This is a genomic window from Acetobacterium sp. MES1 (assembly GCF_002237635.1).
In the GTDB taxonomy this organism is placed as follows: domain Bacteria; phylum Bacillota; class Clostridia; order Eubacteriales; family Eubacteriaceae; genus Acetobacterium; species Acetobacterium wieringae.
In genome coordinates, this window is the sequence record NZ_MJUY01000019.1 from 1 (window position 1) to 48,396 (window position 48,396).

General features: G+C 45.9%; 42 protein-coding genes and 1 tRNA gene. 41 read left to right on the plus strand and 2 right to left on the minus strand.

What is annotated here, in order from left to right:
* Positions 1-298 precede the first annotated feature (298 nt).
* The 41 genes from BI182_RS07175 to BI182_RS07375 all read left to right on the plus strand — a co-directional run bounded on the left by BI182_RS07175 (position 299) and on the right by BI182_RS07375 (position 47,311).
* A complete protein-coding gene (locus BI182_RS07175) occupies positions 299-1,123 on the plus strand; it encodes an ABC transporter substrate-binding protein (RefSeq protein WP_070372213.1) in 825 nt (274 codons plus the stop codon).
* Positions 1,124-1,253: 130 nt separating this feature from the next.
* On the plus strand, positions 1,254-2,363 hold the full coding sequence (gene dprA, locus BI182_RS07180; RefSeq protein ID WP_286806548.1) for a DNA-processing protein DprA: 1,110 nt from the start codon (positions 1,254-1,256) through the stop codon (positions 2,361-2,363).
* A gap of 113 nt (positions 2,364-2,476) precedes the next feature.
* A complete protein-coding gene (gene topA, locus BI182_RS07185) occupies positions 2,477-4,546 on the plus strand; it encodes a type I DNA topoisomerase (protein ID WP_070372211.1) in 2,070 nt (689 codons plus the stop codon).
* 35 nt (positions 4,547-4,581) lie between these two features.
* Positions 4,582-5,112: an ATP-dependent protease subunit HslV gene (hslV, locus tag BI182_RS07190; protein WP_070372210.1), complete on the plus strand. Its 531-nt coding sequence runs from the start codon at positions 4,582-4,584 to the stop codon at positions 5,110-5,112.
* Between the two features lie 16 nt (positions 5,113-5,128).
* Complete coding sequence (gene hslU, locus BI182_RS07195) at positions 5,129-6,535, plus strand: ATP-dependent protease ATPase subunit HslU (protein ID WP_286806551.1); 1,407 nt, start codon at positions 5,129-5,131, stop codon at positions 6,533-6,535.
* Between the two features lie 148 nt (positions 6,536-6,683).
* On the plus strand, positions 6,684-7,472 hold the full coding sequence (rpsB, locus tag BI182_RS07200) for a 30S ribosomal protein S2 (RefSeq protein ID WP_070372208.1): 789 nt from the start codon (positions 6,684-6,686) through the stop codon (positions 7,470-7,472).
* A 27-nt stretch (positions 7,473-7,499) separates the two neighbouring features.
* On the plus strand, positions 7,500-8,144 hold the full coding sequence (gene tsf / locus BI182_RS07205; RefSeq protein WP_084633727.1) for a translation elongation factor Ts: 645 nt from the start codon (positions 7,500-7,502) through the stop codon (positions 8,142-8,144).
* Between the two features lie 83 nt (positions 8,145-8,227).
* On the plus strand, positions 8,228-8,956 hold the full coding sequence (gene pyrH, locus BI182_RS07210) for a UMP kinase (protein ID WP_070372207.1): 729 nt from the start codon (positions 8,228-8,230) through the stop codon (positions 8,954-8,956).
* Between the two features lie 3 nt (positions 8,957-8,959).
* On the plus strand, positions 8,960-9,517 hold the full coding sequence (frr, locus tag BI182_RS07215; protein WP_070372206.1) for a ribosome recycling factor: 558 nt from the start codon (positions 8,960-8,962) through the stop codon (positions 9,515-9,517).
* A 236-nt stretch (positions 9,518-9,753) separates the two neighbouring features.
* On the plus strand, positions 9,754-10,209 hold the full coding sequence (gene tnpA, locus BI182_RS07220; protein ID WP_286806078.1) for an IS200/IS605 family transposase: 456 nt from the start codon (positions 9,754-9,756) through the stop codon (positions 10,207-10,209).
* Positions 10,210-10,442: 233 nt separating this feature from the next.
* Positions 10,443-10,934 carry a ribosome maturation factor RimP gene (gene rimP, locus BI182_RS07225; RefSeq protein ID WP_070372205.1) on the plus strand — a complete coding sequence of 164 codons (492 nt, stop codon included), beginning with the start codon at positions 10,443-10,445 and terminating at the stop codon, positions 10,932-10,934.
* A 23-nt stretch (positions 10,935-10,957) separates the two neighbouring features.
* Entirely contained in the window at positions 10,958-12,151 is a 1,194-nt protein-coding gene (gene nusA / locus BI182_RS07230) for a transcription termination factor NusA (protein WP_070372204.1), read from the plus strand.
* Between the two features lie 66 nt (positions 12,152-12,217).
* Positions 12,218-12,490 (plus strand): RNase P modulator RnpM, encoded by a 273-nt coding sequence (gene rnpM, locus BI182_RS07235; RefSeq protein ID WP_070372203.1) that lies wholly within the window; start codon positions 12,218-12,220, stop codon positions 12,488-12,490.
* 25 nt (positions 12,491-12,515) lie between these two features.
* Positions 12,516-14,723: a translation initiation factor IF-2 gene (gene infB, locus BI182_RS07240; protein ID WP_286806559.1), complete on the plus strand. Its 2,208-nt coding sequence runs from the start codon at positions 12,516-12,518 to the stop codon at positions 14,721-14,723.
* Positions 14,724-14,761: 38 nt separating this feature from the next.
* A complete protein-coding gene (gene rbfA, locus BI182_RS07245) occupies positions 14,762-15,148 on the plus strand; it encodes a 30S ribosome-binding factor RbfA (protein ID WP_070372201.1) in 387 nt (128 codons plus the stop codon).
* Entirely contained in the window at positions 15,132-16,091 is a 960-nt protein-coding gene (locus BI182_RS07250; protein ID WP_070372200.1) for a DHH family phosphoesterase, read from the plus strand. Before rbfA ends, BI182_RS07250 begins: the two co-directional genes overlap by 17 nt.
* On the plus strand, positions 16,066-16,998 hold the full coding sequence (gene truB / locus BI182_RS07255) for a tRNA pseudouridine(55) synthase TruB (RefSeq protein WP_242871627.1): 933 nt from the start codon (positions 16,066-16,068) through the stop codon (positions 16,996-16,998). The genes BI182_RS07250 and truB overlap by 26 nt, the downstream gene beginning before the upstream one ends.
* 8 nt (positions 16,999-17,006) lie before the next feature.
* Complete coding sequence (locus BI182_RS07260; RefSeq protein WP_286806563.1) at positions 17,007-17,915, plus strand: bifunctional riboflavin kinase/FAD synthetase; 909 nt, start codon at positions 17,007-17,009, stop codon at positions 17,913-17,915.
* A gap of 123 nt (positions 17,916-18,038) precedes the next feature.
* On the plus strand, positions 18,039-18,302 hold the full coding sequence (rpsO, locus tag BI182_RS07265; RefSeq protein ID WP_425341595.1) for a 30S ribosomal protein S15: 264 nt from the start codon (positions 18,039-18,041) through the stop codon (positions 18,300-18,302).
* Between the two features lie 137 nt (positions 18,303-18,439).
* Positions 18,440-20,518, plus strand: a complete 2,079-nt coding sequence (locus tag BI182_RS07270; RefSeq protein ID WP_070372314.1) for a polyribonucleotide nucleotidyltransferase — start codon at positions 18,440-18,442, stop codon at positions 20,516-20,518.
* A 1-nt stretch (position 20,519) separates the two neighbouring features.
* A complete protein-coding gene (gene dut, locus BI182_RS07275) occupies positions 20,520-20,972 on the plus strand; it encodes a dUTP diphosphatase (RefSeq protein ID WP_148637081.1) in 453 nt (150 codons plus the stop codon).
* A 142-nt stretch (positions 20,973-21,114) separates the two neighbouring features.
* Positions 21,115-23,586 carry an FtsK/SpoIIIE family DNA translocase gene (locus BI182_RS07280; protein ID WP_286806568.1) on the plus strand — a complete coding sequence of 824 codons (2,472 nt, stop codon included), beginning with the start codon at positions 21,115-21,117 and terminating at the stop codon, positions 23,584-23,586.
* Between the two features lie 6 nt (positions 23,587-23,592).
* Entirely contained in the window at positions 23,593-24,957 is a 1,365-nt protein-coding gene (gene rimO, locus BI182_RS07285; RefSeq protein ID WP_286806569.1) for a 30S ribosomal protein S12 methylthiotransferase RimO, read from the plus strand.
* Entirely contained in the window at positions 24,941-25,480 is a 540-nt protein-coding gene (pgsA, locus tag BI182_RS07290; protein ID WP_070372194.1) for a CDP-diacylglycerol--glycerol-3-phosphate 3-phosphatidyltransferase, read from the plus strand. Before rimO ends, pgsA begins: the two co-directional genes overlap by 17 nt.
* Before the next feature lie 50 nt (positions 25,481-25,530).
* Positions 25,531-26,769 (plus strand): competence/damage-inducible protein A, encoded by a 1,239-nt coding sequence (locus BI182_RS07295; protein WP_286806572.1) that lies wholly within the window; start codon positions 25,531-25,533, stop codon positions 26,767-26,769.
* Positions 26,770-26,840: 71 nt separating this feature from the next.
* A complete protein-coding gene (recA, locus tag BI182_RS07300) occupies positions 26,841-27,923 on the plus strand; it encodes a recombinase RecA (RefSeq protein ID WP_070372192.1) in 1,083 nt (360 codons plus the stop codon).
* A 169-nt stretch (positions 27,924-28,092) separates the two neighbouring features.
* Positions 28,093-29,637: a ribonuclease Y gene (gene rny / locus BI182_RS07305; protein ID WP_139142350.1), complete on the plus strand. Its 1,545-nt coding sequence runs from the start codon at positions 28,093-28,095 to the stop codon at positions 29,635-29,637.
* 57 nt (positions 29,638-29,694) lie between these two features.
* The gene (locus BI182_RS07310; RefSeq protein WP_323396125.1) at positions 29,695-30,501 is read left to right on the plus strand and encodes a TIGR00282 family metallophosphoesterase; all 807 of its coding nucleotides are present in this window, start codon (positions 29,695-29,697) and stop codon (positions 30,499-30,501) included.
* A gap of 270 nt (positions 30,502-30,771) precedes the next feature.
* Complete coding sequence (gene purB, locus BI182_RS07315) at positions 30,772-32,205, plus strand: adenylosuccinate lyase (protein ID WP_286806574.1); 1,434 nt, start codon at positions 30,772-30,774, stop codon at positions 32,203-32,205.
* A gap of 67 nt (positions 32,206-32,272) precedes the next feature.
* Positions 32,273-32,348: transfer RNA gene (locus tag BI182_RS07320), tRNA-Trp, on the plus strand.
* Between the two features lie 365 nt (positions 32,349-32,713).
* A complete protein-coding gene (locus BI182_RS07325) occupies positions 32,714-34,081 on the plus strand; it encodes a citrate/2-methylcitrate synthase (protein ID WP_070371366.1) in 1,368 nt (455 codons plus the stop codon).
* A 242-nt stretch (positions 34,082-34,323) separates the two neighbouring features.
* Entirely contained in the window at positions 34,324-35,262 is a 939-nt protein-coding gene (locus BI182_RS07330; RefSeq protein ID WP_286806576.1) for a phosphate acyltransferase, read from the plus strand.
* Positions 35,263-37,044, plus strand: a complete 1,782-nt coding sequence (gene iorA / locus BI182_RS07335) for an indolepyruvate ferredoxin oxidoreductase subunit alpha (protein ID WP_286806578.1) — start codon at positions 35,263-35,265, stop codon at positions 37,042-37,044.
* Positions 37,044-37,616 carry an indolepyruvate oxidoreductase subunit beta gene (locus BI182_RS07340; RefSeq protein ID WP_286806580.1) on the plus strand — a complete coding sequence of 191 codons (573 nt, stop codon included), beginning with the start codon at positions 37,044-37,046 and terminating at the stop codon, positions 37,614-37,616. The genes iorA and BI182_RS07340 overlap by 1 nt, the downstream gene beginning before the upstream one ends.
* Before the next feature lie 2 nt (positions 37,617-37,618).
* Positions 37,619-37,909, plus strand: a complete 291-nt coding sequence (locus BI182_RS07345; RefSeq protein ID WP_070371370.1) for a cysteine-rich small domain-containing protein — start codon at positions 37,619-37,621, stop codon at positions 37,907-37,909.
* 4 nt (positions 37,910-37,913) lie between these two features.
* Positions 37,914-38,528, plus strand: coding sequence for a glycerol-3-phosphate 1-O-acyltransferase PlsY (plsY, locus tag BI182_RS07350; RefSeq protein ID WP_286806582.1), 615 nt, complete (start codon positions 37,914-37,916; stop codon positions 38,526-38,528).
* A 504-nt stretch (positions 38,529-39,032) separates the two neighbouring features.
* The gene (locus BI182_RS07355; protein ID WP_286806584.1) at positions 39,033-41,975 is read left to right on the plus strand and encodes a vitamin B12-dependent ribonucleotide reductase; all 2,943 of its coding nucleotides are present in this window, start codon (positions 39,033-39,035) and stop codon (positions 41,973-41,975) included.
* A 237-nt stretch (positions 41,976-42,212) separates the two neighbouring features.
* On the plus strand, positions 42,213-43,019 hold the full coding sequence (gene proB, locus BI182_RS07360; RefSeq protein ID WP_228879762.1) for a glutamate 5-kinase: 807 nt from the start codon (positions 42,213-42,215) through the stop codon (positions 43,017-43,019).
* Between the two features lie 211 nt (positions 43,020-43,230).
* The gene (locus BI182_RS07365; protein WP_070371374.1) at positions 43,231-43,386 is read left to right on the plus strand and encodes a stress-responsive transcriptional regulator PspC; all 156 of its coding nucleotides are present in this window, start codon (positions 43,231-43,233) and stop codon (positions 43,384-43,386) included.
* An 8-nt stretch (positions 43,387-43,394) separates the two neighbouring features.
* Complete coding sequence (locus BI182_RS07370; RefSeq protein WP_148637073.1) at positions 43,395-44,585, plus strand: MGDG synthase family glycosyltransferase; 1,191 nt, start codon at positions 43,395-43,397, stop codon at positions 44,583-44,585.
* A gap of 77 nt (positions 44,586-44,662) precedes the next feature.
* The gene (locus BI182_RS07375) at positions 44,663-47,311 is read left to right on the plus strand and encodes a valine--tRNA ligase (RefSeq protein WP_286806588.1); all 2,649 of its coding nucleotides are present in this window, start codon (positions 44,663-44,665) and stop codon (positions 47,309-47,311) included.
* Between the two features lie 82 nt (positions 47,312-47,393).
* Here BI182_RS07375 and BI182_RS07380 read toward each other — a convergent pair whose 3' ends face one another.
* Both BI182_RS07380 and BI182_RS07385 read right to left on the minus strand, forming a co-directional pair.
* The gene (locus BI182_RS07380; protein WP_286806590.1) at positions 47,394-47,636 is read right to left on the minus strand and encodes a hypothetical protein; all 243 of its coding nucleotides are present in this window, start codon (positions 47,634-47,636) and stop codon (positions 47,394-47,396) included.
* Positions 47,633-47,851: a hypothetical protein gene (locus BI182_RS07385; RefSeq protein ID WP_286806592.1), complete on the minus strand. Its 219-nt coding sequence runs from the start codon at positions 47,849-47,851 to the stop codon at positions 47,633-47,635. The genes BI182_RS07380 and BI182_RS07385 overlap by 4 nt, the downstream gene beginning before the upstream one ends.
* Positions 47,852-48,396: the final 545 nt, after the last annotated feature.

Consider the following 48,396-nt stretch of genomic DNA (forward strand, 5'->3'; position numbering starts at 1 on the left):
CTTACCCATTTGATGGTGCCTGATGTGATTTCTGTTCGTCAGACCGGAAGTTTGCCGCCGGCTTCCTTCAGATTCCCCGTCGCCGGGGACACCCTTGCCTTAAGCTATGCACTTGGCACTATCTACCCGTGCTCGGGACTTTCACCCGTTAGATTGCGCCCATGCCGGGCGCACCCAACAAACAGCTGAAATGCAATAGCAAATTTCAGCTGTTTATTTAATTTCGGGAAATATAACTTGAATTTTTATGCATGGCCAAATATAATGAAAGATGAAACTTATACCGTAGGAGGAAAAAATGAAAAGAAAAAGTTATGCATTAGTAGCAATTGTATTAGGAGCTGCCTTGTTGTTGACTGGCTGTGGCAGTAAATCGACCAGTAACGTAGATCCGCTGGCCGATGGCGTGTTAACCGCCGGAACCAATGACATGTATCTGCCACTGGAATTCCGGGATGAAAACAATGAACTGGTCGGATTTGATATCGACCTGGGTCAGGCCCTGGCAGATGAGCTCGGAGTTGAGATTAAATGGGTGCCAACAGCTTGGGACGGCATTTTTAATGGTCTGAATGCCAACCAGTATGATATTGTTTTATCGGGAACCAGCATTACGGAAGAACGGCTAAGCGGTTTTAATATGACAGATCCATACCTTGCCAATGGGATTGTTATTGTCTCTCGTAAAGATGCGACTCCGGCAAAAACACCAAAGGATCTGGCTGGAAAAACAGTCGGCGTTCAAATCGAAACCACCGCTGATTATGCTGCGGAGGCTTTAAAAACCCAGGAAAACGTTGAATATACTGTGAATAAATATGATGCCATGCTTGACGCCTTCGCCGCACTGGAAGGAAAGCAAATTGATAACATTATGACGGATATCAGTGTTGCTCAATTCTATACCACACTAAAACCGGATGTCTACGCAATTTCATCTGATGTCTTGTCAAATGAACCCATCGGCATCACCGTCAGAAAAGCTGACACAGCCTTCAATGAACAGTTAAATACGGCTCTGGATACTCTACGGGAAAATGGAAAATTAACCGAGCTGTCCATGAAATGGTTTGGACAGGATGTTACGCAGAATATTAATACCGAATTAAAAGTCATTGAATAATTATAATAAAAAAATGCCCGGCGCTGAGATTTGATACCAGCGCCGGGTCTTTTTGATTGCCAAGGCTTTTCTTTGCCATTATAATGATGATACACTACGTGATCCGAAATGCAAAGGGGACAAGAAAACGGTGAAAGATTTAATTTATTGGCTATGGTTTATGCGGCTAAAAAAAATTTCCCTCAAACAAAAAAATATGCTGATCGAACAATTTTTATCTCCCTGTGTGATTTATTCATTAAGTCCCGAAACCCTTTTGATGACGAAGATCATTGATGAAAAGACAGTTAATTATTTTTTCCAGTCTCGATCGCTGGTGCAGGCAACTCAGGATTTATCATATTTGGAAAAAAATAAAATTACACTGCTTCTGCGTCATGACCCCCAGTTTCCGGAGTCGCTCTTAAATCTTTACACGCCGCCATTGGCTCTTTATGCCAAAGGTGATTTATCACTGCTTCAGGCACCACTATCGATTGCCATAATCGGTTCCCGCAACCCCACGGTAGCTGGCGAAAAACACGCCAAGTTATTTTCACAATCTCTATCTTCAGTGGGGATTACTATTGTCAGCGGCTTAGCTGATGGCATTGACGGCAAGAGTCACTGGGGCAGTATCAATGAACTGGGGAGCACGATTGGCGTTTTAGGAACCGGTATTGACATCTGCTATCCCCGGGTCAATCAAAAGATTTTTGATTTGATGGCCCAAAAAGGTCTGCTGCTCAGTGAATTTAATTTGGGTGATAAACCCCTGCCATATCACTTTCCACAACGAAATCGATTAATCAGTGGGCTTTCCCAGGGTGTTCTGGTGATAGAAGCCCGTAAAAAAAGCGGATCACTGATCACGGTCAACCATGCCTTGGAACAGGGCAAGAATGTTTATGTAATCCCCGGGGATATTGGCACTTGCAACTGGGCTGGTGGAAACCAATTACTAAAAGAAGGTGCAAAACTTGTTACCGATCCCCGTGATATTTTAGAGGATTATGTTTTATTCGATCAATGGACGGATCACACGGAAGCAAAGGCAGACGTTTATAACAAACAGACTGAGTTAAAACTGACCAATCCGAATGAACGGCTACTCTTTGATCTGATTAAAAAGGGTTATCGCACCATTGATGAGTTGGTGGCAGGCTCCGGATTACCCATCAATCAGGTAAATAGTCTGCTGACGATGATGGAAATAGCAGAGATCATTCAAATTAAATACGGAAATATCCTGTTAATTTAAGGACAATGCGTTATATTCGACTGCATAAGTTTGTATTTTGTGGAAAGATTTGCTATAATGTTGCTATTTTAAGAGAAAAGCGTCGTTACTATTAAGAGAGAAGGAGGTATTCAATGAGTAAAACCTTGGTTATCGTTGAATCGCCGGCAAAAGCAAAAACGATTAAGAAGTATTTACCAAAAGGCTACGAAGTTGAAGCGACGATGGGACACGTAATTGATCTGCCCAAAAGCCGAATTGGTATTAATATAGAAGAAGATTTTAAACCGGACTATATAAAAATCCGGGGCAAAGCGGAATTACTGAAAAAACTGAAAAATGCTGCAAAAAAAGCCGATCAGGTCTATCTGGCCACTGACCCTGACCGGGAAGGAGAAGCGATTTCCTGGCATATGGCAAATTTTCTGGAAATCGATTTAGCAACCAAATGCCGGATTGAGTTCCATGAAATTACCAAAAAAGCTGTCAATGCGGCCATTGAAAATAAACGCATAATCGATATCGATTTAGTCAATTCACAACAGGCCCGGCGGATTCTGGATCGACTGGTTGGGTATTCACTGAGTCCTTTTTTGTGGAAAAAAGTAAAGAAGGGGCTTAGTGGTGGTCGGGTTCAATCCGTTGTCACCAGAATTATTGTCGATCGGGAAGAGGAGATTGCCGCCTTTATTCCCGAAGAGTATTGGAACCTGGAGCTGCTTTTAAAAAAAGCCGATGACGAAAAAACCTTCATCTCCAAATTTTATTCGGAAGATGGCAAAAAGAAAACCATTACCAACGCCGAAGAGGCCATTCGGCTGGAAAAGGTAGTAAACGCCCATCCCATTGTCGTTGAAAATGTTAAAAAGCGGATTCGTTATCAAAAACCACCGCTCCCCTTTACCACCAGTACCCTCCAGCAGGAAGCGTATAAGGTTCTGGGCTTCACCACTCAACGCACCATGCGTCTGGCCCAGCAGCTCTACGAAGGGGTTGATATTAAGGGCAGTGGGCTGACCGGTTTGATCACCTACTTAAGAACCGACTCAACCCGGATTGCTGACGAAGCGGTTGCTGAGAGCAAGGAATATATAACAGAACATTTTGGCGATGATTATCTGGGCACTGAGAAAAAAGCCGGAAAGAAGAAAAATGTCCAGGATGCCCACGAAGCCATTCGTCCGTCATCAGTCATGCTAACGCCTGAAGAGGCCCGCAATTCACTGGAGCCGGACCAGTATCGTCTGTACAAGCTGATCTGGGAACGACTGCTCTGCAGTCAGATGGCTGATGCCCAGTATTTCGTTACCGATGTGGATGTAGCCTGCAGCAATCTGATTTTTAAAACCAAAGGCGAAACCCAAAAGTTTGATGGCTTTACCCGGGTTGGCAAAGGGGCTGGTAAAAATGATGACAGCATCTTGCCGGAACTGGCCATCGGCGATGACCTGGAACGGCTTAAAACAACGAAAGAGCAGAAATTCACCAAGCCTCCGGCCCGCTACACCGAGGCCTCATTGGTTAAAATCCTTGAAGAAAAGGGCATCGGTCGACCCAGTACCTATGCACCGACTATTGCAACCATTAAAAATCGTGACTATGTGGAAGTGGAAGACAAACATTTCAAGCCGACCGAACTTGGTGTCACGGTAACCCATCTGATGAAAGAATATTTCAGTGATGTGGTAAATATTTCCTTTACCGCCGAAATGGAAGATCGTCTTGATGCCGTTTCTGATGGCCAAACTGACTGGGTTGAATTGCTTAAAAACTTTTATCAGGGTTTTGAAAAAGAACTGACCAATGCCCAGGAAAAGGCTGAATCAGTAACCATCGCTGATCCCGAATCGGATGTCGATTGCGAATTGTGCGGCCGCCGCATGGTCATTAAAAAAGGAAAATATGGCCGCTTTCTGGCCTGCCCCGGCTTTCCGGACTGTAAAAATACCAAACCCTATTTTGAAAAAACCGGAGGGATCTGTTCAGTTTGTGGTGGCGATATTGTTAAGCGAACCTCAAAAACCGGACGAACCTTTTATTCCTGTAACAATTACCCGGATTGTGACTATATGAACTGGGACTTGCCGATTCCTGAAAAATGTCCGGTCTGCGGATCAACCCTGTTTCAAAAAGGCCTGGGAAAACGCAAATCGATCTATTGCGATAAAAAAGATTGCGGCTATAAAGCACCAACGGCCGAGTAAATTAAAGTACAAGTGTTAAGAAAGCGAGAATAACTATGTTTCATGCAACAACCATCGTAGGAATCCGTCATAACGGTCAAGTCGCCATAGCTGGAGATGGTCAGGTAACCATGGGCGAAAAAACAATCATGAAAAACAAAGCCACTAAAATCAGACGAATCTATCATGATAAAATCCTGGTGGGGTTTGCCGGATCGGTTGCCGATGCCTTTACCCTGTGCGAAAAATTCGAGCACAAGGTTGAACAGTATAACGGTAATTTAAAACGTTCCGCAGTGGAATTGGCCAAGGAGTGGCGCTCAGATAAGATTCTCAGGAAACTTGAAGCCCTGCTGATTGTCATGGACGAAGCCGAGACCCTGGTCTTATCAGGGAACGGCGAAGTCATTGAACCGGATGATGATGTGGCGGCCATTGGTTCCGGTGGATCCTATGCACTTGCCGCAGCCCGGGCTTTAAAAAGTCATTCAAACCTCAGTGCCGAAGAAATGGTCTACGAATCATTAAAGATTGCTTCAGAAATATGTGTCTTTACCAACAATAATATTTCTGTTGAAGTATTATAGAAACGGAAGAATGCTAATGAAAGAACTAACACCAAAAAAAATCGTTACCGAACTAAACCGTTATATCATTGGTCAGGAAGCGGCAAAAAAAGCTGTGGCTGTGGCGATTCGCAATCGCTATCGACGGTCGTTGTTACCAGCCGATCTGATCGATGAGTTCACGCCTAAAAACATCATCTTGATTGGACCAACCGGGGTCGGGAAGACCGAGATAGCCCGACGAATGGCGAAGCTGGTGAAAGCACCATTTATCAAGGTTGAGGCAACTAAATTTACCGAAGTCGGTTATGTTGGCAGGGATGTTGAGTCGATGGTTCGGGATCTGGTCAATACAGCCATCCGAAACGTTCAACAGGAAAAAATGAAAGAAGTTTATGCCGAAGCCGAAATAAATGCCAATAAAATTATTCTGGATATTCTGGTACCTTCAAAAAAAGTCAAAGAAACCCTAAAAACCCCCTTTGACATTTTTATCAAACCATCCCCGCCGACAACCCCAACACTATCGGAACTCGAAGGAGATGCCGAAAAAGAGCAGACCAAAAAAGAAAAACGGGAAGCGCTATCAAAGGATTTGGCCGCTGGTCGGCTGGAAGACCAGATGATTGAAATTGAAGTGGATGACGACGGTTCTAAAACTATTGGTATTATGCAGGGAATGAACAGCGATAGTATGTCATTCAATATGAATGATATTCTTGGTGACTTTTTGCCTCAAAAGAAAAAAAAGAAAAATGTCAAAATCTCTGAGGCTCGGAAAATCCTGATCAATCAGGAAGCCCAAAAGTTAATTGACATGGATCAGGTCAACGAACAGGGTGTCAAGGATGCCGAACAGAATGGCATTATCTTTATCGACGAAATTGACAAAATTATCGGTAACGGCAACAACCACGGACCCGATGTGTCCCGGGAAGGGGTTCAACGGGATATCCTGCCAATTGTTGAAGGCAGCACGGTTAACACCAAATATGGTCCGATCAAAACCGATTTTATTCTCTTTATTGGAGCCGGGGCCTTTCATGTGTCAAAAATTTCTGACATGATTCCCGAGCTCCAGGGTCGTTTCCCGATCAGTGTCCAGCTGGACAGTTTGACTGAAGAAGACTTTATTCAGATTCTGACCCATACTGAAAACTCGGTCATTAAGCAATATCAGCAGCTGATCCGAACCGAGGATGTCAATCTGATTTTTGAGGACGAAGCAGTCCGGTATCTTGCTAAAATTGCTTATCTTCAAAATGAAGAAGACGAAAACATCGGGGCCCGGCGGCTGCACACCGTAATGGAAAAATTACTGGAAGAAATATCCTTTTATGCGTCCGATTACGAACAGGACGATTTTGTCATTGATATGAATTACGTGGAACGGGTCTTTAATATCTCTGAAAAGCGGGATAATTATCAAAAATATTTACTCTAAATAAAAAAATAACTTGTATTAACAGCAACGCTATGTTAATATATATCGGTATGTATTACACACATTCTCTGAAAGACATCAGGTGCCGGTTTGCTGGTCGATGTTCTTGATTGATGAGAATGGAGGAAAAACCAAGGAGGAATGAATTATGGCATGTGTTTCAATGAAACAATTATTAGAAGCAGGGGTGCATTTCGGGCACCAGACACGACGATGGAATCCAAAAATGGCTCCATATATTTTCACAGAAAGAAATGGTATTTACATCATTGATTTACAACAAACTGTGAAACGAATTGAAAAAGCGTATGCGTTTGTCAAAGAACTGGCTGAAAACGGCGAAGAAATTCTGTTTGTCGGAACCAAAAAACAAGCTCAGACAAGCATCGAACGAGAAGCAAAACGTAGCGGCAGCTATTGCGTGAATCATCGTTGGTTAGGTGGAACCTTAACAAACTTCGGTACCATCAGCAAACGAATTGAACGATTAAATGAATTGGAACAAATGGAAGAAGATGGTACCTTTGATCTTCTGCCTAAAAAAGAAGTTATTCAGCTGAAACGTCAGCGTGAAAAATTACAAAAATTCCTGGGCGGCATCAAAGATATGAAGGGTGTTCCGGGTGCAATTTTTGTTATCGATACAAAGAAAGAAAGAATTGCCATTGCTGAAGCTAAAAAACTGGGTATTCCAATTATCGGTATCGTAGATACAAACTGCGATCCTGATGAAATTGACTATATCATTCCTGGTAATGACGATGCGATTCGTGCGGTTGCTTTGATTCTTTCAGTTATTTCTGATGCGATTATTGAAGGACGTCAGGGCGAACAAGTCGAAGAAGAAATTGAAGTAGCACCAGTAGCTGTCGTCGAAGAAGTTGTCAGCGACGTTGACGAAGTCGAAGAAGCTGCAGAAGTTACTGAAGCAGAATAGTTTATAATTACGATCAGGAGGAGAAAAGTGGACGCAAAATTAGTAAAAGAATTACGCGCTAAAAGTGGTGCCGGAATGATGGACTGCAAAAAAGCGCTTGTTGAAACAGACGGAAATATCGAAGACGCAATGGTTTATCTGCGGGAAAAAGGACTGGCTGCTACCAATAAAAAAGCTGGCCGTGTTGCCGCTGAAGGAATCGTTGAAGCGTATATCCATATGGGTGGAAAAATTGGCGTACTCGTCGAAATTAACTGCGAAACTGATTTCGTTGCTAAAAATGAAGGATTTAAAAATTTTGTTAAAGACGTGGCAATGCACATTGCTGCTGCCAATCCTTTATATGTAACCAAAGAAGAAGTGCCAATGGAAGAAATTGAAAAAGAAAAAGAAATTCTTCGAGCTCAGGCGCTCAATGAAGGCAAACCAGAAAAAATCGTTGATAAAATGGTTGAAGGCCGTGTCAGCAAATATTATAAAGAAATTTGTCTGTTGGAACAACCTTTTGTTAAGAATCCCGATCTGACTATTGAAGATCTGGTTAAAGAGCAAATTATGACCATCGGCGAAAATGTCAAAATCCGACGCTTTGCCCGCTTCCAGATGGGTGAAGGTTTAGAGAAAAAAGAAGAAAACTTTGCCGAAGAAGTAGCGAAGCAATTAAACGCATAAACGCTGAAAAAGAACACATTCGTGTTCTTTTTTTACCGTTGATTCGATTGTAAATTATTTCACATTACGATATAATAAAGAAAATGAAAGGGGGAGTTTTATTGGAACCGAAATACAAACGTGTCATCATAAAATTAAGTGGAGAAGCATTAGCCGGTACAACCAGCCATGGTATTGATACGCCGACGGTACAAGCTATCTGCAGCCAGATCAAAGAGGTTTTTGAATTGGGTGTTGAAATAGCCATTGTTGTCGGCGGTGGTAATTTCTGGCGGGGACGAAGCGGCGAAGGGATGGATAAATCAACCGCCGACTACATGGGAATGCTTGCCACCTGCATCAATGCCCTCGGTTTACAGGATGTTCTGGAAGAAATGGACGTGCCCGTCCGGGTTCAAACTGCAATTGAAATGAAACAAATTGCCGAGCCCTATATCCGCAGAAAAGCCGTTCGACATCTCGAAAAAAGACGGGTTGTTATTTTTGCCTGCGGTACCGGAAATCCCTTTTTCACGACCGATACAACGGCTGCCCTGCGAGCAGCAGAAATTGATGCTGAAATTATCCTCTTGGCAAAAAGCATTGATGCGGTGTACGATTCAGATCCCCTGGTTAACCCGGATGCAGTCCGCTATTCTGAATTATCATACATAGATGTACTGAATCAAGGCCTGAAGGTCATGGATTCAACCGCAACCTCATTATGTATGGATAATCACATCCCTATTCTAGTGTTTGGTTTAAATGAACCGAAAAATATTTTACGTGCAATTATGGGCGAAAAAATCGGAACAATTATTCAGGAGGTATAGAAGATGGTTAATGAGATCAAAGCCACAGCAAATGAAAAAATGGATAAAGCCCTTAAAAACCTTAATGAAAGTTTGGGAAGTCTCCGGGCTGGTCGAGCCAATCCCCGAATTCTTGACAAGGTCATGGTGGATTATTATGGATCACCGACAAGTTTGAATCAATTGGCAAACATCAGTACTCCTGAGCCACGCATGATCGTTGTAAGCCCTTATGATGCAACCGCTATTCCGGCCATCGAAAAGGGTATTTTAAAATCTGACCTGGGTTTTAATCCCTCTAATGACGGTAAAATTATCCGTTTACTGATTCCCCAGTTAACCGAGGAACGCCGTAAAGAGCTGGTCAAACTGGTTAAAAAGTACGGAGAAGAATGCAAGGTTGCTATGCGAAACATTCGTCGTCATGCCATTCAGGATCTTAAAGATGGACAAAAAGAAGGTCTGATCACCGAAGATGATTTAAAGCAAGGTGAAAAAGAAATTCAGAAGGTAACGGACGAAGAGATTAAAAACATTGATGCCATTCTAAAAGAAAAAGAAGCGGAAATTTTAGAGGTTTAATGGTTTTATCGGGATATGATTTATTTAATTGTTCATTCAATTATATAGTATTTCATTAAGAGTGGGGAGACCCACTCTTAACTATTTTAGACTTTAGTCTGTTGAGCACGCAAAACGTGCGAAATAATAAACCACCTGCTATGCGGGTGGTGGGCAAAAGGGTTATACCCAAAAATCACCTTTCCATGTAAGATAGAGATGTTCAGGCTCTATCAAAAGTAAGGAAAGGTGATTTAATGGCAAATAAGACAAATAGTTTATCCCATACAAAATGGATGTGCAAATATCATATTGTATTTACATCTAAGTATAGACGAAAAATAATTTATAATCAATACCGGGAAAGTATTGGTGAAATATTAAGGCAATTGTGTAAATACAAGGGAGTAGAAATTATTGAAGGGCATCTGATGCCGGACCATGTGCATATGCTGGTGAGCATTCCGCCCAAAATAAGTGTTTCTCAATTTATGGGATATCTCAAAGGAAAAAGCGCATTGATGATATTTGACAAACATGCAAATTTGAAATATAAGTTCGGAAACAGACATTTCTGGGCGGAAGGATATTATGTTAGTACAGTTGGGTTAAATGAAGCAACCATACGGAAATACATCGAAGAACAAGAAAAACATGATATAGCATTGGATAAATTGAGTGTGAAGGAATACGAAGACCCCTTTAGGGGATAGCTGGTAATACGAAAGCTCCTTTAGGGGCAAGCAAAAGTGGCAAAGGCCATAGAGCCTGAACGAAGTGAAGGCCAGCGTCTTGAGGCGCCGGCCGGTAACAGAGGCTTATAGCCTCAGAGCAAACCACCCGTTAGACGGGTGGTGCTGATTTTTCAAGTCGGTATCAAAGTGATGGCTACTGTGAAAAATACAACCCAGATTTTTAGATAAATAATAAAATAAAAGGAATAAGTATGAAAAAAGTATCGAAAGAGTTCTTATTAGAAGAATTAGCTGCTCCAGTGGTCGAATCACTGGGGTATGAACTAACCGATCTGACCTTTGAAAAAAAAGGAAAGGACTGGTATCTGACCCTGTTTATCGATTCGGAAAATGGCATTTCTTTGGAAGATTGCGAAAAAGTCAGCCGACCAGTCAGTGAAATGCTTGACGAGCAGGATCCCATCGAACAAAGTTATTTTCTCGAAGTATCATCACCCGGAATGGATCGTCCGTTGAAAAAAGAAAAACATTTCCTGTCAAATCTTGATAAAAAAATAGCAGTTCATCTTTTCGCACCGATGGATGGGAAAAAAGATATCGAGGGGGTATTAAAATCATATACTACCGATGAACTAACCCTTGAATTGGAAACAGGTGAACTGCTGACACTGGAGAACAGTAAAATTGCAAAAGCAAATCGGTTGGATGAGTTGAATTTTAAACCTCTTCCATCAGCTGAATAATACGGAAGGCGGAGAAAACCAATATGAATCAGGAGTTTATACGCGCTCTGGATGTAATTCAAGAAGAAAAATCAATTGATAAAGAAGAATTAATTCAAGCAATTGAGGCTGCAATTACCACCGCATATAAAAAGAATTATGGCAATGCACACAATGTTGAGATCAGCATTGACCGTGAAAATGGCGATATTCAAGTCTTTGCATTAAAAGAAATTGTCGAGGTTCCGGAAAATGATCACAGTCAGATTTCGCTTGAAAAAGCCCGGGAAGTTGACAGTAATTACGAAGTCGGCGATTTTTTCAGAAAAGAAGTCCGACCCCGGGATTTCGGCCGAATTGCGGCCCAGAATGCCAAGCAATTGATCATCCAGCGGATTAAAGAAGCAGAGCGCAATATCATCTACGACGATTACCTCAAACGACAGGATGAAGTTTTAACCGGGATTATTAAACGAATCGAAAAAGGTATTGTGTATGTAGAAATCGGTAAATTGGAGGCAGTGATGTTGCCATCTGAGCAAACGACTGGCGAAACATACACGCTGAACCAACGCTTAAAAGTGTACTTACTAATGGTTAAAAAAACCACCAAAGGACCCCAGGTCAATGTATCCCGAACCCATCCGGGGTTGGTCAAGCGCTTGTTCGAATCCGAAGTACCGGAAATCTTTGACGGGATTGTCGATATTGTCTCCATTTCCCGGGAAGCTGGTTCTCGCACCAAGGTGGCCGTCAAAGCCAATGACCCCAGTATTGATCCGGTTGGTGCCTGTGTCGGCCAAAAAGGGGTCCGGGTTCAAAATATTATCAATGAGTTGCAGGGTGAAAAAATAGATGTTATTAAATGGAGCGACTCGGTTGAAGAATATCTGTCCAATGCCCTGAGTCCAGCCAAAGTAGTTGAAATCATCGCCAATAAAGACGAAAAATCAGCGGTGGCGATTGTTGATGACTATCAATTATCCCTGGCCATTGGTAAGGAAGGTCAAAATGTCCGTCTGGCCGCAAAACTGACTGGCTGGAAAATTGACATCAAAAGCAAAATTGACTATGTCAACCAACATAATGAATCAAAAACCCAGAATAGCGGTTTAACCGAGGATATTTTACTGGAGCTAAAAGAAGAGCTTGAATCCGCTGAGGCTCTGGAGTTGATGAATTCGTCAGTATCTGAAGAAGACGTCCTCTTCGACAACATTTCAGATCTGGAAAATTAAAGGTTTAATCACTAATATAGCTTTTTATGCTATAATACTTAGATAAAACAATGTCAGGGAGGTAAAATGAAAAAAATTCCACAGAGAACCTGTGTTATATGCCATTCCAAATTTGATAAACGTGACTTATTTAGGATTGTCTCAGATAAATCTGGCGAAATTTTTTTTGATCCCACCGGAAAAGCTAATGGACGTGGTGCTTATGTCTGCCAGTCCGATGCCTGTGTTGATCAATTCCTGAATAAAAATTATTTGGAACGGGCATTTAAAAGAAAAGTAGAAAGTGATGTTGTCGAAATCGTTCGACAGCAACTGTCAGAGAAAAAACAAATGAAATAAATAAAATATTGAAGGGAGGAATACTATGTCAAAATTAAGAGTATACGATTTAGCTAAAAAATATGATATTCCCAGCAAAGATTTCGTAAGCATTTTAAATAAGTACAATATTCCTGTAAAAAACCATATGAGCGCCCTGACTGATCAACAAATTTCCGAATTTGAAGAAAAATTCGATAAAAATAAGTATCAAGCAGAGCAGGAAACTGAGCCGAAAAAGGCCTCTGTTAAGGAACCGACTAAAGTCAGTGCCAATCCTGCTGCCCCTAAGGGGACGAGTGAGACTAAAAAACCGACTCGTCCACCACAAAAAAACCAACCCAAAACAGGTGGCAATGGCCCGAAAAAAGCCGATGATAAAAAACGACCGGTTTCCAATAATCAAGGTCAACAGCCTAAGATGCGGGATCACAGCAAAAAAGAAAAAACGGCTCGAAGTGTTTACAAGCGCATCAAGGATGAGAAGAAGAAGTCAGTACAATTAAACCAGACCTTTGAAATACCGGAGGTCTTAACCGTTGGTGAATTGGCTGATGTCCTTGAAATAAGCGCCACCGAGGTTATAAAAACCCTGATGCTGGCTGGAACCATGGTGAGCATCAATCAGGAAATCGATTTTGAAACAGCGGCGATTGTTGCGGCAGAGCTGGGCTTTGAAGTGGAAGCCATCAAAATTGAAGACGTCGTTTCCAAAATTCTGGAAGAGTATGACGAAGAAGAAAGTGAAAATGAAATCCCCCGACCACCGGTTGTCACCGTCATGGGACACGTCGATCATGGTAAAACTTCGCTGCTTGACCGCATCCGTAAAGCGAATGTTATTGCTGGCGAAGCGGGTGGAATCACCCAGCATATTGGGGCCTATACCGTTAATATCAATAACCATGCCATTACCGTCATTGATACCCCGGGACATGAAGCGTTTACTGCCATGCGTTCCCGTGGGGCCCAGATTACCGATATCGCAGTTCTGGTGGTTGCTGCGGATGATGGGGTCATGCCTCAAACCGTAGAAGCGATTAATCATGCCAAGGCTGCTGGTGTTCCGATTTTGGTGGCGATCAATAAAATTGATAAACCTGGCGCTGACCCGGAACGGGTTAAACAGGAGCTGACCAAATATAATCTGGTAGTTGAAGAATGGGGCGGGGAAACCATTGCTGTTAACGTCTCAGCTAAAACCGGTGAAGGGATTGAATCCCTGCTGGAAATGATCATTATGATGTCCGAAATGGAAGAACTGACCGCTGATCCTGGTCGGGAAGCCCGGGGCAGTGTGATCGAGTCCCAGATCAAACGGGGTAAAGGAGCGGTTGCCACCTTATTGGTTCAGCAGGGTACCTTGCATATAGGGGATTCAATTATTTCGGGAACCACCTATGGTAAAATCCGAACGATGATTGATGATAAAGGCAAACGTCTTAAAAAGGCTGGCCCATCGACACCGGTGGAAATTTCTGGGTTGTCCGATATTCCGGTAGCCGGAGACGATTTTATTGTTCTGGAAAATGAAAAAGAAGCCCGTCAATTAGCTGAAAAACGAAAAGAGATGCAAAAAGGTGAACGTCAGCGTCGTTCCAACATTTCTCTTGACGATCTGTTCAGTCAGATTCAGGACGGCAATATTCAGGATGTCAATATTATTATTAAAGCGGATGTTCAGGGTTCCATCGAAGCGATCAAACAATCCCTGGAAAAACTGGATAACGAAGCCGTCCGCATCAATATTATTCACGGAGCAGTTGGCGCCATTAATGAAACGGATGTGATGTTAGCCGCAACCTCCAACGCCATTGTTATTGGGTTTAATGTTCGACCGGATAAAAATGCCGTCAAGTTGGCTGAAACCGAAGAAGTGGATATGCGACTCTACCGGGTTATTTATGATGCCGTTGAAGACATCAAAAAAGCCATGGAAGGGATGCTGGCCCCAGAATTCCGGGAAAAGGTCATGGGTAATGCCGAAGTCCGGGAAGTCTTTAAAATCCCCAGTGTTGGTACCATCGCCGGTTGTTACATTACCGAAGGTAAAATCAACCGAAATGATGACGTCCGAATTATTCGTGATGGAATCGTCATTCTGGAAGGAAAAATTGCCTCGTTACGTCGATTTAAAGATGATGTCAAAGAAGTTAACACCGGCTACGAATGTGGTATTGGCATCGAAAAATACAACGATTTAAAGGTTGGCGATAACATTGAAGCCTTTACCATGGAAAAGATTGAAAGATAAGCGCAAGCCTATCTTTCTCAGCAAGGAGGTAACACAAAATGGCATCGCATCGCAATGAAAAAATTAATGGCTTAATTCAGCGGGAATTAAGCTTAATCATCATCCATAAAATGAAAGACTCCCGAATTAAAGACAGTAATGTCAGTATCACCAAGGTTAAAGCAGCTCCCGACTTAAAAACTGCCACTGTCTATGTCAGCATCTTCGGTGATGATCGTCAGAAGAAGGTTGTCCTCGAATTATTGAATAATGCCAAGAGCTTTTTAAGATCGAGCCTGGGCCAGGTCATTACTGTTCATTCGGTACCGGCGCTCAGCTTTGAAATCGACAATTCGATTGAATATGGCATGCATATCGAGTCAATTTTACAAAGTTTGAAAGACGATAAAAAAGAAATGCAGGATCAGAATGAACACGATTCCTGATGAGATTTTAAATTGTCTTTGCACCAATCAACGGTTTTTGATTTTGCTTCATCAAAAACCGGATGGTGATGCAATTGGTTCGGCAGTGGCCTTGGGAAAAGGTTTGAAGCAGCTGAATAAAACCGTTGATTATTATATCGACCTACCCCTTGAAGACAAGCTGGAGTTCTTTGATGAAATTCAGTATTTTAACCAGGTCTTACAGGACGACTATGATGTAATTATCTATCTTGACTGTTCCAGTAGCAGTTTTGCTTTTTCACCAGCGGAAATGCCAGCCGCAAAAATTAGACTGGTGATTGATCATCATAAAAGCAATGCCCACTATGGTGATCTGAACTTTGTCGAAATTACCGGTGCAACAGCCGAAATCGTCTTTCGGGTACTCCGGGGACTTAATGTGGTGTTTGATGAGGAGATGGCTGATGCCATTTTCACCGGCATTACCACCGATACCGGCAGTTTTCAATTTTCCAATGTGACAGTCGACACCCATTTAATTGCCAGTGAATTATATGCCATCAAAACCAATTATGCCCACCTCTCCAAACGGCTTCATACCCAAAAGAACATCAATCAGATGAAAATGACCGGGGCAGCGATTCATTCCCTGGAAATTCTCGACAGTATGCCGATTGCGATGATGATTTTGGATCACGAAACTATCGTTAAATTTGGCGGCACCATCAACATTACCGATGATGTAGCCAATTTGGGCCAAAATACCATCGGCGTCGCCATTACGGCCCTGTTAAAAGAAATTGACCCCGGTGAATACCGGGTTTCCTTACGGGCCAAATATCCCTACGATATCCACGAAATTGCCTTAAAATACGGTGGTGGAGGTCATGAACGGGCCGCCGGTTTTAATTTTTGCGGCGATGTCGGGGAACTCAAACGGGACTTGATGGAGGTTTGTGCAAATCAAAATGGAGAAGCTTAACAGCCTTAATGGCTATCTCAATGTCAACAAAGAGCCGGGGATGACTTCCCACGATGTGGTATTTAAAGCCCGGAAGCTCCTTAAAACCAAAAAAATCGGACATACCGGAACCCTTGATCCTGAGGCCCAGGGCGTGCTGGTACTCTGTGTCGGTCAAGCCACCAAAATGGTCGAGTACATCACGGATCACGACAAGGTCTATGAAGCCGAGGTGATTCTGGGTTTGGCAACCGATAGCTGTGATTTATCAGGAACCATCGTTGACAAAAGCGAAAAACGGATTGATGCCAGGGCTTTTGAAGCTATTTTGTCACAATTTACTGGTGATATCTCCCAGCAACCACCGATCTACTCAGCCATTCGGGTTAATGGCAAAAAACTCTATCACTACGCCAGAAACGGCGAAACGGTGGAAATTCCCGAACGGGACGTTCACATCACAGAAATCCGTTTATTGAATTTTGATGAAGCCGCTCAAAAAGCCCGAATGATGGTCACCTGTTCAAAGGGCACCTACATCCGGTCCTTGTGCCGGGATATCGGCGCAGCCCTGGGGACCCTGGGCTGTATGGGGCAACTGATCCGCCATCAGGTTGGCCGCTTTACACTGAGCGATGCCTTAACCTTGAGCCAGATTGAAAAACGCATCAGTCAGGAGGCCCCGGAATCGCTCTTATATCCTCTGGCATACTCGATGGACGGTTATCGCCGGGTTTCTGCCACCGATCAGGGCCGCCGTTTCCTGCTCAATGGCAATAAGCTGTTTCAGTGGAATCTCCGTGAATCGCTGGATGATTTTTATCCCGGCGAAACCCTGCGGCTGTATGATGGGAATCAGCTAATTGGTATGGGCAGATATGTTATAAATGACGAAGGCAACTATATCAAACCGACAAAACTACTGTGAGGTAAAACATGACAGCACAAACGTATCACGGCGAAGAAATGGTATTAGCCCTGGGTTTTTTTGATGGCGTTCATCTGGGACACCGGGCCTTACTGCAAAAAACGAAAGAAATTGGTCGGCAAATCGGGTGCAAAACCGGGGTTATGACCTTTAAGGAACACCCTCTGGAGCTGATCTTTCCCAATTATACCCCCTGGCTGATCACCTCCAATACCCAAAAAGAAGCCATGATTCAGGATTATGGCATTGATTTCGTTTTCTTGAATCCCTTTACCGAAAAGCTGATGAAGCTAACCCCAGAGAAATTTATCACCGACTATCTGCTAAAAAAATACAATGTCAAAGTCATTGTGGTTGGTTTTAATTATAATTTTGGTTATAAGGGTGCCGGAACCACCGCCACCTTAGTTGAGCTGGGCAAAAAATACGGCTTTGCCGTAGAAATTCTCCCCCCCTTTATCATCAATACCCATTCCATCAGTTCCACCTTTATCCGGGAGCTGATCAGCTGTGGTCAGGTGGATGAGGTTAAAACCTTTCTGGGCCGAAATTATGCCCTCAGTGGCGTGGTTGTTCAGGGCAAAGGACTGGGACACCAGTATGGTATTCCGACTGCCAATATCAAACTCGATAAGAAATTAATTTTGCCGAATACCGGCGTTTATTATACTCATGTTCATTATCAGGGACAATGTTTTCATGGCTTAACCAATTTGGGATTTAACCCGACGTTTGAAAAACACCCCTTTAGCATCGAAACCTATATTTATGATTTTGATGAGGACATTTATGATCGCGAAATCACCATCGAATTCATTAAAAAAATCCGGGACGAAATTAAATTTGATTCCATTGATGATTTAATCAATCAAATCAGAATGGATATCGATCAGATCCGCAAGGATTTTATCAAATAATCCATTTACAAGCCTAACTGTTTATGATATACTCATTAAGTTACTACCATTCACTTAGTTTTTTGACACTCCAACAAAATACTCGGTTTATGGCTAAATTAAAAAACAAGGAGATTTTACATGATCACAAAAGAATTAAAAGCACAGATTGTCGCAGACTACCAAAAAGCTGAGGGTGATACTGGTTCACCAGAGGTACAAATTGCACTATTAACAGCCCGTATCAATGATCTTAATGGACACCTTCAAATCCATAAAAAAGACCATCATTCACGACGCGGTCTACTGAAACTGGTAGGTCAACGACGACGATTATTAACTTATCTGAAAGACAAAGATATCACACGATATCGTGAACTAATCCAAAGATTAGGTTTAAGAAAATAATTTGGGGCGGAGTATTCCGCCCTTTTTTTTTACCTGAAGGTTAGCACTTAATCTCCTTAACACGGTTGGTGATCCTGGTTGCTGACAAACGATAAATCTGCCATTTTTGGCGTATTATAATAGAAAGCGAGAAAAGAATGAATATTTTTGAAACTCAAATTGCTGGCCGCCCTTTCCGCGTGGAAATTGGCGAAGTGGCACAATTGGCAAAAGGTGCAGCGATGATCAGATATGGCAAAACCGAAGTTCTGGCTGTTGCTTCAGCTTCTAAAAAGCCCCGGGAAGGCATGGATTTCTTCCCACTCAGCTGTGATTACGAAGAAAAACAATACTCCGTGGGAAAATTCCCTGGTGGTTTTATTAAACGTGAAGGTCGTCCCACCGAACGGGCAATTCTAAACTCCCGACTGATGGATCGACCCATCCGCCCCTTATTCCCGAAAGGCTTTCGCAACGACGTTCAGGTAGTTGCCACGATTATGTCAGTGGATCAGGATAATGCGCCTGAAATTGCGGCAATGATTGGCTCTTCAATTGCACTGTCAATTTCGGACATCCCTTTCAATGGCCCCACCGGTGCGGTTGCTGTTGGTTATATCGATGGAAAGTACATTATCAATCCCAATGAAGCTGAGCGTGAAATCAGTGAACTGAGCCTGATTGTCTCCGGCACAAAAGACGCCATCATGATGGTGGAAGCCGGTGCCAACGAGGTTTCCGAAGAACTGATGCTGGAAGCAATTTTGCTGGCTCACGAAGAAATTAAAAAAATCGTCGCCTTTCAGGAAGAAATCGTCGCTGCTGTGGGCAAAGAAAAACAGGAATATACGCTGTTTACCCCAGCCGAAGAAATCAAAGCCGAAGTGGTTGCTTTCTTAGGGGATCAGTTGACAACTGCCGTTAAAACAGCCGATAAGCTGGAACGACTGGATAATATTGAGGCCACTAAAAATCTGGTCAGAGCACATTTTGCAGAAACCTATCCCAACCAGGGCAATGATATCGACGAGATTCTGAATTCGCTGGTCAAAAAAGAAATTCGTCGGATGATTCTTGAAGATCGGATTCGTCCAGACAACCGAAAAATGGATGAGATCCGTCCGATCACCGCCAAAATTGACTTTCTTGAAAGACCCCATGGTTCCGGATTATTTACCCGGGGTGAAACCCAAGTCTTGTCTGTAGTCACCCTGGGGGTTTTAGGAGATGTCCAGAAACTGGATGGTTTATCCAACGAAGATTCCAAACGCTATATTCACCACTATAATTTCCCGGCCTACAGTGTTGGCGAAGCCCGACCATCCCGGGGCCCCGGCCGCCGTGAAATCGGACATGGTGCTCTGGCCGAACGGGCACTGATTCCGGTGCTGCCATCCGAAGATGAATTCCCCTACGCAATCCGGGTGGTATCGGAAGTGTTAAGTTCCAACGGTTCCACCTCCCAGGCCAGTGTCTGCGGCAGCTCGCTGTCATTAATGGCTGCTGGAGTGCCCTTAAAAGCGCCAGTTGCCGGGATTGCCATGGGTCTGATCAAAGAAGACGATAAACTGGCGATTCTTTCGGATATTCAGGGGATGGAAGACTTCCTCGGCGATATGGACTTTAAGGTAGCGGGAACTGCTGAGGGGATCACCGCAATTCAGATGGACATTAAAATCGATGGCATCAACAAGCAGATTTTAACCGAAGCCCTGGAACAGGCCCGGATTGGCCGACTGCATATCCTTGGCATTATGAATGACGAAATTGCCGAGTCCCGCAAAGATTTATCACCCTATGCGCCTCGAATTATTATTTTCCAGATTAAACCCGACAAGATCCGTGACGTTATCGGTTCTGGCGGTAAGGTTATTAATAAGATCATCGATGATACCGGCGTTAAAATTGATATTGAAGATGATGGCCGGATCTTCATTGCTTCTGTGGATACCGAATCCGGTAATCGAGCCAAAGAAATTATCGAAAACATCGTCCGTGAAGTGGAAGTGGGTGAGGTCTTAACCGGTAAGGTCGTCCGAATTATGAATTTTGGTGCCTTTGTATCCCTACCAGGTGGCAAAGACGGTTTGGTCCATATTTCCAAACTGGCTCACGAGCGGGTCAATGCCGTTGAAGACGTGGTTAAAATTGGCGATGAGGTCACCGTTAAAGTCATGGAAATTGATGGACAGGGCCGCATTAATCTGTCCCGGAAGGCCGTTTTGCCAAAGGAATAAGATGAATAATAGATATTCAATTAAAATACTGAATCAGTCACCATTTCCACTGCCGGAATATCAGACCCCAGGCGCTGCCGGAGTTGATTTGCGAGCCAATCTGGATGGTAAAATGATCATCATGCCCCACAAGGTCTATCAGATTCCCACCGGCATTTTTCTGGAAATGCCGATAGGGGTGGAAGCTCAGATTCGGGCCCGCAGTGGCTTGGCCCTTAAACATGGCCTATCGCTGGTCAACGGCGTCGGCACCATTGATGCTGATTATCGGGGAGAAATTAAGATAATTCTGATAAACTTACTCGATAAGCCCTACCAGCTGGAACCCGGCGAACGGATTGCCCAGATGGTCTTCTCGGAATATGTCAAAGCCGATTTTGTGGAAGTTTTAAGCGTAGACGAATTGGCCGCCAGTAAGCGGGGCGATGGTGGCTTTGGCCATTCAGGAAAATAATGGTATTGTTAAAAAGTACGCTGAGGTCATGAACCCTTCATTGATTGCTGCACCGCTTTCCAATCATACTTCCATAACACAATCTCAAGGTGCAGGTATCCCTGCACCTTTTATCATTTCTTTTTTTAAACAGAGGAGCATAATGGCAACAACTAAGAAACCAAATCAAACTAAACCAAATAACAAATCAAATAAAGGGAAAACCAAAAAGAAACCGGCCCCGAAAACAGCCAAACGGTTTTCCATCAGTAACATGGCCATCGGAATCTTCTTAATCATTCTGGGGGTTTTCTCGATTTATGCCTACATCGACTTTAATGCCGGGATGGTGGGCAACTTTGTCAGTCAGGCCTTTTCGTATTGCTTTGGCGCCCTGACGATTTTTATATCTCTCTATCTCTGCGCCCTGGGGGTGGTATTGTGTCTGAATAAAATAACTGATTGGGCCACCACCTTTGTACTGACCTTCTTATTATTTGTTAACATGATGATCGGTTTTACAATTTATGCCCCCAATCTGATGGACTACAGTCTTCTGGAGCTGTTCAGTTTGGCCCAGTATGGCCAATACGGTGGGATTATCGGGATTCTGCTGGCAGTTCTGTTTATTAAGCTGTTTGCGGTCAAAGGCACCCTGCTGCTGATTGTTGTCAGCTCGGCCATTATCTTAATTTTTATTTTCCGCAACCGACTAAAAAAATATTTAAGCCAAATTAAGGAAAAAAGTGACAATGCCCCTCCGGTCAAAGACCGGCTGAAAGACCGGCTGGCGATGCTAAAGGAAAAACAGCAGATCAGAAAAGAGGTCAAGGCGACTAAGGAGCGGACCTCCGAAACCACCCTGATTCCGATGGTGGGTGATTTTGATGAGAACGCCCCCTTGTTTGAACCTTATCAGATTAATGAAACCCATCCGCCCCTTCCGCCCACAGAAAAACCCCTGTTTGAACCGGTCACCGGGGTGATTCCGGCGACTAAAAAGAAAACCCGGCAGGATCCCTTCGGCTTTATTGAAGAAGATGCCGACGAACCGGAAACCCCGATGAAGATTCACGAGAATTTCCTCAAGCCGCCCAATTTTGATGACTTGGGGACGACTAAAAAAGCCGCCAACAAAGATTATCACAAAGAAACGAAAACGGACGATGAAACAAAGGTATTAGACTTGTCCGCAGTCAGTTTTGAAGATGAGGTTGAGGAATACACCTTTCCGACGTTGGAACTTTTAAATCCACCGGCCACTAAAAAAAAGTCCAAAAAAGATGATGTCATTAAGAAAGCCCGAATCATCGAAGAAACCCTGAAAAATTTTGGCGTCAAAGCCAAAATCGTCGAGGTCAATGTCGGTCCCAGCATAACCCGCTTTGAACTGCAGCTTGATCCGGGGGTTAAAGTTAATAAATTTGTCAATCTCTCCTCTGATCTGGCGCTCAGTCTGGCCACTTCGGATATCCGGATTGAGGCCCCGATTCCCGGCAAGGCGGCGGTCGGCATTGAGGTTCCCAATGATGTATCAGAAATCGTCGGTCTTAGGGAAATTATTGATACCCCGCCCTTTAAAAACAGCAAAAGTCCACTGACCTTTGCCCTGGGAAAAACCCTGTCCGGCGAAAATGTGATTGGCGATATCGGCAAAATGCCCCATGTTCTGATTGCCGGTTCCACCGGCTCGGGAAAAAGTGTCTGTATCAACAGTATTATAGTCAGTCTGATCTTTAAGTCGTCTCCGGAAGAATTGCGGTTTATTATGATCGACCCCAAAATGGTGGAACTCAATCAGTATAACGCCATTCCGCATCTACTGATTCCGGTGGTGACCGATCCAAAAAAGGCTGCCTATGCACTGAACTGGGGCTTGAAAGAAATGACTGACCGCTATATGCTCTTTAAAAATGCCGGGGTTCGGGATATCGAGGGTTACAACGAACAAATGCTTTCGTCCGGGCAGAAGAAACTGCCCCGGATCGTGATCGTCATTGATGAGTTGGCCGATCTGATGATTACCTCACCCAAAGAATGCGAAAATGCTATCTGCCGGATCGCCCAATTGGCCCGGGCTTGTGGGATCCACTTGATCATTGCCACCCAAAGGCCGTCAGTGGATGTAATCACCGGTTTGATCAAGGCCAATATTCCCTCGCGAATTGCCTTTGCTGTGGCCTCTAATACTGATTCACGGACGATTCTCGATACCGGCGGGGCCGAAAAACTACTTGGTAAGGGGGATATGCTCTATTACCCGGTGGGGCAGTCCAAGCCGACCCGGGTTCAGTGTACCTATGTCTCGGATGCCGAGATTAATGCCGTGATTGATGCTGTCAAACCCCAGAAGGGCCATCAGTATGATGCCGCCATTGAAGAAGCCATTTCCCAGGAACCGGAGGAAAAACCGCAGAACCGGGAAGGTGATGTACTGCTGGAAGATGCCTTGAATATTGCCTTTGAATACAACCAGCTGTCAACCTCGATGCTGCAGCGAAAACTGCAGGTAGGTTACGCCCGGGCTGGCCGGATTATTGATGACCTTGAAGAACGGGGAATTATCTCCGGGCCCAACGGCAGCAAACCCCGGCAGATTCTGATTACTGAAGATGAATATAATAGGAGAGATTAGCATAAAATGAAGACCATCCACATGACCACCCTGGGCTGTGATAAAAACACCATCGATTCAGAAATGATGCTGGGTTTGATTGCCGAGAAAAACTACGAAATAATCGATGAGCCCCAGGAAGCTGCGATTATTATTGTCAATACCTGCTGTTTTATCCAATCGGCCAAGGAACAATCAATTGAATATATTCTTGACTATGTTGGCTATAAAAATTCCGGCTCCTGCCAGCTGCTGATTGTCGCCGGTTGCATGGCCGAGCGCTATCATACTGAACTGGCCGAGGAAATCCCGGAAATTGACGGCTTTTTAGGGGTGGGCCATTTTGACAATATTGTTGATTTGATCACGTCGCTGGAAAGACCGGTGGCTGATCCGGCCAGCCCGCCCACAAGCCCTGTGATGCCCCAGTATTTTGGCGATATTGACAAAGCCATCAGCCAAACCAGGCGTTATCTAAAACCGGGAACAGTGTCCACCTTTATCCGCATCAGCGAAGGCTGCGACCACGGCTGTACCTATTGTGTCATCCCCAAGATCCGTGGAAAATACCGCAGTCGCCCCAGCCAGGAAATTTTTTCTGAACTTCAGTACCTGAGGGACCAGGGGATTGAGGAGATCATCTTGATTGGTCAGGACATTGCCCCATATGGCCAGGATCTGGATGAAGGTCTGGACTTGCCAGCTCTGCTTGAAGTAATTGCCAGCAATTTTGATTTTACCTGGATTCGGATGATGTATCTTTACCCCGAGGGCATTACCGACAAGCTTCTGGCAGTGGTCAAGCGCCATCCTGCTATTTGTCAGTATTTTGATATTCCGCTACAGCATCTCAATGATGAGGTGTTAAAACGGATGGGTCGGAAGATGAGCTTTGCGCAGATTAGCCAACTGGTAAAAAAGATACGCCAAACCCTGCCCGATACGGTGCTGCGAACCTCGATTATCACGGGTTTTCCCGGAGAAACGGTTGCGGCCCACACGGATCTGATAAATAAAATAAAAGTGTTGCCTTTTGATCATTTAGGGGTATTTAAGTATTCACAGGAAGAAAATACTCCGGCCGCTGAATTTATGGATCAGTTGACCGAGGACCAGAAAGAACAGCGTTATGACGAAATCATGATCACCCAGCAGGCGCTTTCTTATCACCAGAAACAACGTTTTATCGGCAAAACCCTGAAGGTACTGCTTGAAGGTGTCGAGGATGGGGCCTATTATGGCCGTTTTTATGGCGATGCCCCGGAAATTGATGGCACCGTATTTGTCGAAAGTAGTGATCCCTTAACAATCGGAGAATTTTATTCCGTTAAGATAGTTCAAGCCCTCGAATATGATTTGATAGGAGATATTGAAAATGAATTTACCAAATAAGATTACCGTTGTCAGAATGGTCATGATCCCTTTTTTCATTGCTGCACTGCTGATTGATTTTCCTTACCACGAGCCAATTGCGGCGGCCCTGTTCATTATCGCTTCATTGACCGACAGCCTTGATGGCTATCTGGCCCGCAGCCGTAACCTGGTCACCGATTTCGGCAAGTTTATGGACCCGCTGGCTGACAAGTTACTGGTTTGTTCGGCACTGATCTGCTTTGTCCAGCTGGGCTCGGTTCCGGCCTGGATGGTGATAATCATCATTGCCCGGGAATTTGCCATCACCGGTCTGCGGTCGCTGGCGGCTGCCGATGGGATCATCATTGCTGCCAGCAAATGGGGCAAGGCCAAAACCATTTCGCAGATGATTGCCATTATTCTAATACTCTTTAACAACTGGCCATTTTCGCTTCTCAGTATTCCGATGGCCGACATTATGATGGTTGTGGCCACCTTGCTGACCCTGTATTCAGGAATTGATTATCTGATTCTTAATAAAAAAGTGTTTCGTTCGATGTAATTTGTTACGCCAATATGTATTAATCATCAAACTTTGAGAGGAAATGACCAATGAAATGTGAATTGATTTCGGTGGGCACGGAGCTGTTAGTAGGGGATACCCTGAACACCAATGTTCAGTTTTTATCCCGGGAGTTGTCCCTGTTGGGGATCCGGGTGTGTTTTCATACCACCGTGGGGGATAATCCGCAGCGTTTGGAAGAAGCGGTGCGAATCGCCTTTGAGCGCAGCGACCTGATTATTACCACCGGCGGACTGGGGCCCACCCAGGATGATCTGACCAAGGAAGTGATTGCTGAAATTTTTGGCAAAAAGCTGGTTCAGGATCAAAAAACCAAAGACGATTTAATGGCGTACTTTGCCAACCGGGAGTTTACCATGACCCCCAACAACCTCAAGCAGACCTTTATTCCCGAAGGTGCCGAGATTTTATTTAATCCCTGCGGCACGGCCCCGGGGATTTTACTGAGAGAGCAGGGGCGGATTATTATCATGTTGCCAGGGCCACCCCGGGAAATGACCCGCATGTTTGAAGAAGCAGTGTTGCCGGTGTTACAGCAGGATCATCAACAGCTGGTGATTTCACGGTACTACAATCTCTCGGATATTGGCGAATCGGCGGCTGAAGACCGGCTGCTGGATCTGATTGATACCCAGGTCAACCCGACCATTGCCACCTATGCCAAGATGGGTGAGGTACTGGTGCGGATTACCGCCAATGGCCATGATGAAAATGAAATCAATGCGCTTTTGGATCACTACGAAGGGATTATGCTGTCCCGGTTTGAAGACCATATTTTCACTTTTTCCAAAGCATCGCTCCAGGAAACGGTAGCCGAATTATTAATGACCAACTCCATCACGCTGGCCACCGCCGAGTCCTGCAGCGGCGGCCTGATTGCCGCCCAGTTGACCGAACAGCCGGGGATTTCCAAAATTTTTGGCTTTGGTTTAGTGACCTACTCTAATGAAGCTAAAATGAAGCTCTTGAATGTTTCAAAAGCCACCCTGGATACCTATGGGGCCGTTAGTGCCGAAACCGCCAGCGAAATGTGTAAGAACCTGTCAGCCCTTTCCGGAGCCCGGCTTAATGTGTCGGTCACCGGGATTGCCGGTCCGGACGGCGGCAGTGACGAAAAACCAGTGGGACTGGTCTATATTGGCATCTGTTTTGATGACCAGACCGAAGTCTATCGCTATCATTTTAATGGCGACCGCAAAGTCGTGCAGCAGAAAACCGCCAATAAGGTCTTCCATCTGATCTGCAAAACCATAGTTGACAAAGCGTAATTGAATCGTTATAATTAAATCAGAACGAACGTTCCGAAACGAATGTTTCAATAAAGATAGGATGGTTACAAATGGCTGAAAAATCAAAAATAAATAGTGAAGAATTAACCGATAAACAAAAGGCTCTGGATGCAGCTCTACGAAACATCGAAAAGAGTTTTGGTAAAGGTTCGGTCATGCGCCTCGGTGATGAAGCTGCCAAACTGAATGTCGAAGTCATTTCGACTTCATCCATCGGCCTGGATATGGCATTGGGTGTGGGCGGCGTACCCCGGGGTCGGGTGGTGGAAATCTACGGTCCGGAATCCTCCGGGAAGACCACGATTGCCCTTCACATCATTGCTGAAGCGCAAAAAACTGGCGGTAATGCCGCCTTCGTCGATGCCGAGCATGCCCTGGATCCGACCTATGCCAAGGCTCTGGGCGTCGATATTGATAATCTGCTGGTAGCCCAACCGGATACCGGCGAACAGGCCATGGAAATTGTTGAAGCCCTGGTGCGCAGTAATGCCATTGACGTCATTGTCATCGACTCGGTGGCAGCCCTGGTGCCCCGAGCCGAAATCGATGGTGAAATGGGGGATTCCCACATGGGTCTCCAGGCCCGACTGATGTCCCAGGCACTTAGAAAGCTGACTGGGGTCATTAAAAAATCGAACACCACCACCATCTTTATCAATCAGTTACGCGATAAAATCGGGGTGATGTTTGGTAATCCCGAAACCACCACCGGCGGGAAGGCCCTTAAATTTTATGCCTCGGTACGAATTGACGTCCGCCGGATTGAATCCCTGAAAAAAGGCACCGAAATTATTGGTAACCGGACCCGGGCGAAGATTGTCAAAAACAAAATTGCGCCGCCCTTTAAACAGGCTGAGTTTGACATTATGTATGGTAAGGGTATTTCCAAAGAAGGGGATCTTCTTGATGTTGGCGTCGATTTTGGAATCGTCGACAAATCCGGCTCCTGGTTCTCCTATAATGAGCAACGACTGGGACAGGGTCGGGATAACTCCAAGGAGTTTTTAATAGCCAACCCCGATGTTGCCGATGCCATCGAAGCCGAAATCCGGGCCAAAAATGCGGCCAGCAAAATGACGGCTGAACCCGAAGCGGTTGAAGCAGACCTGCTCGAAGATGAAGAGATTGAATAAGCAAACCATCAATAAAACCATAAAAAAAGAGCCGTTTAGCGGTTCTTTTTTTGATTTCTTAAAAATAACCCCTGGTGGGGTTCTTTGTTTCTTGACACTATTTTCAAAAGAGTATAAAATATAGATCATGATGAGTAGATTAAAAACATAGCAAATCGTTTATAAGGAGGTGAAAATTATAGACATACTAACAATAATTTTATTCATTGGTATCATCGCTGCGTTTGGAATTGGTTATTTGGTACGCAAAAATATTGCCGAAGGCAAGATAAAGAATGCTGAATTAACCGCCACAACGATTGTGAATGATGCCGTCAAAGAAGGAGAAACTTTGAAAAAGGAAATTCTATTTGATGCAAAGGAAGAATCTTTGAAATTAAAAGAATCCCTTGAAAAAGATAATCGTGAACGACGAGCCGAGCTTCAGAAACTTGAAAATCGCTTGATTCAAAAAGAAGAAAACCTTGAGAAGAAGCTGACAAATTTAGAACGCAGTGAAGAATCTCTGGCCCGAAAAAGCAAAGAACTCGAAAAGAAGCAAGAAAAAGTTGAAAGCATGTATGACGAGCAGGTCAAGGAACTTGAGCGGATTTCCGGGCTTACTTATGAAGAAGCAAAAGAAATTTTGCTGGAAGACATCAGTAAAGATACCCGTCAGGAAGCGGCGATTATGATTCGTCAGATTGAAGCTGAATCAAAAGCCACTGCTGATAAAAAAGCCAAAGAACTGATTGCCCAATCGATTCAACGTTGCGCCGCCGACCATGTGGCTGAACAAACCATTACGGTGGTCAACCTGCCAAATGACGAGATGAAGGGCCGAATCATCGGTCGGGAGGGTCGGAATATCCGCACCCTGGAAACCCTCACCGGGATTGATCTGATTATTGATGACACCCCGGAAGCCGTTATTCTTTCTGGTTTTGATCCGATTCGTCGGGAAGTGGCCAGATTGTCTCTGGAAAAACTGATTATTGATGGTCGAATCCATCCTGCCCGGATTGAGGAGATGGTCAAAAAATCGCAAAAGGAAGTCGACAACCATATCAAAGAGGTCGGCGAACAAGCTTGTTTTGATACCGGCATTCATGGCCTGCACCCGGAAATTGTCCGGCTTTTGGGACGGCTTAAATACCGTACCAGCTATGGTCAAAATGTATTAAAGCATTCCATTGAAGTATCTCATCTGGCGGGCATCATGGCCGCCGAATTGGATGGAAACATTAAGATCGCCAAGCGAGCAGGATTATTACATGATATTGGAAAAGCGATTGATCATGAGGTCGAAGGGCCCCATGTTGAAATTGGAGTCAATGTATTAAAAAAATACAAAGAAAATAAAAACGTTATTCATGCTGTCGAAGCTCATCATGGTGATGTTGAAGCCCGGACGATGGAAGCCGTTCTGGTTCAGTCAGCGGATGCCATTTCAGCAGCACGACCTGGTGCCAGACGAGAAACCCTAGTTTCTTATATCCAACGGTTACAGGAACTGGAAACCATTGCCATGTCCTTTGATGGGGTTGAGAAATCATACGCCATTCAGGCTGGACGTGAAGTCAGAATTATGGTTAAACCAAATGAAGTTAACGATGATGAAATGATTTTGCTGTCCCGAGATATTGCCAAGAAGATTGAAGCTGAAATGGAATATCCCGGTAACATTAAGGTTAATCTGATTCGTGAAACGAGAGCTAGCGACTACGCTAAATAGTCTAAAAGGGGAGAGATTCTCCCCTTTTTTTAGTCAGTTTTTAATGCAGAAGGATAAATGATGAAGATACTAATACTGGGGGACGTCTATGGCCGCCCCGGACGAAAAATTTTAAAAGACCAACTGGCCACAATCATTGCCGAACAAGACATTGATTTTACGGTTGTTAATGGCGAAAATGCCTCCGGGGGTAATGGTCTCTCGACTAAAAATGCCAAAGAATTGCTAAATTTGCCGATTGATGTCATCACCATGGGCAACCATGTCTGGCAGCAAAAAGAGCTACTTGAAACCATTGCCGACTTTCCGCAGATTATCCGGCCCCTGAATTATCCCGACCCCTGTCCAGGCAAAGGCTATGATTTTTTTAACTGCACCCTAAAAGATGGCCGTACCAAACGAATTGCGGTGGTGAATCTGTCCGGCCAGATTTTTATGCCCAACTTAAACTGCCCTTTTAATATGATGGCACCACTCCGAGAGTCCTTAAAAGCCGCCGCCGATCTGGTGTTGGTTGATTTTCATGCCGAAGCCACCTCGGAAAAAATTGCCTTCGGGTATTTTATGGATGGTTACGCCACTGCCGTTTATGGCACCCACACCCATGTCCAGACAGCCGACGAACGGATTTTAACTGGCGGTACGGCCTATATTACCGACATCGGGATGACCGGACCACTTGATGGCGTGATTGGGGTGGATTCCCAGATCATTCTTGATACCATGCTAACAAAACGGCCCAGCCGTTTTGTGACAGCCACTGGTTCTGTTCAGATCAATGGGATTATTTTGACCATCGATGAACTTGAAAACAAAGTGACGCACATCACTCGATTATATCAAACCTACGAAACCGACCAGTAAGCGGCGGTTTTAAATGGAAAATTAAAAGCTTCGAACAATGAGTGCTTTGGGTGCAGTTTCCACAAACAATTTTGTAACGTGTAGGCGAACAGTTCAGAGAACTGTCCGCCGTACAGTGAAAAAATTCGCGAAGGCAACGAGCCAATCACAAGCTTGCTTGTAGTTGGCGACTGCCCGCGACAAAGAAGAAATTCGCATCGCGAATTCTTCTGGTGTTTCGTGCGAAACTGGACGCAAAGCTCACGGATTTAAATATGAAAGGAATAAATTATGAAAGCATACTATGAAAACCCCCTGATTGAGCGGTATTCCTCAAAGGAGATGCTCCATATCTTCTCAGCGGACAATAAATTTCAAAGCTGGCGGAAGCTGTGGGTGGCTCTGGCCGAAGCCGAGCAGGAACTGGGACTTAACATCAGCGACACCCAGATTGCCGAACTGAAAGCCAACATCACCAACATCGATTATGAGCTGGCAGCCCAAAAAGAAAAAGAACTGCGCCACGATGTCATGGCCCATGTCCATACCTATGGCGCCCAATGTCCAACAGCCAAGGGGATCATTCATCTCGGTGCCACCAGTGCCTATGTCGGGGACAATACCGATGTGATTGTTTACAGCCAGGGTCTGGTTCATGTCCGTAAGCAGGTCCTTAATCTGATCAACCACCTGTCCCGCTTTGCCGCCCAGTATAAAGAGTTGCCGACCCTCGGCTTTACCCATTTTCAGCCAGCTCAGCTGACCACCATTGGTAAACGGGCCTGTTTATGGATTCAGGATCTGCTGATGGATCTGGCGGATCTTGATCATCTGCTTAGCAATGTTAAGCTGTTGGGGGTTAAAGGTACCACCGGCACCCAGGCCAGTTTTATGGAACTGTTTGACAATGATCACGACAAGGTTAAAAAACTGGATACCCTGGTGGCCCAAAAAATGGGCTTTAAAAAATCATTTGCGGTCAGCGGGCAAACCTATTCCCGTAAATTTGATGCCCAGGTGTTTGGTGTCCTCAGCGGCATCGCCCAGACCCTGACCAAATTTGCCACCGACATCCGTCTTTTGCAAAATCTCAAAGAGGTGGAGGAACCCTTTGAAAAAAACCAGATCGGGTCATCGGCGATGGCCTATAAACGCAACCCGATGCGGTCCGAACGGATTTGTTCACTGGCCCGTTATATCATTGTCAATGCCCTGAACCCGGCTCTGACGGCCTCGGCCCAATGGTTTGAGCGAACCTTGGATGATTCGGCCAACAAGCGGATCTCAATTCCCGAAGGCTTTCTGGCTACCGATGCCATTCTGATGATTGCCATGAATGTTTCGGAAAACTTGGTGGTATACCCCAAGGTGGTGCGCCAGCATATCGATGCCGAGCTGCCCTTTATGGTCACCGAGAACATTATTATGGAAGGGGTCAAGCGGGGTGGTGATCGTCAGGATCTCCACGAAAAAATCCGGGTGTTGTCGATGGAAGCTGGCCATACTGTGAAGGTGGAAGGGAAACCCAATGACCTGATTGAACGAATCCTTAAAGATCCTGCCTTCAACTTAAAAACCGAGGATGTCGATGCCTTAATGGACCCCAGCCTCTATGTTGGTCGGGCGCCCCAACAGGTCGATGATTTTATCAGCGAAGAAGTGGCTCCGGTGCTTGAGGCCAATCAGGATCTGCTCACTCTCAGCAAGATTGATTTAAAAGTATAGAATAAAAAGTTTATAAAGATATTGACAAACACATCAGCAGCACTTATAATATAGTAGTTGCTGTTGTAGGGGTATAGCTCAGTTGGTAGAGCAGTGGTCTCCAAAACCACGTGCCGAGGGTTCAAATCCTTCTGCCCCTGCCAAAAATAAAGGATAAACTTCGATTCGATGAATCGGAGTTTTTTTTTATCTCAAAAATTGCGGCGGCTTTTGGGGTAAGAAACGATTCGGTTTAAAATTCCGAAATTATTTAATAATGAAAGAATTAAATACAAACTTTCAAATTTATAATAATTTTCCCATCATTTACGGAAAATAAAAGACTAAAAAGATATTGTATAAGAATGTCTTTCAAAAAAGCATAAAAAAATAATAAATTAACTTTATCTCATTGAGCTTTTAAGGTATAATAAGCTAACATTAAGTCGGGCGATTGCGAAATGCATAAACGGCCTGTCAGGCCCCGCAATTTTGTAATGGCAAAAAATAAGAAAGATAGAGGAGATTGATGATGAATCGTGTGTTTTCGGAAATTACCCCTGAAATTATAGAGTATAGTGAATTATGCGTAAAAAATAGCACCATTGAGCCAGAGTTATATAAAAAATTCAAGGTCAACCGGGGTCTCCGGGATTTAGACGGTAACGGGGTCTTAACCGGACTGACCGAAATCTCGGAAATCCAGGCTTATATCTTTGAAGACGGCAAAAAAATCGGAACCGAAGGAAAACTCTTCTATCGGGGTGTCGACGTTGAAGCCATGGTTGACGGCTTTGTCAAAGAAAAACGGTTCGGTTTTGAAGAAGTGGTTTATCTGCTGCTGTTTGGCAGTCAACCCAATTCAGACGAGCTGGAACGCTTTACCACCGTGCTGGGAAACTATCGCAGCCTGCCCACCAGCTTTGTACGGGATATTATTATGAAGGCCCCCAGCTCTGATATGATGAACACTCTGGCCCGTAGTGTTCTGACCCTGTTTTCCTATGATGACAAAGCCAGCGATGTCTCGATTCCCAATGTACTGCGGCAATCTCTGGAGTTAATCGCTCTGTTTCCGCTGTTGGCAGTCTATGGTTACCAGACCTATAAACATTATCACGATGACCAGAGTCTGTTTATTCACCAACCGCAACCGCATCTGTCAACGGCCGAAAATATTCTCTACATTTTACGGCCGGACAGCCGGTATACTGAGCTGGAAGCCCGGATTCTGGATATCGCCCTGGTGCTTCATGCCGAACACGGTGGCGGTAACAACTCGACCTTTACCACCCATGTGGTGTCGTCTTCGGGCACTGACACCTACTCAGTCATTGCGGCGTCACTGGGTTCGTTAAAAGGCCCCAAACATGGTGGAGCAAATATTAAAGTGGTGGAAATGTTTGAAGACATGAAAAAAACTCTGGATGATTGGACCGATGAAAAACAGGTGCGCCAGTATCTGGTGGATCTGCTTAATAAACGGGCCTTCGACAATGCTGGATTGATCTACGGGATGGGTCACGCCATCTATTCGGTATCGGATCCCCGGGCCAATGTCTTTAAAGGGTTTGTCAAAAGCCTCTCTGAAGAAAAGGGCCTCCACGATGAGTTTGAACTGTATTCGATGGTGGAACGACTGGCGCCGGAAGTCATCGGTGAAGAACGTAAAATCTACAAGGGTGTCAGTGCCAATGTCGACTTTTACAGCGGCTTTGTTTACAGCATGCTGGGCCTGCCTCTGGAACTGTTTACGCCGATTTTTGCGATTGCCCGAATTGCTGGTTGGAGTGCTCACCGTTTGGAAGAGCTGATCAATGCCGGAAAGATTATCCGTCCGGCCTACATGCACGTCAGCGAACGCCGGGATTACGAACCACTGAATAAGCGCCAATAATTTCCTTTAACATGGGGCGCATAAGGCAAAAATATCCCCGAAATTTAATCGTCTTTCTGATCGCTTCTGTGCTAGAATAGATCAGGAAGACTTTTTTTATGTGACCCTGTCGCAACCCGGAACCTGCCTGTTTTTACATGCAAGATCTTTGTTTTGGCAACGGGGTAATTGTAACAAAATTGTGTCTTTATTATGGGTTTAAATTAGTGTATAATATTACAGATGAATTAAATGAGGTTAAGATGTACAATACTTTTGAAGAGATTGGTCAGGCGGTTCAGAGTGGCTCCAAAGGTACCCTGGTGGTGGCAGCGGCGGCTGAAAGTGAGCTGCTGCGGGCTCTATCAGCCGCCAACGGATTGTATCTGGAGCACATCATTCTGGTTGGCAGTCGCAGCCGGATTGAGGCCATCAGCAGTGCCCAAAAAATTGATCTAAGCAGGATGACAATTATTGATTGTGACGATCTGGCCACGGCCTGTGAACAGGCCGTGGCTCTGGTTCGTCAGGGCCAGGCTAATTTTATTATGAAAGGCCTGGTCGATACCTCTATCTTTTTAAAAGCCGTCATCCATAAGACCAACGGCCTGTTGATTGGCCGCCTGCTTAGCAGCATTATGATGGTTCGGATGGCCAGCTATCACAAATTTCTGATCCTGTCCGATGGTGGGATGATCATCGATCCGGATCTGGAAAAGAAAAAAGGAGTTATCAGTAATGCCGTGGATTTTTCACGCTTGCTGGGACTTAACCCGATTAAAGTCGGCTGCCTGGCGGCCAAGGAAAAGGTCAATCCCAAAATGCCAGCGACGGTGGATGGGGCAGCCCTGAAGCAACTGGGCGAGGCCAATTATTTCGGCCAGGATGTGCTGGTGGAGGGCCCGATTGCCATGGATCTGCTGATCTCTAAAACAGCGGCCCGGATTAAGGGCTATGAATCGGCGGTAGCTGGTGATGTTGACGTCATTGTCATGCCCAACATTGAAACCGGTAACGCCGTCATGAAGGTCATGACCCATCTGGGTCAGGCACAATTGGGTGGGATTGTGATGGGAGCCTGTGTTCCGATTATTTTGACCTCCCGATCCGATTCGTTTGAAAACAAATTAAATTCAATCATTCTCGGGGCTTTTTTGGCCCAGCGAATGGATAATTGTCACCAATTACGAGAGGAGCATTAAATGAAGCTATTACTGACAGGAAATGAAGCCATCGCCCGAGGGGCCTGGGAGGCGGGGGTCAAGTTTGCCACTGCCTATCCAGGAACACCCAGTACTGAAATTCTAGAAAACGTCGCTACCTATCCGGAGATTGTCTCGGAGTGGGCACCCAATGAAAAGGTGGCCCTGGAAGCGGCTGCCGGTGCGGCCATCGGCGGCGTCCGCAGCCTCTGTGCCATGAAACACGTCGGCGTCAATGTCGCCACCGATCCGCTCTTTACTCTGGCATATCTGGGAGTTAACGCCGGAGCTGTGCTGGTTACCGCTGATGAACCGGGGATGCATTCGTCCCAGAACGAACAGGACAACCGCAACTATGCCCGTCATGCCAAGGTCTGCATGTTTGAACCTTCCGACAGCCAGGAAGCCAAGGATATGATTAAGGAAGCCTACGCCATCAGCGAAGACTACGACTTGCCGGTGCTGTTCCGGATGACCACCCGGGTCTGTCACTCCAAATCAATTGTTTCCTGCAGTGACCGGCTTGAAGTAGCCGATAAACCCTACGAAAAAGATATCCGCAAATACTGTCCGCTACCGGCTTTTGCTCGGGGCATGCAGGTTAAACTGGCCGATAATTTTGCCCGCCTGGAAGAGTATTCCAACACCACGCCCTTTAATTACATTGAAGATAATGGGGCAGAGATTGGCATTATCGGTTCAGGCGTGGCCTACCGCTATGCCAAGGAAGTGTTTGGCAACAGTGTTTCCTATTTAAAGATCGGCTTTAGCTATCCACTGCCGATGGAAAAAATTGCCGAGTTTGCCAAGGGCAAGAAAACCGTCTATATCTTTGAAGAAAATGATCCGATTATGGAGAAGGAAATCAAAGCGGCCGGAATTAATTGTGTCGGCAAAGAAAAACTGCCAACCATGGGTGAGCTGACCCCGGATCGTATCCGTCAGGCACTGCTTGGGGAAGTACCCCAGGTGATCCAGCCCAATCCTGAGATGGTGCTGCCCCGACCGCCAGCCCTCTGCGCCGGATGTCCCCACCGTGGGGTGTTCTACGAGCTGGGTCGCCGCAAGGATCTGATGATCTTTAGTGATATCGGCTGTTATTCGTTGGGGTTAATGCCACCCTATAATGCCACCGATGCGATGATCTGCATGGGGGCCAGTATCAGTGGTGGCCATGGCGTCCAGAAAGCCTTTGACATCAAGGGCGATCACTCCAAAAAAGTGGTTTCGATTCTTGGCGACTCGACCTTTTTCCACTCCGGCATCACCAGTCTGATGGATGTGACCTATAACAAAAGTAATACCTTAACGATTATTCTCGACAACCGCATTACCGGGATGACCGGCCATCAGCAGAATCCCGGCACCGGCTATGACTTAAAAGGCGATGACGCCCCAATCATTGACATCGAAGCGATGGTCAAAGCCTGCGGCGTTAAAAACCTGATTTCGGTCGATCCCAATAATTTAAAAATTGTGCAGGAAGCCATTGAATGGGGACTCAATGTTGATGGCCCGGCGGTCATTATTACCCGTTGGCCCTGTGTGCTTAAAAAATTCTCGGCCCAGGATCAGACCGAATTCCCCACCGCTTTTAAAATGGTGGCTACCGTTGACCTTGATACCTGTATCGGCTGTAAAAAATGCCTGAAGTCCGGTTGTCCGGCCCTGGCTTTTGACTTGACTAATAAAAAATCCGGCATTCTTAAAGAAACCTGTGTTGGCTGTGGAGTTTGTGCCCAGATCTGTCCCAAACAGGCCATTACTGTGGAGGTAAGATAATGGAGACTAAAAATATTGTACTCGTTGGCGTCGGTGGTCAGGGCACCATTCTGGCAGCCAAGCTTTTGACCACCGGCTTAATGGCCGCTGGTTATGACGTCAAAATGAGCGAAATCCACGGCATGAGTCAGCGGGGCGGATCGGTTTCATCGCTGGTACGTTACGGTGACGATGTCCAGTCGCCGGTAATTGAAATCGGCTCGGCCGATATTGTTGTGGCCTTTGAAAAGATGGAAGGACTGCGGTCTCTGGAATACTTAAAACCGACCGGCAAAATGATTGTCAACGACACCGAAATTTTCCCGCTGTCGGTAATTATCGGAGCCACCACCTATCCGGAAAATATTCTGGACGAAATAAAGAGTAAGGTCAATCTGCGGGTGATGGCCGCCACCAAAATGGCCGAAGAATTGGGGAACCCCAAGGTCATGAACGTGATTCTGCTGGGTTCAATTATTAAATCGATGGGCCTCACCGACATTGATTGGGAAGCCATCATTGCCGAAAATGTCAAACCGCAGTTTAAGGAACTCAACGTCAAAGCCCTTAAGGCCGGAATGGACGCTGTCTGACCATGAAAAAGGACGATTCAAATTTTAAATTTTTTCAGCATACCGCCTGTGAGTACTTTCCCTGCCATCCGGTTGATTGCTTGGACGATTTTAATTGTCTGTTCTGTTATTGTCCGCTCTATGCCCTGGCAGAAAATTGCGGTGGCAGTTTTACCTACACGAAAAAGGGTATAAAAAACTGTAGTGCCTGCAATTTTCCTCATCAGCGGGAAAATTTTGATACAGTGCTCGAAAAGCTGGGAACGCTCATTGAACAACTCAGAACAACTAAAATTAATCAGTTAAAGGAGTAGTGATATGTCGATTATTATTGGAATTGTTTTTGTTGTGGCGGCTTATTTAATTGGAAACTTAAATTTTGCCTATATTCTGGTGAAGTTTTTAAAGAATGAAGATGTCCGCAACTACGGCAGCGGCAATGCCGGCACCACCAACGTGCTCCGTGTCATGGGGAAGAACGTCGCCATTCCGGTGTTTCTGCTAGACGCCTTAAAGGGCACTCTGGTGATTCTGGTCGGTCGCTATGCCCTGAATGTTGATGAGGTGTTTCTGGTTTTAGGCGGCATCGCCGTTGTGGCCGGCCATAACTGGCCCGTCTTTCTGCAGTTTCGGGGCGGTAAGGGTACTGCCACTTCGCTGGGGGTATTTCTGGTCTATGACTGGGAAGTCGCCGTCATTGCCATTATGATCGGTCTGATTGTGCTGGCCATCTGGAAAATGGTATCCCTGACCTCAATGGTGGGGATGACCATGCTGCCAATTTTTACCCTGCTCTTTGGCCGCTCGGTGGCCGAAATTGTTTTCGCCTTTGTGCTCTGCCTCTTTAGTATCTATCAGCACCGCAAAAACATCGGCCGGATCATCCAGGGCAAAGAAAGCAAGCTGGGTCAAAAAGTTAAGATGAAAAATTAATATACTTAAGGCTCAAGCATGGGCCCTTCATACTGTCAAAAAAGCTAACCCAGTACCGACAATTGTTAGATCATGTTGTACGCATCGGAGCGGACACGGCATCGCCTGTCCGATTCCGCAGCGTACAACAGATTAACAATTGGTCGGTACGGTATTTTATCAATAACTTACAAGGCTCAAGCATGAGCCTTTTTATTTGCGCCCGGCCAGGCGGGTAAATTATTGGCGAAAAACATAAAAATACATTGTCGGGCACTATATATATGTTTATAATTAGAGATGCATCGCAAGATGGTGTATGATAAACACTTTTACATTGATGCGATCATGTCGAACAATAATTGCTTTGATGTCAGTTTTCACAAACGATTTTGTAACGTGTAGGCGAACAGTCGACAGACTGTACGCCGTACAGTGTAAAAATTGTTTGGTGCAAAACTGGCAGCGAAGCTCACGGCACTTTGGCAATTGCCGTATGTTTTATCTACAAGGAGGACGAAGAAATTGAATCAAATAAATCAGCTGTTTACGCGGGTCTTTACCAAAGAACTGGAAGATTCCGATAAAACCGTCTATGATCTGTTTTCGTGGCAGACCGTTGACGTGATCTTAAAAAACTATCAGACCGGGGAAATTATTTATGAAATGACCGATCTGGAATTCCCCGAGCATTACTCGCAAAATGCCTGTAACATTATTGCCACCAAATATTTCCGCCGCAAAGGGGTGCCCAACGGCTATGGCTACGAGCACAGCATGCGGGAAATTGCAGACCGGCTGGTCGGCTTCTGGACCGACGCCATCCGGGCCGAAGGCCTGATTGATAATGATGAGCAGTGGCAGATCTATTATGACGAGCTGGTCTATGCCTTCCTGATGCAGATGTGGGCCCCCAACTCGCCGCAATGGTTTAACACCGGCCTCAAACGCAGCTATGACATTGCCGGTTCCAAGGATGATCTTTATTACTACGATGAAGAAAGCGGCCAGGTGTTGGAATCAGTAGACCGCTACAGCCGCACCCAGGCCAGTGCCTGCTTTATCCTCTCGATTCAGGATCGGCTGCTGGGCGACCATTCCATTTCCGAGCATTATGTCAGTGAAACCAAGCTGTTTAAGGGCGGCTCCGGCGTTGGTACCAATTTCTCCAACCTGCGGGCAGCCAATGAAGGCCTGACCAGCGGCGGCCAGTCCTCGGGGATGATGAGTTTTTTGCAGGGGCTGGATCGCAATGCCGGGGCCATTAAATCCGGGGGTACCACCCGCCGGGCGGCCAAGATGGTGATTGTCGATATCGATCATCCTGAAATTGATACCTTTATCAACTGGAAAGTCAAGGAAGAAGCAAAAGTCCGGGCCCTGGGCAAAATGGGCTATGATATTTCGATGGACGGCGAAGCCTACCAGACGGTCAGCGGCCAGAACAGCAACAACTCGGTGCGGCTCAATGCCGAATTCATGCAAGCGGTCTTAAACTTAAAAAGTGAACCCGACCATAAAATGAAACTGCGGGGCCGGGTCGATGACCGGGTTGACCGGGAGGTACCGGTTCAGGAATTATGGCAGCATCTTAATCAGGCTGCCTGGGAATGTGCCGATCCGGGGATTCAGTTTGACGATATTTTCAATGCCTGGCATACCTGTCCGGGTGGTGAAGATGGTGACCTGACGGCTAAAATAAACCGCATCAATGCCACCAATCCCTGTTCGGAGTATGCTTTCTTAGATGATACGGCCTGTAATCTGGCGTCCATCAATGTCTATAAATTTTACAATCCCGAAGACAACAGTTTTGAGATCGAGCCCTTTATTCATCTAGTCGGGCTGATTCAATGTGCCCTGGAAGGCTCCATCTATCATGGCCAGTTTCCGACCCCAGATGTGGCCCGCAAATCCTATCTGTTTCGGACCACCGGTCTGGGCATTGCCAACGCCGCCTCCCTGCTGCTGGCCCTGGGCTACCCCTATGACTCAGCCGAAAGCCGTAACCTGATCGCCGGGATCACCGGGATCATGACTGGAACCTCCTACCATGTGTCGGCGCTGATGGCCGGTAAAATTGGCGCCTTCCCCAAATATGAAATCAACAAACCCTATATGGGGCGGGTCATCCGCAACCACAGCCGTGTGGCTGGCGCCCGGACCGACGACTATGAAGAACTGCACTATGAACCGATTAAAATAAACCACAAGCTGCTTCAGAAAATGGGCTTTAAGGAAATCAGCAGCCAGCTCAAAAACGCCTGGAAATTGGCGGAAGAAGCCGGGGCGACCCATGGCTACCGCAACGCCCAGGTATCGGTGATTGCCCCCACCGGGACGATCTCCTTTGCGATGGATTGCGGTGCCACCTCGGTGGAACCCTTTTATAACCACGTCGTCTTTAAAAAATTAATCGGCGGCGGCTCCATGGAAATTGTCAATCCGGTGCTGGAGCAGGCGCTTTACAACCTCGGTTACAGCGAAAAGGAAGTGGGGGATATCCTCACCTATATCCTGGAAAAAGATGCCAAGGGCTATTTTCTCCATGAGGGAGTGGCCGGTGCGCCCCATCTTAAGCCCGAGCATCTGCCGATTTTTGACACCGCCAATACCATTTCCCCGATGGGTCACGTGTTGATGGTGTCAGCCATTACCCCGATGATCAGCGGCTCGGTTTCAAAAACTGTCAACCTGCCCCATGATGCCACCGTGGCCGATGTTGAAAACATCCATCTGCTGGCCTACCGCACCGGCACCAAGGCGATTGCCATTTACCGGGATGCCTGCAAAGCCTCCCAGCCGCTGAGCTCCGGCATGGCCGAGGATGTCGATCGCAGCGTTGATGACTACAGCTACGCCGAACTCCTGGCCCTGGTCAAGGAAGGCACCAGCAAGGCCTTAAACCGGGTTCGGCCGGAAGGGATGCGGCTGAGTCGTACCCATGCTGCCAAAATTGGCGACATTGAACTCTATATCACCATTGGTTTTTATGAAGACGGCGGCATCGCCGAGATCTTTGTCTCAACCGATAAAGAGGGGACCGTGGTTAAGGGGCTGTTGGCCTCGCTGTCCAAGTCGATCTCCAACATGTTGCAGTACCACATCCCGCCGGATCAGATCTCTAAAATGCTGCGGGGCCAGAAATATGAGCCCTCGGGCTTTGTCTCCCGGCACCCCTATATCAAGTTTGCCTCGTCGATTTCGGATCTGATCAGTAAGGTCATTGATATTGAGCATGGCGACTTTTCCAATTGTCAGGTTAAGCCCAAGAACTTTACCCTGATGAACAAACAAAACCTGGTTCGCAGTGTCAGCACCGGTGAAGCCACACCCGACTATAACAAGGATGGCGGTGGGGAAGTGCTCTATGGTGAAACCTGCAGCCACTGCGGCAGTGACCGGATGATGCAAAACGGCACCTGCAAGCTCTGTCTCGATTGTGGCACCACCACCGGCTGCAGCTAAAAAAGCGTTGCGGTTTTCGCATTGTTTGATATAATAATTAACTAGGATACACAAGACCATTACTAAAGTGCCGTAAGCTGATTGCCCAGTTTCCCACGAAACACTTTCTACACTGTACGGCGGACAGGCTGTCACCTGTTCGCCTACACGTTACGAAAGTGTTTGTGGAAACTGGACCTTCAGCAATATGGTTTATATTTTTTAAATGGCCGACTGGAACCAAGCTAGGAGATTAAGATGCGAGAAAAGATAAAAAACGCCACCACCATTGTAGTAAAAATGGGCACCACCTCGGTGACCCACCAAAATGGCACCCTGGATCTGCGAAAACTTGAGATTCTGGCCCGGGTGCTGACGGATCTGGAAAACAGCGGCAAAAAAATGGTGCTGGTTTCCTCCGGCGCCATCGGCGCCGGGATGAACCGGATGAAGCTGACCGAACGCCCCAAAACTCTAAAAGAAAAACAGGCCGCCGCCTCGGTGGGCCAGGGGCTTCTGATGCGGGTTTATCATAAATTCTTTGATGAATACCATCAGACCGTTGGCCAGATTCTTCTGACCAAGGATGTCTTTAAACATGCCATTAAGCGCAACAACGCCATGAACACCTTCCAGGCCCTGATTGCCGGGGGGATCATCCCGATTGTCAATGAAAATGACTGCATTGCCACCGATGAGATTCAGGAGGAATGCTTTGGCGACAATGATATCCTCTCGGCGATGACTGCCGACCTGGTCGATGCCGATCTTTTAATCATCCTTTCGGATGTGGATGGTCTCTACGATGACAACCCCGCTGTTAATAAAGACGCCCGGCTGATCCAGACGGTGGAGAAAATTGATAACGAGCTGATGAAAAGTGCCGGCAACACTGCTTCCTGTCTTGGCACCGGCGGCATGATCACCAAGCTGGGTGCTGCCAAATACGCCACCGACTGCGGCATTGATATGATTATCGCTTCCGGTGAAGACGTCAAGGTGCTCTATGAGATTCTTGACGGCGAAGAAATCGGAACGATTTTTTTAAGTGATTCACAACAGTAATAAAAATGAAACTGGCCGGTAATTGGGAAAGACTAGCACCGAACAAAAGTGCTTTGATGTCAGTTTTCACAGACATTTTTGTAACGTGTAGGCGAACAGGCGATAGCCTGTCCGCCGTACAGTGTAAAAAATGTTTCGTGCAAAACTGGCAGCGAAGCTCACGGTACTTTCGTAATTGTCAGCACATAAAAAAATAATACGGAGGTTTCTTATGTTAAAGAAAATATTAGTGGGATTTTCGGCTGTCATGGCCGGAATGTTAATGGTTTTTGGTGGCATCTATGTGGTTGAAAAACGCAAAGAAGAAGCCATGGGCGGCAAACTGATGCGGGTTAATTACAAGTTTACCAAAGAATTCGAAGACTAAGGCCCGCCATGTCAAAGGTATTTATTTTTACAGCGTCAACCGGTGCTGGCCACAATCTGGCCGCCCAGTCCTTAAAGGAATCTCTGGATGAAGCCGGCTATCAAACCGAAGTTTATGATGCCTTTAAAGAAACCAACGTCACCCTGGACCGCCTGATTACCAAAGGCTATCAGCAGATGGTGGTGAATGTACCCAAGCTCTACGAGCAGATGTACAATCAGTTCAATAACATGAACCGCTTTCAGCAGGGTATTTTTCAGGTGCTGACCCGGGTGATGAACCCCGATATCGTGCCCCTGATCAAGTCCGGTCACCCCGATCTGATCATCACCACCCATCCCTTTGTGACCAACGTGCTCGGTACCCTGAAAGAGCACCATGCCTTTGATGTCCCGGTGCTGTCGATTGTCACTGACTATAAAATTCATACCCTTTATCTTAAAAAAATGATTGACGCCTATATTGTCGGCAGTGAGTACACCAAAGAGACCATGGTCGAAAAAGGGGTAGCCGCCAACATTATCTATCCCTACGGGATTCCCATCCGCCAGACTTTTTTACAAAACAACCATCTGCAGCGTCAGGAACTGGTTGATGTGGCCGGGACAATCCTGCTGATGGGCGGCAGTCTGGGCAGTAAACAGATGGAAAAAGCCTTTACCTCGCTGATGAAGGTTAAGGAAAAAATCCGCATTATTGTGGTCTGCGGCAATAACAGCAAAATCGAAAAAGAAATCAGGGCCCATTATGCCCGGGAAAAAACCGACGATAAGCTTGTCGAGATCCACGGTTTTGTCAATAACGTCTCCGAACTGATGGATCAGTCTGATGCTATCATAACCAAGCCCGGGGGCCTGACCACCACCGAAGCGATAGTTAAAAACATTCCCATGATCATACCCTTTTACTATCCCGGCCAGGAAGAAGAAAACGCTGATTACCTGGTGGATGGGGGAATGGCCATCAAAGTGGACAAGATCAAAGATTTAACCTCAATGGTTGATTTTTTGTTTGAAAATAAATACATCATCAAACGTATGTCAGAGAATATGTCCGAGGAGGCCCAGAAACGCTCGATGACCAAAACCATCGAACTGTGTCACCGTCTGATTGCCGGTTATATCGAGAAAAAAGCCTTACCAGAACCCCAACCGGCCCTCTTTGACCCCTACAAAATTAAGGAAATAAAAGACCAATAGTTGGCAAGTGCGAAAACAGCGAAACTCACAAAACCTTGGCAATTGCCTAACGACCAATAAGAATAGCAGGTGCATATATGAAGAAAGAAATGTCAAAAACCTATGATCCCAAAGAAGTAGAAGATAAAACCTATGCCAGTTGGCAGCAAAAGGGTTATTTTAAACCGGAAGTCAATCCCGATGGCAAACCCTTTACGATTGTGATGCCGCCGCCTAACATCACCGGTCAGCTGCATATGGGCCACGCCTTTGACGGCACCCTCCAGGATGTCCTGACCCGCTACAAACGGATGGATGGCTATGCCGCCCTGTGGCTGCCGGGAACCGACCATGCCTCAATTGCCACCGAGGTTAAAGTGGTTGATAAACTCCGGGAAAAAGAAGGCAAAACCAAGCAGGAGATTGGCCGGGAAGCCTATCTGGAACGCGCCTGGGACTGGGCCCTGACCTACAAAACCCGGATCACCGATCAGCTCAAAAAACTGGGGGCCTCCTGTGACTGGAGCCGGGAACGCTTTACCATGGACGAAGGCTGCAGCCAGGCCGTTAACGAAGCCTTTGTCAATCTGTATGAAAAAGGCCTGATCTATAAGGGCAGCCGCATTATCAACTGGTGTACCACCTGTAAAACGGCCCTGTCTGAAGCCGAAGTGGAATACGCCGAACACCAGGGCAATCTCTGGCACATCCGTTACCCGCTGACCGATGGCGACGGCTATCTGGTGGTGGCCACCACCCGGCCGGAAACAATGCTGGGGGACAGCGGCGTAGCCGTTCACCCCGAAGACGAGCGTTATCAGCACTTAATCGGCGAAACCGTGATGCTGCCCCTGCTTGATAAAGAAATTATCATTGTTGCTGATGACTATGTCGATATGAGCTTTGGTACCGGGGTGGTTAAAATGACGCCAGCCCACGACCCCAATGACTACGAGGTCGGCCTGCGCCACAATCTGGAACAGATCCGGGTACTCAATGATGACGGTACGATGAATGAACTGGCCGGAAAATATGCCGGTATGGATCGCTATGACTGCCGTAAAGCCGTGGTCAAAGATCTGGAAGCGCTGGGGCTGCTCGAGAAAATCGAAGACCACCAGCATAACGTCGGCGAATGCTACCGCTGCTCCACCACCGTGGAAACCATGACCTCGGAACAATGGTTTGTTAAAATGGAACCACTGGCTGGCCCGGCCCTGGATGCCGTGCGTCAGCACAAAACTGATTTTATCCCCGACCGTTTCAGCAAAATTTATTACAATTGGTTGGAAAACATCCGGGACTGGTGTATTTCACGGCAATTGTGGTGGGGACATCGAATTCCGGCCTATTATTGCAACGATTGTGGGGAGATGGTGGTTGCCAAGACGGCTCCTGACCATTGTCCTAAATGCGGCAGCACCCACCTCACCCAGGATGAAGATGTTCTGGATACCTGGTTCAGTTCGGGCCTGTGGCCGTTCTCAACCCTGGGCTGGCCGGAAAACAGCGAGGACTTGAAGAAATTCTATCCCACCTCGGTGCTGGTTACCGGTTATGATATTATCTTCTTCTGGGTTGCCCGGATGATTTTTATGGGCCTCTTCGAAATGGGCGAAACCCCCTTTAAAGATGTCTATATCCACGGTCTGGTGCGGGATTCTCAAGGCCGCAAAATGAGTAAATCTCTCGGTAACGGCATCGATCCGCTGGAACTGATTGAGACCTACAGCGCCGATGCGCTGCGCTTTACCATCATCACCGGAAACTCGGCCGGTAATGATATCCGCTGGCAGGATGAAAAAGTCGAGTCCAGCCGGAATTTCCTAAACAAGATCTGGAACGCCGCCCGCTTTGTGCTGATGAATCTGGATGACAATATCATGGACAAAAAAGAAACGGCCATCGCTCATCTGGAAAACACCGACAAATGGATTCTGTCCCGGATGAATACCATCGTGGCCGAAGTCAACCACAACATGACCAAGTACGAACTGGGGATTGCCGCTTCCAAGATCTATGATTTTGCCTGGAGCGAATACTGCGACTGGTATATCGAGCTGGTAAAACCACGGCTCTACGGCGAGGAAGAAACAACCAAGGTCGCCGCCCAGTATACCCTGCGGGTGGTACTGGACACCATTTTGCGACTGCTCCATCCCTTTACCCCGTTTATCACCGAAGAAATCAACGGCTATCTGCCGGGCAGTACCGGCGATATTATGGTGGCTCAGTGGCCGCACTTTGATGACACCCTGGTCTTTCCGGAGGATGAAAAACAGGTCGAGTTCCTGATGGAAGCGATCCGCAGCATCCGGAACATCCGCGCAGAAATGGATGTGCCCAATTCCAAGAAGACCCAGTTATTCCTGATTTGTGATAATCCCGAGCACTTGACATTGATGGCCGACTCCCTGCACTATTTCCAGAAGCTGGCCTCAGTATCGACGATTCTGCCAATTACCAAAGCCGACATTCAGGAAAACTATGTCTCGGCCGTGGTGGAGGATTTAGAAATTTATATCAACCTCGACGAGCTGGTCGACAAGGAAAAAGAAATTGCCCGACTGGAAGCCGAGAAAAAGAAGCTCCAGCAGGAAATTGACCGGGTCACCCAGAAACTGGCCAACAAAGGCTTTACCGATAAAGCCCCGGAAAAGGTGGTTGAAGCTGAACGGGAGAAACAGAAAAAATTCCAGGAAACCATGGAAAAGGTGCAGGAACGATTGGATTATTTCAAGAAATAATCTCCTGACTTTTTCTCTACCCTTCATTTTTTTAATACAGCATTTAAACTATTAATCAAAACCCGGAACCGCTGAAATGATTTCAGTTCGGTTCCGGTTTTTTTGTCGTTATTGGCAGGGGCAGCTGCTCCGGCGCCAGGGCGGCCAGGTACTGGGCCGATTTAAGCTGACAAAAAGTCACCCCGTTATGGACAAATTGCAGTTCCAAGGGAAAGTCCCGGCTGTCCCGGGGGAGCTGCCGAAGGGTTTGCCAGCGGCAAAGGACAGCAAAACTAACGAAGCCCTCTGGACCAATTTTTAACTGATCTGCGAACAGAACAATCACGCTCGCCTCCGCAGCCGATGTCGGTCACGGAATTTAATCAGGTCAAAAAAATCATCCCCGGAATTGAGCCCCCCTAACAGGCGAGCCGATTCCTCTACGATGTCAACGGCGTTTCGGAATTTGAAGTCGATCTGGGAGCGTTTCAACTTGCCCCGCATATCCGCTTTTTCTTTATCACCGACCCCCATAGTCTGAAAATTCAGCTGATCGAACACCTCTCCTAAAGCCAAGAGCATAAAGATTAAATTTACGCATACCAACAACGATTTAGTAACCTTATTTATGCTACCGATCCGGAGGGAAATATTGTTGTAGCTGAAGCGGACGGTATCCGACATCAACTGATATACATTTAAAGTAAAATCATGTCACACTGTTTGCCACAGCTTGACAAGCTTGGCAATGCTTGTTACTATTGAATTAAAGTCACCTTTAATCAACCGAAATATCGACCACATTTGAAAATAGTTATGCACTAGCACCTGAAAATTAGTAAGGGAAACGATTATCAAAACAGGAAGGCTTGATTTATGAAAAATCTGAACAAGAAATTTACAAATAAATTTATCGGTGGTGCTAGAATAAAAATAGTACAAATCGAAATGAGAAAATCCAAAATTAATAAAAACATGGTACGATAAAAGAATCGTACTGAAGGAGGATCTCATTATGGCAAAACAACATGATAAACAATTCAAACTGGATGCAGTCCGGTACTATGAAGAACACAAGGAACTCGGTCTGCGTGGATGCGCTGAAA

Coding starts and splice junctions, on each gene's coding strand:
- rimO (WP_286806569.1), top strand. CDS start 23,593: ATGAAGACCATCCACATGACCACCCTGGGCTGTGATAAAAACACCATC.
- frr (WP_070372206.1), top strand. CDS start 8,960: ATGGTTAATGAGATCAAAGCCACAGCAAATGAAAAAATGGATAAAGCC.
- BI182_RS07280 (WP_286806568.1), top strand. CDS start 21,115: ATGGCAACAACTAAGAAACCAAATCAAACTAAACCAAATAACAAATCA.
- BI182_RS07345 (WP_070371370.1), top strand. CDS start 37,619: ATGAAAAAGGACGATTCAAATTTTAAATTTTTTCAGCATACCGCCTGT.
- iorA (WP_286806578.1), top strand. CDS start 35,263: ATGAAGCTATTACTGACAGGAAATGAAGCCATCGCCCGAGGGGCCTGG.
- rnpM (WP_070372203.1), top strand. CDS start 12,218: ATGAAAAAAATTCCACAGAGAACCTGTGTTATATGCCATTCCAAATTT.
- BI182_RS07310 (WP_323396125.1), top strand. CDS start 29,695: ATGATGAAGATACTAATACTGGGGGACGTCTATGGCCGCCCCGGACGA.
- recA (WP_070372192.1), top strand. CDS start 26,841: ATGGCTGAAAAATCAAAAATAAATAGTGAAGAATTAACCGATAAACAA.
- BI182_RS07365 (WP_070371374.1), top strand. CDS start 43,231: ATGTTAAAGAAAATATTAGTGGGATTTTCGGCTGTCATGGCCGGAATG.
- rimP (WP_070372205.1), top strand. CDS start 10,443: ATGAAAAAAGTATCGAAAGAGTTCTTATTAGAAGAATTAGCTGCTCCA.
- proB (WP_228879762.1), top strand. CDS start 42,213: ATGCGAGAAAAGATAAAAAACGCCACCACCATTGTAGTAAAAATGGGC.
- tnpA (WP_286806078.1), top strand. CDS start 9,754: ATGGCAAATAAGACAAATAGTTTATCCCATACAAAATGGATGTGCAAA.
- BI182_RS07340 (WP_286806580.1), top strand. CDS start 37,044: ATGGAGACTAAAAATATTGTACTCGTTGGCGTCGGTGGTCAGGGCACC.
- dut (WP_148637081.1), top strand. CDS start 20,520: ATGAATAATAGATATTCAATTAAAATACTGAATCAGTCACCATTTCCA.
- BI182_RS07370 (WP_148637073.1), top strand. CDS start 43,395: ATGTCAAAGGTATTTATTTTTACAGCGTCAACCGGTGCTGGCCACAAT.
- BI182_RS07250 (WP_070372200.1), top strand. CDS start 15,132: ATGAACACGATTCCTGATGAGATTTTAAATTGTCTTTGCACCAATCAA.
- pgsA (WP_070372194.1), top strand. CDS start 24,941: ATGAATTTACCAAATAAGATTACCGTTGTCAGAATGGTCATGATCCCT.
- BI182_RS07330 (WP_286806576.1), top strand. CDS start 34,324: ATGTACAATACTTTTGAAGAGATTGGTCAGGCGGTTCAGAGTGGCTCC.
- hslU (WP_286806551.1), top strand. CDS start 5,129: ATGAAAGAACTAACACCAAAAAAAATCGTTACCGAACTAAACCGTTAT.
- hslV (WP_070372210.1), top strand. CDS start 4,582: ATGTTTCATGCAACAACCATCGTAGGAATCCGTCATAACGGTCAAGTC.
- rpsB (WP_070372208.1), top strand. CDS start 6,684: ATGGCATGTGTTTCAATGAAACAATTATTAGAAGCAGGGGTGCATTTC.
- purB (WP_286806574.1), top strand. CDS start 30,772: ATGAAAGCATACTATGAAAACCCCCTGATTGAGCGGTATTCCTCAAAG.
- BI182_RS07260 (WP_286806563.1), top strand. CDS start 17,007: ATGACAGCACAAACGTATCACGGCGAAGAAATGGTATTAGCCCTGGGT.
- nusA (WP_070372204.1), top strand. CDS start 10,958: ATGAATCAGGAGTTTATACGCGCTCTGGATGTAATTCAAGAAGAAAAA.
- BI182_RS07175 (WP_070372213.1), top strand. CDS start 299: ATGAAAAGAAAAAGTTATGCATTAGTAGCAATTGTATTAGGAGCTGCC.
- pyrH (WP_070372207.1), top strand. CDS start 8,228: ATGAAAGGGGGAGTTTTATTGGAACCGAAATACAAACGTGTCATCATA.
- BI182_RS07375 (WP_286806588.1), top strand. CDS start 44,663: ATGAAGAAAGAAATGTCAAAAACCTATGATCCCAAAGAAGTAGAAGAT.
- BI182_RS07270 (WP_070372314.1), top strand. CDS start 18,440: ATGAATATTTTTGAAACTCAAATTGCTGGCCGCCCTTTCCGCGTGGAA.
- infB (WP_286806559.1), top strand. CDS start 12,516: ATGTCAAAATTAAGAGTATACGATTTAGCTAAAAAATATGATATTCCC.
- BI182_RS07295 (WP_286806572.1), top strand. CDS start 25,531: ATGAAATGTGAATTGATTTCGGTGGGCACGGAGCTGTTAGTAGGGGAT.
- plsY (WP_286806582.1), top strand. CDS start 37,914: ATGTCGATTATTATTGGAATTGTTTTTGTTGTGGCGGCTTATTTAATT.
- rbfA (WP_070372201.1), top strand. CDS start 14,762: ATGGCATCGCATCGCAATGAAAAAATTAATGGCTTAATTCAGCGGGAA.
- topA (WP_070372211.1), top strand. CDS start 2,477: ATGAGTAAAACCTTGGTTATCGTTGAATCGCCGGCAAAAGCAAAAACG.
- BI182_RS07325 (WP_070371366.1), top strand. CDS start 32,714: ATGATGAATCGTGTGTTTTCGGAAATTACCCCTGAAATTATAGAGTAT.